General features: G+C 63.5%; 56 protein-coding genes, 1 tRNA gene and 1 pseudogene (1 of these 58 running past the window's edge). 24 read left to right on the forward strand and 34 right to left on the reverse strand.

All coding sequences use genetic code 11. The features are described 5' to 3' along the window. Nucleotides 1–151: 151 nt before the first annotated feature. From DL237_RS13960 to phnG, 8 genes are all read right to left on the reverse strand, one after another. Entirely contained in the window at nt 152–1291 is a 1140-nt protein-coding gene (locus DL237_RS13960) for an alpha-D-ribose 1-methylphosphonate 5-triphosphate diphosphatase (RefSeq protein WP_119399775.1), read from the reverse strand. Nucleotides 1292–1331: 40 nt separating this feature from the next. Next, a complete protein-coding gene (phnN, locus tag DL237_RS13965; RefSeq protein ID WP_119399694.1) occupies nt 1332–1880 on the reverse strand; it encodes a phosphonate metabolism protein/1,5-bisphosphokinase (PRPP-forming) PhnN in 549 nt (182 codons plus the stop codon). Nucleotide 1881: 1 nt separating this feature from the next. Beyond that, entirely contained in the window at nt 1882–2565 is a 684-nt protein-coding gene (gene phnL / locus DL237_RS13970; protein WP_119399695.1) for a phosphonate C-P lyase system protein PhnL, read from the reverse strand. A gap of 29 nt (nt 2566–2594) precedes the next feature. Beyond that, on the reverse strand, nt 2595–3395 hold the full coding sequence (phnK, locus tag DL237_RS13975) for a phosphonate C-P lyase system protein PhnK (protein WP_119399696.1): 801 nt from the start codon (nt 3393–3395) through the stop codon (nt 2595–2597). Beyond that, a complete protein-coding gene (locus DL237_RS13980; protein ID WP_119399697.1) occupies nt 3392–4252 on the reverse strand; it encodes an alpha-D-ribose 1-methylphosphonate 5-phosphate C-P-lyase PhnJ in 861 nt (286 codons plus the stop codon). The genes phnK and DL237_RS13980 overlap by 4 nt, the downstream gene beginning before the upstream one ends. 106 nt (nt 4253–4358) lie before the next feature. Further along, nucleotides 4359–5456 carry a carbon-phosphorus lyase complex subunit PhnI gene (locus DL237_RS13985; RefSeq protein WP_119399698.1) on the reverse strand — a complete coding sequence of 366 codons (1098 nt, stop codon included), beginning with the start codon at nt 5454–5456 and terminating at the stop codon, nt 4359–4361. Next, nucleotides 5456–6037 (reverse strand): phosphonate C-P lyase system protein PhnH, encoded by a 582-nt coding sequence (gene phnH / locus DL237_RS13990; RefSeq protein WP_119399699.1) that lies wholly within the window; start codon nt 6035–6037, stop codon nt 5456–5458. Before phnH ends, DL237_RS13985 begins: the two co-directional genes overlap by 1 nt. Then, nucleotides 6037–6501, reverse strand: coding sequence for a phosphonate C-P lyase system protein PhnG (gene phnG / locus DL237_RS13995; protein WP_119399700.1), 465 nt, complete (start codon nt 6499–6501; stop codon nt 6037–6039). Before phnG ends, phnH begins: the two co-directional genes overlap by 1 nt. A 97-nt stretch (nt 6502–6598) precedes the next feature. On the opposite strand from phnG, the gene phnF reads away from it, so the two are divergent. Together phnF and DL237_RS14005 are read left to right on the forward strand one after the other, a co-directional pair. Next, entirely contained in the window at nt 6599–7315 is a 717-nt protein-coding gene (phnF, locus tag DL237_RS14000) for a phosphonate metabolism transcriptional regulator PhnF (protein WP_119399701.1), read from the forward strand. A 154-nt stretch (nt 7316–7469) separates the two neighbouring features. Continuing rightward, nucleotides 7470–8654, forward strand: a complete 1185-nt coding sequence (locus tag DL237_RS14005; protein ID WP_119399702.1) for an alpha-D-ribose 1-methylphosphonate 5-triphosphate diphosphatase — start codon at nt 7470–7472, stop codon at nt 8652–8654. A 71-nt stretch (nt 8655–8725) separates the two neighbouring features. Here the strand turns inward: DL237_RS14005 and DL237_RS14010 are convergent, their stop codons facing one another. The 5 genes from DL237_RS14010 to phnC all read right to left on the reverse strand — a co-directional run bounded on the left by DL237_RS14010 (nt 8726) and on the right by phnC (nt 13540). After that, the gene (locus DL237_RS14010; protein WP_119399703.1) at nt 8726–9343 is read right to left on the reverse strand and encodes a DapH/DapD/GlmU-related protein; all 618 of its coding nucleotides are present in this window, start codon (nt 9341–9343) and stop codon (nt 8726–8728) included. A gap of 103 nt (nt 9344–9446) precedes the next feature. After that, nucleotides 9447–10778, reverse strand: coding sequence for a phosphonate ABC transporter, permease protein PhnE (phnE, locus tag DL237_RS14015; protein WP_119399704.1), 1332 nt, complete (start codon nt 10776–10778; stop codon nt 9447–9449). After that, complete coding sequence (gene phnE, locus DL237_RS14020; protein WP_119399705.1) at nt 10775–11683, reverse strand: phosphonate ABC transporter, permease protein PhnE; 909 nt, start codon at nt 11681–11683, stop codon at nt 10775–10777. Before phnE (DL237_RS14020) ends, phnE (DL237_RS14015) begins: the two co-directional genes overlap by 4 nt. 78 nt (nt 11684–11761) lie before the next feature. Then, a complete protein-coding gene (gene phnD / locus DL237_RS14025; RefSeq protein ID WP_119399706.1) occupies nt 11762–12667 on the reverse strand; it encodes a phosphonate ABC transporter substrate-binding protein in 906 nt (301 codons plus the stop codon). 57 nt (nt 12668–12724) lie between these two features. Further along, on the reverse strand, nt 12725–13540 hold the full coding sequence (gene phnC / locus DL237_RS14030; RefSeq protein WP_119399776.1) for a phosphonate ABC transporter ATP-binding protein: 816 nt from the start codon (nt 13538–13540) through the stop codon (nt 12725–12727). A gap of 532 nt (nt 13541–14072) precedes the next feature. Here phnC and DL237_RS14035 point away from each other — a divergent pair. Both DL237_RS14035 and DL237_RS14040 read left to right on the forward strand, forming a co-directional pair. Next, on the forward strand, nt 14073–15209 hold the full coding sequence (locus tag DL237_RS14035) for a sensor histidine kinase (RefSeq protein ID WP_158585646.1): 1137 nt from the start codon (nt 14073–14075) through the stop codon (nt 15207–15209). Next, entirely contained in the window at nt 15206–15625 is a 420-nt protein-coding gene (locus DL237_RS14040; RefSeq protein ID WP_119399708.1) for a response regulator, read from the forward strand. Before DL237_RS14035 ends, DL237_RS14040 begins: the two co-directional genes overlap by 4 nt. 554 nt (nt 15626–16179) lie before the next feature. On the opposite strand, the gene DL237_RS14045 is transcribed toward DL237_RS14040, so the two are convergent. Beyond that, nucleotides 16180–16887, reverse strand: coding sequence for a response regulator (locus tag DL237_RS14045; RefSeq protein WP_119399709.1), 708 nt, complete (start codon nt 16885–16887; stop codon nt 16180–16182). A 210-nt stretch (nt 16888–17097) separates the two neighbouring features. On the opposite strand from DL237_RS14045, the gene DL237_RS14050 reads away from it, so the two are divergent. The 3 genes from DL237_RS14050 (at nt 17098) to hisH (ending at nt 19428) form a co-directional block, all read left to right on the forward strand. Further along, nucleotides 17098–17847: a sensor histidine kinase gene (locus DL237_RS14050; RefSeq protein ID WP_158585647.1), complete on the forward strand. Its 750-nt coding sequence runs from the start codon at nt 17098–17100 to the stop codon at nt 17845–17847. 333 nt (nt 17848–18180) lie between these two features. Continuing rightward, nucleotides 18181–18768 carry an imidazoleglycerol-phosphate dehydratase HisB gene (gene hisB, locus DL237_RS14055; RefSeq protein WP_119399711.1) on the forward strand — a complete coding sequence of 196 codons (588 nt, stop codon included), beginning with the start codon at nt 18181–18183 and terminating at the stop codon, nt 18766–18768. Then, nucleotides 18769–19428 carry an imidazole glycerol phosphate synthase subunit HisH gene (hisH, locus tag DL237_RS14060; protein WP_119399712.1) on the forward strand — a complete coding sequence of 220 codons (660 nt, stop codon included), beginning with the start codon at nt 18769–18771 and terminating at the stop codon, nt 19426–19428. A gap of 69 nt (nt 19429–19497) precedes the next feature. Here the strand turns inward: hisH and DL237_RS14065 are convergent, their stop codons facing one another. Beyond that, a complete protein-coding gene (locus DL237_RS14065; protein ID WP_119399713.1) occupies nt 19498–19887 on the reverse strand; it encodes a DUF2147 domain-containing protein in 390 nt (129 codons plus the stop codon). A 211-nt stretch (nt 19888–20098) separates the two neighbouring features. Here DL237_RS14065 and hisA point away from each other — a divergent pair, with 211 nt between their 5' ends. From hisA to DL237_RS14085, 4 genes are all read left to right on the forward strand, one after another. Further along, on the forward strand, nt 20099–20821 hold the full coding sequence (hisA, locus tag DL237_RS14070; protein ID WP_119399714.1) for a 1-(5-phosphoribosyl)-5-[(5-phosphoribosylamino)methylideneamino]imidazole-4-carboxamide isomerase: 723 nt from the start codon (nt 20099–20101) through the stop codon (nt 20819–20821). A 5-nt stretch (nt 20822–20826) separates the two neighbouring features. Beyond that, nucleotides 20827–21135, forward strand: coding sequence for a hypothetical protein (locus DL237_RS14075; RefSeq protein ID WP_233545002.1), 309 nt, complete (start codon nt 20827–20829; stop codon nt 21133–21135). A 94-nt stretch (nt 21136–21229) separates the two neighbouring features. Further along, nucleotides 21230–21991, forward strand: a complete 762-nt coding sequence (hisF, locus tag DL237_RS14080) for an imidazole glycerol phosphate synthase subunit HisF (RefSeq protein WP_119399715.1) — start codon at nt 21230–21232, stop codon at nt 21989–21991. After that, nucleotides 21988–22308 carry a phosphoribosyl-ATP diphosphatase gene (locus DL237_RS14085; RefSeq protein WP_119399716.1) on the forward strand — a complete coding sequence of 107 codons (321 nt, stop codon included), beginning with the start codon at nt 21988–21990 and terminating at the stop codon, nt 22306–22308. The genes hisF and DL237_RS14085 overlap by 4 nt, the downstream gene beginning before the upstream one ends. A gap of 96 nt (nt 22309–22404) precedes the next feature. On the opposite strand, the gene DL237_RS14090 is transcribed toward DL237_RS14085, so the two are convergent. Together DL237_RS14090 and rlmB are read right to left on the reverse strand one after the other, a co-directional pair. After that, nucleotides 22405–22845: a CoA-binding protein gene (locus tag DL237_RS14090; protein ID WP_119399717.1), complete on the reverse strand. Its 441-nt coding sequence runs from the start codon at nt 22843–22845 to the stop codon at nt 22405–22407. A gap of 344 nt (nt 22846–23189) precedes the next feature. Beyond that, nucleotides 23190–23966, reverse strand: a complete 777-nt coding sequence (rlmB, locus tag DL237_RS14095; RefSeq protein WP_119399718.1) for a 23S rRNA (guanosine(2251)-2'-O)-methyltransferase RlmB — start codon at nt 23964–23966, stop codon at nt 23190–23192. Between the two features lie 262 nt (nt 23967–24228). Here rlmB and DL237_RS20610 point away from each other — a divergent pair. Next, nucleotides 24229–24312 (forward strand) — tRNA-Tyr (locus DL237_RS20610). 144 nt (nt 24313–24456) lie between these two features. On the opposite strand, the gene DL237_RS20990 is transcribed toward DL237_RS20610, so the two are convergent. From DL237_RS20990 to DL237_RS14110, 4 genes and pseudogenes are all read right to left on the reverse strand, one after another. Next, on the reverse strand, nt 24457–25032 hold the full coding sequence (locus DL237_RS20990) for an SGNH hydrolase domain-containing protein (RefSeq protein WP_321186083.1): 576 nt from the start codon (nt 25030–25032) through the stop codon (nt 24457–24459). A gap of 28 nt (nt 25033–25060) precedes the next feature. After that, nucleotides 25061–26407 (reverse strand): annotated as a pseudogene (locus DL237_RS14105) (acyltransferase family protein); the annotation flags it as partial. Then, the gene (locus tag DL237_RS20620) at nt 26365–26511 is read right to left on the reverse strand and encodes a hypothetical protein (protein ID WP_158585648.1); all 147 of its coding nucleotides are present in this window, start codon (nt 26509–26511) and stop codon (nt 26365–26367) included. The pseudogene DL237_RS14105 and the gene DL237_RS20620, both read right to left, overlap by 43 nt. A 388-nt stretch (nt 26512–26899) precedes the next feature. Then, on the reverse strand, nt 26900–28768 hold the full coding sequence (locus DL237_RS14110) for a methyl-accepting chemotaxis protein (RefSeq protein WP_119399721.1): 1869 nt from the start codon (nt 28766–28768) through the stop codon (nt 26900–26902). A gap of 330 nt (nt 28769–29098) precedes the next feature. On the opposite strand from DL237_RS14110, the gene DL237_RS14115 reads away from it, so the two are divergent. Next, entirely contained in the window at nt 29099–30091 is a 993-nt protein-coding gene (locus DL237_RS14115; RefSeq protein WP_119399722.1) for a hypothetical protein, read from the forward strand. Here the strand turns inward: DL237_RS14115 and DL237_RS14120 are convergent. Further along, the gene (locus DL237_RS14120; protein ID WP_119399723.1) at nt 30088–30501 is read right to left on the reverse strand and encodes a VOC family protein; all 414 of its coding nucleotides are present in this window, start codon (nt 30499–30501) and stop codon (nt 30088–30090) included. The genes DL237_RS14115 and DL237_RS14120 overlap by 4 nt on opposite strands. A gap of 333 nt (nt 30502–30834) precedes the next feature. On the opposite strand from DL237_RS14120, the gene DL237_RS14125 reads away from it, so the two are divergent. Both DL237_RS14125 and DL237_RS14130 read left to right on the forward strand, forming a co-directional pair. After that, entirely contained in the window at nt 30835–33138 is a 2304-nt protein-coding gene (locus DL237_RS14125) for a hypothetical protein (RefSeq protein WP_119399724.1), read from the forward strand. Between the two features lie 301 nt (nt 33139–33439). After that, nucleotides 33440–35308 carry a monovalent cation:proton antiporter-2 (CPA2) family protein gene (locus DL237_RS14130; RefSeq protein ID WP_119399725.1) on the forward strand — a complete coding sequence of 623 codons (1869 nt, stop codon included), beginning with the start codon at nt 33440–33442 and terminating at the stop codon, nt 35306–35308. A gap of 66 nt (nt 35309–35374) precedes the next feature. Here the strand turns inward: DL237_RS14130 and cobT are convergent, their stop codons facing one another. Further along, nucleotides 35375–36385, reverse strand: coding sequence for a nicotinate-nucleotide--dimethylbenzimidazole phosphoribosyltransferase (gene cobT / locus DL237_RS14135; RefSeq protein WP_119399726.1), 1011 nt, complete (start codon nt 36383–36385; stop codon nt 35375–35377). 67 nt (nt 36386–36452) lie between these two features. Between cobT and cobS the strand changes: the two genes are divergently transcribed. Continuing rightward, on the forward strand, nt 36453–37190 hold the full coding sequence (cobS, locus tag DL237_RS14140; RefSeq protein ID WP_119399727.1) for an adenosylcobinamide-GDP ribazoletransferase: 738 nt from the start codon (nt 36453–36455) through the stop codon (nt 37188–37190). A 55-nt stretch (nt 37191–37245) separates the two neighbouring features. Here cobS and DL237_RS14145 read toward each other — a convergent pair whose 3' ends face one another. The 5 genes from DL237_RS14145 to DL237_RS14165 all read right to left on the reverse strand — a co-directional run bounded on the left by DL237_RS14145 (nt 37246) and on the right by DL237_RS14165 (nt 42210). Next, entirely contained in the window at nt 37246–37755 is a 510-nt protein-coding gene (locus tag DL237_RS14145) for a CarD family transcriptional regulator (RefSeq protein ID WP_119399728.1), read from the reverse strand. Nucleotides 37756–37975: 220 nt separating this feature from the next. Further along, on the reverse strand, nt 37976–38314 hold the full coding sequence (gene fdxA / locus DL237_RS14150) for a ferredoxin FdxA (protein WP_119399729.1): 339 nt from the start codon (nt 38312–38314) through the stop codon (nt 37976–37978). Nucleotides 38315–38364: 50 nt separating this feature from the next. Continuing rightward, nucleotides 38365–38727: an RNA-binding S4 domain-containing protein gene (locus DL237_RS14155; protein WP_119399778.1), complete on the reverse strand. Its 363-nt coding sequence runs from the start codon at nt 38725–38727 to the stop codon at nt 38365–38367. Nucleotides 38728–38754: 27 nt separating this feature from the next. Beyond that, complete coding sequence (locus DL237_RS14160; protein WP_119399730.1) at nt 38755–41661, reverse strand: helicase-related protein; 2907 nt, start codon at nt 41659–41661, stop codon at nt 38755–38757. A gap of 66 nt (nt 41662–41727) precedes the next feature. Next, nucleotides 41728–42210 (reverse strand): tetratricopeptide repeat protein, encoded by a 483-nt coding sequence (locus DL237_RS14165; RefSeq protein ID WP_233545003.1) that lies wholly within the window; start codon nt 42208–42210, stop codon nt 41728–41730. Between the two features lie 153 nt (nt 42211–42363). On the opposite strand from DL237_RS14165, the gene DL237_RS14170 reads away from it, so the two are divergent. Next, complete coding sequence (locus tag DL237_RS14170; RefSeq protein WP_119399731.1) at nt 42364–42660, forward strand: SCP2 sterol-binding domain-containing protein; 297 nt, start codon at nt 42364–42366, stop codon at nt 42658–42660. Between the two features lie 49 nt (nt 42661–42709). Continuing rightward, complete coding sequence (locus DL237_RS14175) at nt 42710–43675, forward strand: alpha/beta fold hydrolase (RefSeq protein WP_119399732.1); 966 nt, start codon at nt 42710–42712, stop codon at nt 43673–43675. 106 nt (nt 43676–43781) lie between these two features. On the opposite strand, the gene DL237_RS14180 is transcribed toward DL237_RS14175, so the two are convergent. Continuing rightward, nucleotides 43782–44609, reverse strand: a complete 828-nt coding sequence (locus DL237_RS14180; protein WP_119399780.1) for a fumarylacetoacetate hydrolase family protein — start codon at nt 44607–44609, stop codon at nt 43782–43784. A gap of 136 nt (nt 44610–44745) precedes the next feature. Here DL237_RS14180 and DL237_RS14185 point away from each other — a divergent pair, with 136 nt between their 5' ends. After that, nucleotides 44746–46578, forward strand: a complete 1833-nt coding sequence (locus DL237_RS14185; RefSeq protein WP_119399733.1) for a M3 family oligoendopeptidase — start codon at nt 44746–44748, stop codon at nt 46576–46578. A 52-nt stretch (nt 46579–46630) separates the two neighbouring features. Next, the gene (locus tag DL237_RS14190; protein WP_233545004.1) at nt 46631–46846 is read left to right on the forward strand and encodes a hypothetical protein; all 216 of its coding nucleotides are present in this window, start codon (nt 46631–46633) and stop codon (nt 46844–46846) included. Nucleotides 46847–46849: 3 nt separating this feature from the next. Here DL237_RS14190 and DL237_RS14195 read toward each other — a convergent pair whose 3' ends face one another. The 3 genes from DL237_RS14195 to DL237_RS14205 form a co-directional block, all read right to left on the reverse strand. Further along, nucleotides 46850–47905 (reverse strand): Gfo/Idh/MocA family protein, encoded by a 1056-nt coding sequence (locus tag DL237_RS14195; RefSeq protein ID WP_321186085.1) that lies wholly within the window; start codon nt 47903–47905, stop codon nt 46850–46852. A 72-nt stretch (nt 47906–47977) separates the two neighbouring features. Then, complete coding sequence (gene rpoH / locus DL237_RS14200; RefSeq protein WP_119399736.1) at nt 47978–48874, reverse strand: RNA polymerase sigma factor RpoH; 897 nt, start codon at nt 48872–48874, stop codon at nt 47978–47980. Nucleotides 48875–49200: 326 nt separating this feature from the next. Then, on the reverse strand, nt 49201–50247 hold the full coding sequence (locus DL237_RS14205; RefSeq protein ID WP_119399737.1) for an RluA family pseudouridine synthase: 1047 nt from the start codon (nt 50245–50247) through the stop codon (nt 49201–49203). On the opposite strand from DL237_RS14205, the gene DL237_RS14210 reads away from it, so the two are divergent. Beyond that, on the forward strand, nt 50246–50581 hold the full coding sequence (locus DL237_RS14210; protein ID WP_233545005.1) for a DUF6476 family protein: 336 nt from the start codon (nt 50246–50248) through the stop codon (nt 50579–50581). The genes DL237_RS14205 and DL237_RS14210 overlap by 2 nt on opposite strands. A gap of 12 nt (nt 50582–50593) precedes the next feature. On the opposite strand, the gene DL237_RS14215 is transcribed toward DL237_RS14210, so the two are convergent. Together DL237_RS14215 and DL237_RS14220 are read right to left on the reverse strand one after the other, a co-directional pair. Further along, nucleotides 50594–51460: an SHOCT domain-containing protein gene (locus tag DL237_RS14215; protein WP_119399738.1), complete on the reverse strand. Its 867-nt coding sequence runs from the start codon at nt 51458–51460 to the stop codon at nt 50594–50596. Nucleotides 51461–51604: 144 nt separating this feature from the next. Further along, nucleotides 51605–52204, reverse strand: coding sequence for a TetR/AcrR family transcriptional regulator (locus DL237_RS14220; RefSeq protein ID WP_233545006.1), 600 nt, complete (start codon nt 52202–52204; stop codon nt 51605–51607). 234 nt (nt 52205–52438) lie between these two features. On the opposite strand from DL237_RS14220, the gene DL237_RS14225 reads away from it, so the two are divergent. The 3 genes in view from DL237_RS14225 to DL237_RS14235 are tightly spaced (each overlapping or abutting the next) and all read left to right on the forward strand, a layout consistent with a single transcriptional unit that may run on beyond the window. Beyond that, nucleotides 52439–52933, forward strand: coding sequence for a (2Fe-2S)-binding protein (locus DL237_RS14225; protein ID WP_119399739.1), 495 nt, complete (start codon nt 52439–52441; stop codon nt 52931–52933). Then, entirely contained in the window at nt 52930–53997 is a 1068-nt protein-coding gene (locus tag DL237_RS14230; RefSeq protein WP_119399740.1) for an FAD binding domain-containing protein, read from the forward strand. Before DL237_RS14225 ends, DL237_RS14230 begins: the two co-directional genes overlap by 4 nt. Further along, nucleotides 53990–56023 carry the 5' portion of a xanthine dehydrogenase family protein molybdopterin-binding subunit gene (locus DL237_RS14235; RefSeq protein ID WP_119399741.1) on the forward strand. The gene runs 222 nt beyond the window's last position, so the window shows 2034 of its 2256 coding nt (coding positions 1–2034); its start codon is at nt 53990–53992; the stop codon falls past the right edge of the window. The genes DL237_RS14230 and DL237_RS14235 overlap by 8 nt, the downstream gene beginning before the upstream one ends.

Raw genomic sequence — 56023 nt, forward strand, 5'->3', positions numbered from 1 at the left:
CCGCGGCTCGCCCCGGATGCACCGTTCAGTTACCGCTCGGATACCGTCAAGATACCGACGTCAGGATTCGCGGGTTTCCTGAATTAACCGGTGAAATCGCACGATCAGCGCAAAACCGGGCACCGACCATGCGCCCGGCCCGTTAACCCTCTCAGGCGACCCGCACACCCTGCACCATGACGCTGCGCAGGATCGGCACCCCGCCCCGCATCGCGAAACGGATCAGGTCTGCCCGCTGGCCCGGCGCCACGGCGCCCCTGTCGTGCAATCCGGCCGCCCGCGCCGGCGCCCCCGTGACACTCGCCATGCCCCGCGCCATGTCGCCATGCAGCTGGCCAAGTTGCACCGCCGCCAGCAGCAATGCCGAAGGCACGTAATCCGAGCTGATGATATCCAGCAGCCCCAGCTCCGCCAGCTCTCCTGCCGAGACATTTCCTGAATGCGATCCGCCTCTTACCAGGTTCGGCGCCCCCATGATGACATCAATCCCCGCGCCCCGGCAGGCCTCTGCCGCCTCGACTGTCGTGGGAAATTCCGCCACCCTTATGCCATGCCGCGCACTGGTCTCGACCTGTTCGCGCGTGGTGTCATCATGACTCGCCAGCACCGCGCCATAGCGCTTGGCCGCCGCGACGGCCGCCTGTTCATGCTTGGCGCCCAGCCTGTCGTTCAGATCATACAGGAACTGCACATAGGTCTCGAACCCCTCGCGCGACATGCCATGCTTGCCACAGACATAGTCTTCGAACTTGCTGATATCGCTGAATTGTCTTTGACCGGGCGTGTGATCCATCAGGCTGACGATGCCGACGCGATCCTTCGGGCCGAACTCCTCCAGCTCCTCGATCAGGGTCTCCGAACAGGTCTCGGCCCGCAGGTGCAGATGGTGGCTGATCTTCAGCGCGCCCGCCTCCCGCATTGCCAGGATCTCATCCGCCATGGGCCTGGCATAGCGGCGGTAATCGCGTTCGCTCGACGTGATCGAACCGACGCGGATCGCATCGAAAACCGTTGTAATTCCACAGCTTGCCAGTTCCGCGTCGTGGGCGACGATGGCGGCATGATGTGGCCAGTGCACCTTCGGGCGTGGCGTGATGTGACGTTCCAGGTTGTCGGTGTGCAGCTCGACCAGGCCGGGGCTGACATAGTCGCCCTCGCAATCCACGGCACCCTGCGGCGTGGCCCCGGTGCCGATCTCGGCCACCTGCCCGTCACGGATCACCAGATGCCCGCGGATCACCTCCCGCGGCAGCACAAGCTGGGCGTTGGCCAATATGATCTCGTCTTTCATGTCCGCTCTCACGTGCGCTTCGTCTTTCATAATCCGCCCTTCATTGGACTTCGGTTTCTTCAATCAATGCAAGCACATCCGCGACCGCATCCGATAGTCGACCGGCATTTTCCACCACGTCGACCCGCAGGCCCGGCGGCAGGGCAAACCCCGCCCGCGCCAACCGCCGCTCGATATCCTCGGCACTCTCTCGTCCGCGCGCCGCCAGCCGGTCCGCCAGCACGGATACCGGCGCAGTCAGCAGGATCGTGCGGAACCCGGCAAACCGCGTCTGCGCCTGCGGCAGCACCGATCGCGACAGGTTCACAAGTGCATCCCGCCCCCGCGCCAGATCATCCGCGACGCTGTCGGGAATGCCGTAGTGCAGGCCATGCGCCGCCCAGGACAGCAGGAACTCCCCGCCCGCCTCCCGCGACAGGAACTCGGAGACGGAAACCGGTTCGAAATCCTCGCTTCCCGGGTCAGCCTGGCGCGTGATGACCCGACGCACCAACACGGTGTCCGCCCGCTGTGCCGCCACCGCGCGCATGACGCTGTCCTTGCCCACGCCCGACGGCCCGACGACCCCGATCAATCGCCCCGAAGCCACCTCAGATCCCCCGCGCAGGCGTGAAACCGGTCACGTCGACCAACTGATCGCAAACGCGGTCACGCGCCTCAACATCATGAAAGATCCCGATAATTGCCGCGCCACGGGCCTTTGCCTCTTCGATGAGGCACAGCACCTCCTCGCGGTTGACCGCATCCAGGCTGGCCGTCGGCTCGTCCAGCAAAAGCGCCGGATAATCGTGGGCAAAGCCGCGCGCAATGTTGACGCGTTGCTGTTCGCCACCCGAAAACGTGGTGGGTGACAGGCGCCACAGCCGCTCGGGAATGTTCAGGCGCCGCAACAGGACCGCGGCTCTCTCTCGCGCGGCATCGCGCGCCACCCCCAGGGCCAGCAACGGCTCCGCAACCACGTCCAGTGTCGGCACCCGTGGCACCACCCGCAGGAACTGGCTGACATAGCCCAGCCCCTCTCGCCGCAGGGTCAGGATCTCGCGCGGGGCCGCAAGCGCGACATCCACATCCCCCACCATGATCCGCCCCGAGGCCGCCAGGTAATTGCCGTAGATCATCCGCATCAGGGTCGATTTCCCCGACCCCGACGCCCCGACCAGCGCCACGCATTCACCCGGCCGCGCCACAAGGCTCGCTCCCTCCACAACCGGAATGACGACACTGCCCTGGTTGTGCAGGGTAAATGTCTTGCTGACGTTCTCAACCGATATCATGTTATATTCGCTCCATAATTCCGCGTCGCTCAGACCTGCAACACCGAACTGACCAGCAATTGCGTATAGGCGTGCTGCGGGTCATCCAGCACCTGATCGGTCAGCCCCGTCTCGACGACATGGCCCGACTTCATCACCATCAGCCGATCCGCCAGCAACCGCACCACGGCCAGATCATGCGTCACGATGATCGCGCTCAACCCCATCTCGCGCACCAGGCCGCGCAACAGGTCCAGCAGGCGCGCCTGCACGCTCACATCCAGCCCCCCTGTCGGCTCATCCATGAAGACCAGCCGCGGTCCCGTCACCAGGTTGCGCGCGATTTGCAAACGCTGCCGCATCCCCCCCGAAAACGCGCTCGGGCGGTCGTCGACACGGTCCTCGGCAATCTCGACCCGGTCCAGCCAATCGATGGCCTGCTCCCGGATGTTGCCATAATGCCGTGCCCCGACGGCCATCAGGCGTTCTCCGACATTGCCCCCGGCACTGACGTTCATGCGCAGGCCATCCTGGGCGTGCTGATGCACAAAGGCCCAGTCCGTGCGGCCCAGCATCCGCCGCTCCGCCTCCGACATGTCCAGCGTATCGACCATGCCACGGTCGCGCGTATCGAACATAACGCGCCCGGCATCCGGCGCCAGCTGCCCTGCCAGACAGTTCAGCAAGGTCGTCTTGCCGGAGCCGCTTTCCCCAACGATTCCCATCACTTCGCCGGGCCAGAGGTCAAAGCTCACCTCGGCGCAACCAATCCGCGCACCGTAGCGCCGGCTCACCCCCTCGACGCGCAGCAGCGGGCGCTGCGCGATTGCCGCCCTCTCCGTATCCTTCATGCCACAGCCTCCACACCCAACGCCCCGACATGGCCCGCCTCGCGCCGCTCGCGGCAGAAATCGGTATCCGAACACACGAACATCCGCCCCCCCGCATCATCCGTGATCACCTCGTCCAGATAGCTCGACCCGGCGCCGCAGAGATCACAGTCATGATCGGCCTTGCCCGCCTGAAACGGATAATCCTCGAAATCCAGGCTCACCACGTCGGTATGAGGTGGCAACGCATAGATCCTCTGTTCCCGCCCCGCGCCAAACAGCTGGATCGCCGCCATACCCAGTTTCGGATTGTCGAACTTCGGAATGGGCGAGGGATCCATCACGTAGCGCCCCTCCACCTTCACCGGATAGGCGTAGCTCGTCGAGATATCGCCATGCCGCGCGATATCCTCATACAGCTTGACATGCATCAGCCCGTATTCCTCCAAGGCATGCATCTTGCGTGTCTCCACCTCCGAAGGTTCCAGAAATCGCAGCGGCTCGGGGATCGGCACCTGGTACACCAGGATCTGCCCCTGCCGCAGATCCCGCTCGGGAATCCTGTGCCGGGTCTGGATGACACTGGCCTCGGCGGTCTTCTCTGTCACCGCAACCCCAGCGGTGGCCTGGAAAAACCGCCGGATCGACACGGCATTCGTGGTGTCGTCCGCGCCCTGGTCGATCACCTTGAAGCAATCCTCCGGCACCATCACCGCCGCCGATACCTGCACCCCCCCGGTGCCCCAGCCATAGGGCATCGGCATCTCGCGACTGGCAAAAGGCACCTGGTAGCCCGGAATGGCCATGCCCTTCAGCAGCGCACGCCGGATCATCCGCTTGGTCTGTTCATCCAAGTAGGCAAAATTGTAGGCACTCATGACAAGGCCCTCCGCATCCAGGGGGCGCGACCACCCCGTGTTTCCCTGTTCAAAATACCCCCGCCGGAGGCACCGTCCCGCAGGGGCGGTTCTCGCCAGACGCCGCTCATTGCGCCGCCTCGGTGGGGCGCACCCGCGCATCGGCCTCGCGGCGCAACTTGCGCACCAGTTCCAGTTCCGACTGGAAATCGACGTAGTGCGGCAGCTTGATATGCTCCAGAAATCCCGTCGCCTGGATGTTGTCCGCATGGTACAGCACGAATTCCTCGTCCTGCGCCGGGGCGCCCTTGTCGTCCTCGCCCAGCTCCTTCCAACGCAACGCCCGGTCCACCAGCGCCATGGAAATCGCCTTGCGTTCCGTCTGTCCGAACACCAGGCCATAGCCGCGGGTGAACTGCGGCGGCTCCGTCTTCGACCCGGTAAACTGGTTCACCGTCTCACATTCGCTCAGCACGACGTCACCGATCTCGACCGCGAACCCCAGCTCGGGGATCTCCATCTCGACCGCAACCGTGCCGATGCGCAGCTCTCCGACAAAGGGATGGTTCTTGGCGTATCCGCGCTGCGTCGAATAGGCCATCGACAGCACGAACCCTTCGTCCCCGCGCGCCAGGGCCTGCAATCGCAGCGCCCGCGTGGCCGGCAGCTCAAGAGGTGCGCGCGTCAGATCCCCCGGTACCGCGTCGACCTCGGGCCTCGGCTCATCCTGGATCAGACCTTCCTGATTCAGGAACTGGCTGACCCGCGGCATCACCGGATGCGCCTCCGGTGCAATCGCCTCGCTCCGTTGCAGCCCCTCGGCCTCCAGCGCGAAATCCAGCAGGCGATGCGTATAGTCGAACGTCGGCCCAAGCACCTGCCCCCCGGGCACGTCCTTGAACGTGGCCGAGATTCGCCGATCGCAAGCCATCGCACCCGTGTCCACCGGGGTGGAATAACCAAAGCGCGGCAGCGTGGTACGATAGGCCCGGATCAGGAAAATCGCCTCGATCAGATCGCCGCGCGACTGCTTGATCGCCAGCGCGGCCAGGTCCGGATCGAACAGGGACCCCTCTGCCATCACCCGGTTCACCGCCAAACCCAGCTGCGTCCTGATTTGCGCCACGTCCAGTTCGGCCACATCCTGCGGCCCCCGCCGTTCCTCGGCCAGCCAGTCATGGGCGTTGTCGATGGCCCGCTCGCCCCCCTTTACCGCGACGTACATCAGGCATTCTCCCCAGCGGTCACCCTGGTCGAGCGCGGCAACGCCGACAGCTTCGCACCTCGGGTAAAGTAGAAATCCAGGCCCAGTGGAAAGTGCGCCGCGTTTTCCTGAAAAACGACCACGTCCGGCAGGCGTGTCACGCTCACGTCCTTGATGCCCGGCCCGCGCAGGCTGACATCGACGCCCTCGAAATCCCCGTCGACAATCACAGTGGCCGACCGGTCCGGATATTCCGCCGTGCCCCGAGCCAGTACCCTCAGGTCGAGAGAGGACCAGTCCCCCAGGACGAACATCGCCTCGGCGGCCGCAACCAGCGGCGCCCCGGTGTGAAACGTCACCCAGCCACGGATCGCAGGCGTATCGCAGACCCCCGACAGATGCAGCGGTGTCTCGGCATCGCACAGGACCAGCAACAGCGTTGCGGCCGCGCGGCTGACAGGTGCGGGCGCATCCGCCATCTCCTGCAACACATAGGTGCTGCCGGGGCGCGCCATTGCCTCAAGCGCCGCCCGAAAGGCCCGCGCCGATTGACGCGGCGCATCGGAAAATCCGCCCGTCAGCATGTCACTTGTCTGCTCCATCAATCCTCTCCCCGCACCATGGTAAAGAAATCCACCTTGGTCCGAGCCGCCCTTGCGGCCCGTTTCCCCGCGGCGGCGGTCATCGCATCCTCCAGGGGGCGCAACAGCCTGGCGCGCAAATCCTCTGCCGCCGCACCCTGCATCAGCGCGTCGACCAGCGCCGCGACCCGCGCCTTGTCCCGGTCGCGGCCCTGCACCATCGCATGACCCACCGTGCCATCCGCCAGACGCAGCGAACAACGCGTCACCGTCATCTCTCCCAGGTTGAACGCCGCGCCCGTCCCCCCCGTGCGTCCACGCACCATCACGCCGCCGATCTCGGGCGCGCGCAGCCAGTCAAAGTCGACCTCGCGCCCCAGATCGTCCCAAAGGCGCTTGACCTCTGCCGCCGGCGCCCGGGCCAGCAGACCCATCCAACCCTTGCGGGCCGCCTGATCCGCCGTCGCCATCGTTTCATCTGCCATCTAGACACCTTGCCGATTTGTCTAATTAACTATACAACTAGACAAATTATTAGACAGCCCACCCGAGTCGCACAAGCCCAGCCGAGGTAAAACTTTCATGACATCCCGGAAAACCCCGCTCTGGCAGTCCATCGCGGCCGCCCTGACCGCAGACATTTCTTCCGGGCGTTACAGCCCGGGCGACCGCCTGCCCACCGAATCCGAACTCTCGGCGCGGTTCGGGGTCAACCGTCACACGGTGCGGCGCGGGCTGGCCAGCCTTGCCGAGGCCGGGCTGACCCATGCCCGGCGCGGCGCGGGCGTCTTTGTCGCGCAGCGCCCGACAGAATACCCGATTGGCCGGCGGGTGCGGTTTCACCAGAACATCCGCGCCGCCGGTCGCCTGCCCAGCCGCAAGATCCACCTGAACGAGACGCGCGGCGCAGATGCGGACGAAGCGGCGATGCTGCGCCTGCCCGCTGGCAGCAAGGTCATTTCCACCGAAGGCATCTCCCTCGCGGATGGGCAGCCGATCGCCCTGTTCCGCTCGGTCTTTCCCGCCGACCGGTTTCCCGGCCTGATTGATGCGCTCGGCCGGCTGCCCTCGATCACGGCGGCGCTGGCTGAAAACGGTGTCTCCGATTACACCCGCGCCTTTACCCGCGTGAACGCCAAGACCGCCTCGGCCACCCAGGCGGTGCAACTGCACCTGCGCGAAGGAGACCCGATCCTGCGCACCATCTCCCTCAGCGTCGATCCTCAGGGCACCCCGGTCGAATATGGCCGCACCTGGTTTTCAGGGGATCGCGTCACCCTGACCCTGAACGAAGAGTGAGCGCCGACGACACGGCGCTGCCCCCCCCGGGCACGGGCGATCATTTCCACCACACTTCAACCCACTGCTGAAACGACACGAAAGCGTCATGACGACGATACATTGCCAAGTTATCCACAGCGCCACACCTTCTTAGCCGAGCCTGAGCCGATCCATGCGACAGACCCTCCCGAGCCTCCGCCTGACCGGCGCCACGATCCTGCGTGACGGGGCGTTGCAACAACGCTCCCTGGCGTTCGCCGACGGGCGGATCACGCGGGGTCCCCTCCCCGAGGTCGACCTGACCGGCTATCTGATCCTGCCGGGCATCATCGACCTGCACGGCGATGCCTTTGAACGGCATATCTCGCCGCGCCCCTCGGCGCCCTTTGCGCTGGAAACCGGACTGCGCGCAACCGACCGCGACGCAGCCGCCAACGGCGTCACGACGGCCTGGCTGGCCCAGAGCTGGAGCTGGGAAGGCGGCACCCGGGGGCCCGATTTCGCCATCTCCCTGATGGACGCCCTGGCCGAGTATCGCGCCCAGACGACCCTGACCGATCTGCGGCTGCAAATCCGCTGCGAAACCCATACCGTTGAAACCGAGGCGCGCCTGCTGGATGCGGTGCGCCGCCACCGTATCGACTACGTTGTCTTCAACGATCATCTGGACGAGGCCGAGCATATGCTGTCCGCCCGCCCCGAGGAATTCCATTTCTGGGCCAAGCGGCTGGGTCGCACGGGCGAGGCGCATCATGCGGCCCTGCTTGCCGCACAACGTCAGCGCCGCGAAGTTCCCCGCTATCTTTGCCGCCTGGCCGAACAATTCGATGCCCTTGGCGTCACCTACGGCAGCCATGACGACCCCGACGGCGAAACCCGCGAAACCTATTCGATGATTGGCGCCAAGATCTGCGAATTTCCGACGGCCCGCCCCGCCGCGGCGCTGGCCCGTGCGGTGGGGGACCCCATCCTGATGGGGGCGCCGAACGTTGTGCGCGGCGGTTCGCAAGCGGGCAATATCGCCGCAACCGAGCTGATCCGCGCAGGCCTTTGCGATGCGCTGGTGTCGGATTATTACTATCCGGCGCTGGCCCAGGCGGCCTTTCGACTGGCAGATGACGGCGTGTTGCCACTGGCCGCGGCGTGGGACATGATCTCGGGCCGGCCCGCTGACATCCTGCGCCTGCATGACCGCGGGCGTCTTGATCCGGGCCTGCGTGCGGACATGGTGGTGATCGACCCCTCGACCCGCGCCATCGAAGCGACCATCAGCGGTGGACGGATCACCCACCTTGCCGGCGAGGCCGCGCATCGCTTTGCCCACGCCCCGCAGCGCACGGCCATCGCGGCCGAATGAACCACGCCAGATCGGCGGCGCTGGCCTGGCGGCCCGGAAATGGCCTGCGCCGCGCAACCATGCGACCGGGATCAGCCCTCGTATTTCTCCAGGAACGCCTCGGCGGGCATGGCCCGGAAATCTTCCAGCGCGCGACGCAGGCGCGCGTGATCCCAATCCCACCAGGCCAGCGCGATCAGCCGCTCGGCAATCGCCGCAGGCTGGCGCAGGCGCAGCACCTTTGCGGGCGTTCCTGCCACGATGGTATAGGGCGCTACGTCCTTGGTCACGATGGCCCCCGATGCCACAACCGCGCCATCCCCGACGGTAATGCCGGGCTTGATCTGTGCATTGTGCCCGATCCAGGTGTCATGGCCGATCGCCGCGCGGCGCGCACGCCGGATCGCGAAAAACGCCGGATCGTCCGTGGCATCGTCCCAGTAGACGGCTGAGCGATAGAGGAAATGATGCAGCGCCGCCGTTTCCAGCGGATGATCCGTGGCACCGATCCGCACAAAGCTCGCGATATTGGCGAACTTGCCGATGGTTGCATTGGCCACGTCGGCGTAACGGTCGCAATAGGCGTAATCCATGAACTCGGAATAGGCGATGCGGCTGCCCTTGCCGATCTCGGTATACCTGCCCAGCGTGACGTCTGTCAGATCGACGTCCGGGTGCAGAAAGGGTTTGTCTTCACTCAAGCGAGGCATGGGGCGTCTCCTGGAAAATGCACGCGGGGCTGGTCGGGCCCGGTCGTCAGGCGCTGTGGTCGGGAACGATGCGAATGTGGGTGCACCTTCAGTGGCCCCCGCTTCAGTGGCCCCCGCCATCCCCCTTGATCAACCGGCGTCGCAGCCAGCCTGAAAACGAATCCATCGCAAAGACCAGCAAGACGACCAGGATGATGTAATAACTCACCTCTTCCCAGTCCTTCTGCGTGATCATCGCCTGCGTCAGCAGCAAACCGATGCCGCCTCCGGTGATCGCGCCGATCACGGTGGCGCTTCGGGTGTTGCTTTCAAAGAAGTACAGCACCTGGCTCATCAGCACCGGCGTGATCTGCGGGATCACCCCGAACCGATAGCGTTGCACCGGCGCAGCCCCGGTCGACCGGATCCCCTCGATCTGGCGGTCGTCGACGTTTTCCAGCGCCTCGGAGAACATCTTGCCGAAACTGCCTGTGTCGGTCAGCAGGATGGCCAGTGCCCCGGTCATCGGCCCCGGACCAAAGGCGCGCGCCAGAACGACTGTCCAGATCAGCGCATCGACACCGCGAAACACGTCGAACACCCGCCGGGCCGCCTGCCGGACGATCATCAGCGGGGTGAAATTCCGCGCCGCCAGAAAGGCCAGCGGCAAGGCCACGACCGCCGCCCCAAACGTACCGAGGAACGCCATCAGCACCGTCTCGAACAGCGCCCAGGCCACGTCACCATGGCGCCACATCGGATTGTACCAGAAATCATGCCAGATCGCCGGGCCTTCCCCGGCCACGGCAAGACGCACCAGCTGCACAGGCCCCACCCCGTGATAGGGGCTGTCGAGCGTGAAAAAGAACAATTCCCATCCGGTCTGGTACTTGAAGACCTCGGTGCGGTTGCGCGTGATTGTCAGGCGCCCGGCATCGGTGGTGATCATCACCCGGTTGCGCGACGCGCTGACATAGTCAGGCAGCGGTCCTTCGGGAAAGGTCGCCTGAACGCCCCCCGCGCCGGGCCTGGCCGTGATCGTACCATAGCCGGGAATGACATAGCGAACGTCATCGGCACCATAGGTCACGATGTTGCCGCCCCCCAGATCGATGGTCGTGTCAGCACCGAAGCGCACCCATTCCGGGCCGGTGCCGGGCGCATAGGTGCCCTTGCGCTCGCCCTCGATCGCAACCTCTACCGCGCCCGAGCGATTGTCGCGCGTCACGTGGGTCTTGTAGCTGTAGCTGTCCGACACCAGCCGCGCGGCATTCTCGAAACTCGCCCGTTGCACCAGCCCCGGCACGTCAAAGGCGAAGAACGCATACACCAGGTAGGCCAGGATCAGCAGCGGCATCGCGCAGGCAAACACCCGTTTGCGGCGGAACATCACCTCGGCCTGATGTTTCAGACCGGCCCCGGTGTCATGCGTGGGCAGGGTGGCAGACAGGCTCATGCCATCATCTCCGATTTGCGGCCATGGGTCATGCGATCCCGGCCCATGCTGCTCAGCTGGTCGACAATGATGATGGTGGTGATCAGCAGCAGGAAAATCGCAGCTGCCGCATCGTATTTGCCCTGTCCCCAGGAAATCGCGTTCTTGAGTTCATAGCCGATCCCACCAGCCCCCACGAACCCAAGGATGGCCGAGGCACGGATATTGATCTCGAACCGCAGCAGGGCATAGCTCAGGTAATTCGGCGCCACCTGTGGCACCACGCCCAGCAGCATGCGCTGGCTCCAGTTCGCCCCGACCGAGGCCAGCCCCTCGACCGGCTTGAGCGAGGCGTTCTCGTTCACTTCGGAAAACATCTTGCCCAGGGCGCCACAGGTATGAAAGGCAATCGCGATCATCGCCGGCACCGGGCCACCGCCCAGCACAAAGATCAGCACCAGCGCGATCACGATTTCAGGCACCGCGCGCATGACGTCCATGATGCGACGAAACAGCGGGATCAGGCGTGGCCAGCGCGCCAGGCCCCGCGTCGACAGCATCGACAACAATGTGCCCCCGATGGTGCCGATCAACGTCGACACGGCGGCAATGTTCAGCGTCTCGATCAGCGCCGGGAAATATCGCGCCAGGTTCTCCGGCAGCTCGGCCCGCTTGGCCCAGGCCTCGGACATCACCGAGGCGGGGAAATCCGGCAGGCGATGCAGCCCGGACCAGAATCCCCCGGCATTACGCGAATCCGCCAGCATGAAGCCCGAGGCCATCAACGCCACGAAAACCCCCAGCATGATTCCGGAATACAGCCGCTTGCGCCGCGTCTGGGCGATATAGGCCTCGCGGACCACGATCACCTGGCGGGTGGCCGAACTGGTGGCCTGACGGGGGCGCGGGATCGCACTGTCTGCCATTGCGGGCTCTCCGGAATTGTCTGCTACGGAATGCAAAAGCGGCCCCGCGAAGGGGGCCGCCGTTGGTCGCTTGCGTAATCAGCCGCCGATGGCGGACTTGCGTGCGCCGATGATCGACTTGTAGGCGTCGACAGTGATCGGCGTGAACCCGAGCGAGTCGCCGCCCACAACGCCATAGGCGCAATCGGCGTCTTTTTCGTACAGCGTGTCCATCATCTCGGTCATCTTGGCGCGCACATCTTCGGGCAGCGCGTTGCGCAGCACCAGCGGGCCGTTCGGGATCAGCGCCGAGCGCCAGATTTCGGTCATGTCGTTCATGTCGACCAGACCGGCATCGACGGCCTTGCGCAGCGCGCCGTTGTTATAGCCGTCTTCCCAGTTGCCCATCCCGTCGGCCCAGGTCACACCGGCATCGACATCGCCATTGTTGACCGCGACGATGGTCTGCTCATGACCGCCGGTAAAGACGACCTCGCCAAAGAAATCGCCGTTGTCCATCGAATGGCCGGTGACTTCGGGGATCTCGATCGACGGGATCAGGTAGCCCGAGGTCGAGTTCGGATCGCCGAAACCGAACTTCTTGCCCTCCAGATCGGTCAGCGAAGCCACGCCGCTGTCCTTGCGGGCAAATCCGATGGAGTAGTAGCCGAGGCTGCCATCGGGATTTTCCGTGGTCAGGACCGGGGTCACCGACTCGGGGTCCTCAAGGTAGATCTTGGCATAGCCCGACGCGCCCAGCACGGCCATGTCCAGCGTCCCGCCCAGCAGGCCCTGGATCACGCCGTCATAATCGGCTGGGGTAAAGATCTTGACCGGAACGCCCAGGGCTTCCTCGGTATAATCGATCAGGCACTGGTTGTTCTGCACACGGTCCTGGGCGTTTTCGCCGCCCAGCACGCCAATGCGGAATTCGGTGATATCCTGCGCCATGGCCGGTGCGCAAAGCGCGGTTGTGGCAAGGGCGGCAGCGATCAGTTTGTTCATCTTTGGATCTCCCGTGGATTATGCCCGCGCGACATCGGCGCGCGGCAGATGAAGGTGTCAGGCCGTAATCGGCATCTGTCTGGTTGTGACGCGGTCGATAGCCTCGATCTCGGTCGAGGTCGCTTCTTCGGAAAAGCGCGCATCCGCCCCGTAGATCTCGCGCGCCATGCCGGTCGTCAGTTGCGCGGGCGTGCCGTCAAAGACGATACGCCCGTCGCGCATCCCGATCACCCGGTCGCAATAGCGTCGCGCGGTGTCCAGGGTATGCAGGTTGGCGATCACCATGCGCCCGTCCTCTTCGTGGATGCGACGCAGGGCCTCCATCACGACCTGGGCGTTCATCGGATCAAGGCTGGCAATCGGCTCATCCGCCAGGATGATCTTCGGATCCTGCATCAGCGCCCGCGCAATCGCGACGCGCTGCTGCTGTCCGCCGGACAGGGCCTCGGCGCGCTTGGGGGCGTGTTCCGCGATGCCCAGCCGGTCCAGAATGTCGATCGCGCGGTGAATATCGGCGGTGGGATACAGGCTGAACAGGCTGGCCAGCGTCGAGCGGCGGTTCAGCGTGCCATGCAGAACGTTGCTGACCACATCCATGCGCGGCACCAGGTTGAACTGCTGAAAGATCATCGCGCAATCGGCCTGCCAGGCGCGCTTGTCCGCCCCCGCCAGGCGCGTCACGTCCCGCCCCTCGAACCGGATCGCGCCAGAGGTGCTGTCCTCCAGCCGGTTCAGCATCCGCAGCAAGGTCGATTTGCCGGCACCCGACCGGCCGATGACACCGATCATCATGGGCCTGTCGACGCGGATCGTGGCACGGTCCACCGCCGTGTGGTGGCCGAAAGTCTTTGTCAGCAGATCGATATGCAGCACGTGGTTCATCCCCTGGTCCTGTCGGGGTCCTAAGCACGCTGGAAAACGGAAACGTATCGTTTCGATGAAGATTTCATGAACCGGCGCTCTGCCAAGCTGAGTGGTCCGCGAACGCCGCTGAGTGCCGCGAAACTCCGCACGGCGCGGCGGATGTTAACAGAACGGCAACTGAAACTGACATATGGTTCAGGTTCACAACGGTCCTTCGGGCCATCGCCGCAACTCAAAGGGTTGCGGGGCGCGCAGTGGGCAAACGGGGGCAGATCACGCCTCCAAGGCCCCTGACATGCAGTCCAACCCTGAAACCGGGGACAAATGGCGATGCCATGATCCGGGCCAGGGTTCGAAAGTAAGTTCATGCAATATTATCCAGAGCCAGGCTTTACGGCACAGGTCCCTCCGGCGAACGGGTGCCCCGTTTCCCGGTGCGCCCAGTGGCACACACATCGGCACGGCGTCTGGTCGTCTTCTCCCGCCGGTGCCCTCCGCCGACCTGGCGCAGGGCAACACCACCCGCAGGCCCGGGTCCGCCATGCATAGCATTTCCGGCACTCCCCCGCCGCCCAACGTCCGGCGCACGGACAGCCAGCGCTACCTGGCTGACGCGCTGAACGCCGCCGGTGCTGCCATCATGATGGTCTCGGAACAGGGCACCATCGAATTGCTGAACGAGGCCGCCTGCAGACTGCTCGCCGGCACCGAAGGCCAGCTTATCGGAACCTGCGTCGACGATTATGTCCCGCGTATTTCACGCGAGGCGCACGCGCGCTATCGCAGGCAGCACACCCATGCCGCCCGCCAGCACGCCATGGCCGGGGGCCGCTCGCTCAAGGCGCGCGGCCTGGATGGGCATGAAACGTCGGTCGAAATCACCCTCAGCCAGATCCAGCTGCCCGACGGGCCATGTGTCCTTGTCACCCTGGTCGACATCACCAACCGGCTTGAACATGAACGCCAGATGACCGCCCGCAACGACCACCTTGCCGCCCTGAACGAAGAACTGACCCAATTCGCCTATTCGGCCAGCCATGACCTGCGCGCGCCCCTGTCCACCATCTCAGGCCTGCTTGAACTCTGCCTTGAGGATCTGGACGCGGGCGAGCTGGCCGAGGCCCGCCACAACATCACCGAGGCGCTGAAAACCAGCCGGCGCAACATTCACAAGGTCGAGGCCGTCCTGACCCTGGCCCGTGCCGGCCTGTCGCCCGTCCCCGAAGAAGACATCGACCTGCCGCGCCTTGTCGCAAGCTGCTGGGACGACGTGCATGCCGAAGGCATCGCAAAACCCGCCATCACGATCGAAATGGACGGCCCGTGCACCGTGCGGACCGAACGCCAGACCCTGTGCACGGTTATTGAAAACGTCTTGTCCAACGCCTGCCGTTTCCAGGATGCGTCCAAGTCGGAAAACTGGGTTCATGTGCGGCTGCGTACGCTGAACGATACCGTCAGCATCCTGATCGGGGACAATGGCATCGGCATTTCCGAAGCCGATCAACCGCGCATCTTCGAAATGTTTCGTCGCTCCAGCCTCAGTCAGGGCCATGGCCTCGGCCTCGCCCTCGTTCAAAAGAATGTGCTTCGTCTCAGCGGCACCATCGCCCTGTGCAGCACCCCCGAGCGGACTGATTTCATCTTTTCCTTCCCGCAGATGGAGGTCATTGAATGATCAGCACCTATATCGTCGATGACGTGCAGTCCGACCGCTACATTGCCCGCCGACGTCTGCAAAAGGCGGGTTGTTTCACCCCGCTGGACGAGGCGGTCGATGGCCTGGACTTTCTGCAGAAATTCTTTTTGCGGCAACCGGATAAGCCTCAGCAAAATGTCGTTCCCTCGCTGATCCTGATGGATATCAACATGCCTGAGCTGAACGGTTTCGAAACCTTGGAAGAACTGAAGCGGCGCCTGCCCGAAGATGCCCGCGACTACCAGATCGTCGCCATGTTTTCATCCTCCGACAACGACCGCGACATCGCGCGCTCGGTCACGACGGGAATGGTGGAACACTTCTTCACCAAGCCGATCGACGATGCCGCGATTGCCGAAATCCTGAAAACCTACCGCGCGCGCGGCTTTCTCTGACGCGCACCCTGAGACCTGGACTGCGTGCAACCGCCCCGCGCCATACCCGCCCCTGGCTTTGTCAATCGCCCTCCCGCCAGCCTCGGCGCAGCCGGGCGTTCCAGCGTGAGGCCCGCTTTTCGCACCCGCCCTGCCCCTGTGCATGGCGCAGCGCGGACCGACACGCCCCCCCTTGCCCCTCGCGCCACGGCAGCACCCGGGCTGCTCATGCACGCGCCCACCACGCACCCTCATGCACGCGCCCACCACGCACCCCCATGCGCGCGCCCACCACGCAGCCCGATGCAGGCGCGTATCGTGCACACTCATGCGCGCGCATCGCGCACCGGCGGCCAAGACGGCGCACCAGCAGGGCAAAACAACCTCCACTGCCCTGCCGCGCCCTCAAAAACCGCCTCTCATCCGATACATTCGGATGTCAAATGGCCGCGTCGGATCATCGACGCGGCCAATATTCGCTTCAGATCGGTCACCGGGTCAGCCCGCGCCTGCCGTCATGGGCCCTCTCGTCGTGGGCACTCTTCTGGCCGCGCGCCGGCTGGCCCGGGCGATGTTCAATGCGTGCGGAACACGAAGTTCGTCGCCGGGTCATCCAGAACCTTCGACCAGTCATAGCCGTCCCCCTCGGGGATCAGCCCATAGCTCTGCAACATCCGCCGCATCGCCTCCGGTCCGCCAAAGGGTGTCATCGCCACCGAGGACATTTCCTCGCGCAGAACCTCGCGCATTGCGGCAACGATCTCCTGTTTCTGCACGGCCATCGAATGATCCAGCTCTGCGCGGGCCAGCTTGCTGCCTTCCTCCAGGGCGCGCAGGATCAGCGATTTCAACGCATCGCGCGTCAGATCGGTCTTGGATTTGTAGTCGATGCAACCGCCCTTCATCGCCTCCACCGCAACATCATGGCGGGCCTCGCCACTGATCATCACGACCGGCGACTGGCCGTTCTTTCCGCCCTCGCGCAGGATCTGCTGGGCGGCCAGCCCATTGCCATCCGGCAAGAGGTAGTCAATGAAAACAAGCTGATACTGCTTTTGCATCAGCAACTCGCGGAAATGCTCGATGTTCGTCGCGATGGTCACCCGTACCGGCAGATCGGTGCGGCGGCATTCGCGCAGGATGCACATCGCGTCAAAGCGGCTGTCATCCAGCACCAGCACGTCGATGGTCGCAGGTTCAGGTTCGGGCGGCGTCGCAAAGGGCTGCAGGGCAGGCATACGTGCCTCGGATCCCGTTTGTACTGCACTTTTCTCAATATCCATCGGAAAGCTCCTTGCCAGACCCCGCCATTTTCAGCGGGGCCGCGGCACAAGAATTTCCCAGCAGGCTTGCCGTTTGGTTAAGGTCCGCCATCGCTTTGGTTTGCATTGTCTGCGAATTTTTCCCGCCCCGCCTTGAGATGGTCGAAAAGGTTCAGGGGTTGTTAGCCGGGCTGGTCCAATCTGCCCGCCATGACAGGCCAAGGTTCTCCAATGCCCCCTCATCTGCCCTCGGCGTCCGGTGGCGTCCCCCCCCCATCCAGCACCGTGGATGAGGTCGAGGAACTGCTGTACATCCTCTCGCACGATCTTCGCACCGGGTTCCGCGCCATCCTCACCATTCCCGATTTCATCGAGGAAGACCTGTCCGGCCTGCCCGAACCACAGAAATCCATGTTGGCCGAACACCTTGAAATGCTGCGCGTCCAGGCGCGGCGCAGTGATCGGATGCTGCTGGATCTGCGCGACTATTCCCGCATAGGGCGGCTTGCCTCGCCGGTCGGTGTCCACACCCTGGCCGATATCCTGGCACGCTGCGCGGAAACTGCCCCGCTGCCCGACGGGTTCGTCCTGCATGTGTCCGGGACAGCCACGCTGTCGGGTCCGCTGAATGAACTGGTCATGCTCTTTCGGGCGTTGCTCTCCAATTGCGTGAAACATCATGACGCGACCAGCGGGCGGATCGACATCAGCACCAGCCAAAAGGGCACCATGACCCGCATCATCGTGGCCGACGATGGCCCCGGAATCCCCAACCGGTTTCGCAAGGATGTTTTCGAGATGCTGCGCACCCTGCGATCGCGCGACGAATGCGAAGGATCCGGCATCGGCCTCAGCCTGGCACGCAAGATCGTCACGGCCCTCGGCGGCACGATCGAGGTGCTGGACAGTGGCGATTCCCGTGGCACGGCCATCGCGCTGACGGTGCCAACGCCGCCCCCGACAGAACAGTCCCCGACGTAGCCTCCGCTGACCACCGCCACCCCTGCCCCCAATCCCACCGCGCTGATCGCCCTCCTGGCATGACCCGCGCGCCTTATGCCGCCGCGTCCTCATGTCGCGATGTCCTGCCCCGCCACGCAGACCCCCGCCACCGACGCGGCGCGGTCTGCGCTTTTCGCCGCAAGGGCGTCCCTGCACGCGAATGCGGCCAGGCGACTCTGCCCCAACCGCCCCCGGCGGCACGGCGGCTTTCCCGCAACGCGGCAGGGCAATCGCGATGCCTCCCCTTGGCGTCCCTCACGCAGCACCCTATAAGCGCCGCATCCAGCCCAGATCCCGTTACCGGAGGACACGATGCGCAGCGCCCAAATCACCCGGAGCACCGCGGAAACCGACATTCAGGTCACCATCCACCTCGACGGCACCGGCCGGTACGAGAACGACACCGGTGTCGGCTTTTTCGATCACATGCTGGACCAGCTGTCGCGCCACTCGCTGATCGACATGTCGATCACCTGCAAGGGCGACACCTATATCGACGATCACCACTCGGTCGAAGACGTCGGCATCGCCCTGGGTCAGGCCCTGGCGGACGCGCTTGGCGACAAGCGCGGCATCAACCGCTATGGCGATTGCCACCTGGCGATGGACGATACCCTGATCCGCGCCGCGTTGGATCTGTCGGGCCGTCCCTACCTGGTGTGGAACGTGGACTTTCCGACCGAAAAGATCGGCAGTTTCGACACCGAACTGGTGCGCGAGTTCTTTCAGGCCTTCTCCACCCACGGCGGCATCACCCTGCACGTCGATCGCCTGCACGGGCTGAATTCGCATCACATCGCCGAAGCCGCGTTCAAATCCGTGGCGCGCGCGCTGCGGGTCGCGGTCGAATCCGATCCGCGCAAATCCGATGCCATCCCGTCGACCAAGGGCACGCTCTGAATGCTGACCGTCCTGATCGATTACGAAAGCGGTAACCTGCACTCTGCCGAAAAGGCCTTTCAACGCATGGCGCGCGAGGTGGATGGCGGCGAGGTCATCGTCTCTGCCCGCCCCGAGGATGTGGCGCGGGCGGATCGCATCGTGCTGCCCGGCGACGGGGCCTTTCCCGCCTGTCGGGCCGCCCTTGCCGGCGCGGGTCAGGGCTCCGTCCTGGAGGCCCTCACCGAAGCGGTCGAGGTCCGTGGCCGTCCCTTTCTGGGCATCTGCGTCGGTATGCAGCTGATGGCGCGGATCGGCCACGAATACAGTGAAACCCCCGGCCTCGGCTGGATCGACGGCGAGGTGACGCGCATCGCCCCCGCCGCGCCCGCACCGGGACAGGCGGCCCTCAAGGTGCCGCACATGGGGTGGAACGATCTGGTCATCGACCGGCCCCACCCGGTTCTGGGGGGCATCGAAACCGGCCAACACGCCTATTTCGTGCATTCCTACCACATGAGCGTCGCGGACCCGGCGCAGCTGATCGCCCATGTCGATTATGGCCAGCCCGTCACCGCCATCGTCGGGCACGGCACCATGATCGGCACCCAGTTTCACCCGGAAAAAAGCCAGGCCACCGGGCTGCGCATGATTGCCAACTTCCTGACCTGGGCCCCCTGAACGCCGCGCACGGCGGGTGGGGGCATCACCGCCCCCGCCCGCCCTCCGGGTCCTGTCAGCCTCGTCGGCTTACTTCACCCGCGCCCAGGTCTGTTTCTTGCAGATCGGCCCGATACAGCCAGATACCTTCAGCAGATCCCCCTCCAATGCCATCTTGGAGCGATAGACCTTGCCGGTCGAAGGTTGCCATATCTTGCCGTCCCTGTAATCGCCGCCGCCTGCGGCCATCATGTCCCAGACCAGCGGTTTGCCCTTGTTTTCGCTGTCGTATTCGCCACCGTCGTTGAACGTGCGGCTGATGACACCGCAAAAGGCCGGGCCGCAGGGCGCGATCGTGACCAGGGCATAGGCCCCGTCGTCCACCTGTGTCTGCCAGATGCCTTCCACCGGATCGGCAAGGGCCGCCCCCGCCGTCAGGGCAATGACCGCCGCCGCCGCGATACTCTTGTGAATGTGCATTGCGCTCTCCTCCTCTGCGCTCCTCCGCAATCAGCCTGCATCCATCGCGCCCTCGCACGCAACATTGCCGCAGCGTCGGGCAACACAGATTTGTCGCACCCAAACGCGCAGTGACATCCCCCGTCCCGGTGCATCGCCCCGCCGATGCGTCGCATTGCAATTCAGCGCAGGCAGAGGCACAAGGCAGTCACGCAGCAACAAGGGCCTCGCGATGATCCTCTACCCCGCTATCGACCTCAAGGACGGCCAGGCCGTGCGTCTTTTCAAGGGCGACATGGAAAAGGCCACCGTCTTCAACGACGACCCTGCCGCGCAGGCGATGGAATTTGTCGAGGCGGGCTGCGAATGGCTGCACCTCGTCGATCTGAACGGTGCCTTCGCGGGCGAACCCGTCAACGCCGCCCCGGTCGAGGCGATCCTGAAACGCACCAGGGTGCCGGCCCAGCTGGGCGGCGGCATCCGCGACATGGCCACGATCGAGCGCTGGCTGTCGCTCGGCCTGGCCCGCGTGATCCTCGGCACCGTCGCGGTGGAAAATCCCGCGCTGGTGCGCGACGCCGCCCGCGCCTTTCCCGGCCAGGTCGCCGTCGGCATCGACGCGCGCAACGGCTTTGTCGCGACCAAGGGGTGGGCCACCGAAACCGACGTGCAGGTCATCGACCTTGCCCGTTCCTACGAAGACGCCGGCGTCGCCGCGATCATCTATACCGACATCAACCGCGACGGCGCCATGCAAGGCCCCAACATCACCGCCACGGCAGAGCTGGCCAATGCCGTCTCGATCCCCGTGATCGCCTCCGGCGGGGTTTCCTCGCTCGACGATCTGCGTGCGCTGAAAACCTGCGGCGCGCCGCTGAACGGTGCTATCTCGGGCCGTGCGCTCTATGACGGGGCGCTTGATCTGACCCAAGCCCTGGCCCTGCTGAAGGCATAACCGCAATGGCGCGCCAGACCAGCCGCACCCTCCGCCTGATCAACCGCACCGGCCTGGTCGGCACGCTGGCGCCTATCGTGCTGTGGCTGCTGGCGCTGGCGGTCGTGCGCTTTCTCGCCTCGACCGGCTGCCGGATCGACGAAGCGGCGGCGCACCCCTGCGTCATCCTGGGCCGCGATCTGGCGGAACTGGCCTATTCCATGGGGTTCTTCGCCGCCTGGGGGCCGCTGTTCCTGTTTCCCGTGTCGGTCGGCATCGCCATGCTTTGGGGTTTGACCCGCCTGATCCTGTTCATCGCCCGCCCACGGGACTGATCCCGCGCCACATTGTGCCTGCCACTGGCCAGACCCGCCAAAGCGCGCTAAACCCGCAGCCAACTGCGCACCACGCCCGCCCCGAGGTTTCCCCATGCTCAAGACCCGCATCATTCCCTGCCTCGACGTCGCCGACGGCCGCGTGGTCAAGGGCGTGAATTTCGTAGACCTGCGCGATGCCGGTGATCCCGTGGATGCGGCACGCGCCTATGACGCCGCCGGCGCCGACGAACTCTGCTTCCTCGACATCCACGCCACCCACGAAAACCGTGGCACCATGTTCGATGTCGTCACGCGCACCGCCGAACAATGCTATATCCCGCTGACGGTCGGTGGCGGCGTGCGCACCGTGGCCGATGTGCGCGCCCTGCTGCTGGCAGGGGCTGACAAGGTCAGCTTCAACTCCGCCGCCGTGGCCGACCCGGATGTCATCGCCCGCGCCGCCGACCACTTCGGCAGCCAGTGCATCGTCTGCGCCATCGACGCGAAAACCGTTGCCCCCGGCAAATGGGAAATCTTCACACATGGCGGGCGCAAACCCACCGGCATCGACGCGGTCGAATTCGCCCGACTGGTCGCGGCCAAGGGGGCCGGTGAAATCCTGTTGACCTCGATGGACCGCGACGGCACGCGTTCCGGCTTCAACCTGCCCCTGACGCGCGCCATTTCCGACGCGGTCGAGGTGCCGGTGATCGCCTCGGGCGGCGTCGGCAATCTGGACCACCTGGTCGAAGGCGTGACCAAGGGCGGCGCTTCTGCCGTGCTCGCCGCGTCGATCTTCCACTTTGGTGACTATACCATCCGGCAGGCCAAGGATCACATGGCCGCCGCCGGCATCCCGATGAGGCTGCAATGACCGATACCCTGCAAAAACTCGCAGCGACGATCCAATCGCGCAAGGGCGCGGATCCGGCCTCCAGCTGGACGGCCAAGCTGCTCGACAAGGGCCCGGAAAAATGCGCCGAAAAGTTCGGCGAGGAATCGATCGAGGCGATCATCGAAGCCGTCAAGGGCGACAAGGCCCGCCTCACCTCCGAAGCTGCCGATGTCCTTTATCACCTGCTGGTCATGCTGACCGCCCGCGACGTCACCCTGGACGAGGTTCTTGCCGAGCTTGCGCGCCGCGAAGGCACCTCCGGCATTGCCGAACGGGCCGCCCGCCCCCAGACCTGACCTCTCCCTACCTGACCTCTCCCTCGCGGCCCCAACGCGGCACCAAACAGCCGGGGCGTCGCCGCACTTGGGCGGGCATCCCCAGAACTGACGCGCTCAGAACAATCGGGCGAACTCGATCTTGGGGCAGCGGTTCATCACCACGTCCACACCCGCCGCACGGGCCTGCGCCGCGGCCTCCGCATGGGCAATGCCCACCTGCATCCAGATGACCTTCAGCCCCGGCAGATATTGCAATGCCTCGTCCACGACGGGTGGCACCTGCGCCGGGCGGCGAAAGACATCGACCATCTCGATCGCATCGCCCAGGGCCTGTCCCGCCTCGGCCAGGCTGCCATAGACGGTTTCGCCCAATATTTCCTGACCTGCATATTTCGGGTTCACGGGAATGATCCGCATCCCGCGCGCCTGCATGATGGCCGGAACGAAATGATCGGGCCGGGCCGCATCGGGCGTCATGCCCACCACCGCGACCACCCGGGTCTCGGTCAGGATACGTTTCAGATCCGCGTCCGCATAGGTTTCATCAAAAGGCATCGCGCCCTCCTTGTCCTTGGCGTGACACCGCGGCACGCGGCGCCACCACCCGCCAATCTATCCCAGCCGCATTCGCAATCCGATGCAAGCGCCACCAAAGCGACACCGCGCGGGCACATGCGCCGCGCCGACGCCGCCCCGCACCCCATGCAAGAAAAAAGCGCCCAAGGTGAACCCTGGGCGCCAGTGCGGAACGAGGGACAGTGAAAGGAAACATCGGCGTTCCGTGCCGAAGCCTCTGCTGGATTAATTAGGGTGTGCCCCCCGAATAGGAAGAGGTTGTAATATGTTTGTGAACAGCCGCGAGACGAGAGGCCCTTGACGTCGCCTCGACCGCCCCGCCCTCAGCCCCGCGCGGCGTAGAGCGCGACCGCAGCCGCATTCGACACGTTGAGAGAGCCGAAGGCCCCGGCAAACTCGATTCTCACCAGGGCGTCGCAGGTCTCGCGGGTCTTTTCGCGCAGGCCCGGACCCTCGGCCCCCAGCACCAGCGCAACCGGTCGATCCCGCACGCCCTCCATCGCCGCGTCGATGGTCTGCTCGGCCTCTCCCGCCAGGCCAAAGACGACATAGCCCATCTTCTGCAATTCCTGAATGGCATCCGCCAGGTTGCGCACCTTCAGATAGGGCTGACGCTCCAGCGCGCCGCTGGCGGTCTTGGCCAGAGCCCCGGTTTCGGGCGCCGAATGATGGCGCGGCGCCACCACGGCGCAGGCCCCGAACACCTCGGCCGAACGCAGGATCGCCCCGACGTTGTGCGGGTCGGTCACCCGGTCCAGCAGCACGACACGCGGCGGGCGGATGCCGTCCCCCATGCAGCGGTCCTGCAAGGACCCCCAGTCCAGCGCCTTGACCTCCAGCGCCGCGCCCTGGTGCACCGACTGCGGATCGATCGGCGCGCTGAACCGGCGCGGGTCCGACAATTCCGGCTCCATCCCCGACGCCGCGACCGCGGCCTCCAGCTTGTCGAGCGCATTCTTCGTCACGATCAGCCGCAGCTTTTCGCGCGCCGGATTCTCCAGCGCGTCGCGCACGGCATGAAGGCCGAACAGCCAGACCGTCTCGGCGGCGCTCGCCTTCTTGGCCTGTTCCTTTTCGACGATCCACTTTGGCTTCTTCATCTTCTTCTCCTGACCGCATGGCCACGCAGAGTCCGCCCGACCTGGCGGAGCAAATGCTGCGCCGCAATACCGACGTGATACCGTCCCCGATACCGTTCGGATACCGCAGCCGGTTTCCGCCCTGTCTAGCGGGTTTTGGCGTCCTATGCTGCCCCTGACTTCACTGCAAGCAAACAGACTGCGTTTTTCCGGTTGACGCCCCGCAGAGGCCCCGGTAATCACCCCCTCACGATCAGCCGAGGGCGCAAGCCAAGGCAGATCAGGGCGACGGGCTGCAAGGTGCGGCAGCGGACTGTAACTCCGCCGGGGAGACCCACGCCTGGTTCGATTCCAGGGTCGCCCACCATTATCCCCCTTTAAAATAACGAAAACGGGATCATGGTGGACCGCGCATAGCGGGCACCGTAGCCGGCGCAGCACCACGCGGCCCCACCCCGCTCAAGATCACGCAGGACATGCCCCAGTCGTCGGGACCATCGCCGCGTCGCCGCTACTGCGTCGCCGGCGCAGCTTTCGCCTGATGGGCAGATTGGATAAAGGCAACCAGGTCTTGCCGCTGATTCACCTGGTCGATCAGATACCTGCTGCCCACCGGCGACAAGTGATCGCCATCACGATACAGGATTTCGCCTGTCTCGGGGTCGAACAGATCACAGCTCTCTTCATCGCAGAAATAATCCTGCGGAATGACGGCCATGACATTTTCGCGTTCGTCCAGCGCCCGAATGACATCATCCGTATACGCTGCCCGCGCAGAAACCTCGGCGCGCCCCAGCCTGAAACACCTGTCATCCGCAACAGTCTCGCCTGCCCACGAAAACAGCGTCTGGCATTGCGTCTGATCCAGTCCCAGCGGCGGCACCTGCGAAAACACGATCACCGACGTTCCCGTCGCCGCAATCACATCCACCGTGTCTTTCAAGGCGGCCTCGAACACCTGCCTCGATCGGGCCAGATCCGGCTTTTCGTAGACATCTGCAGGCACCATTCTGTCCGCGGCCACGCCCGGCACACTCGGAACTTCCAGCATCGGGAACCAGCGCGACGCCAGGACGACCTGCATCATAATCCTCGCTCAGCGCCAGCGCCCGCTTGGCCGCCGTATGCGCCCGGCAGACCTTTTCACGAGCCCGCCGCGCGGCGTCGCCATCGTAATATCGCGTGACACCGAACAGCGGCGGACACCCGGGAACATCGACCACGTCGACTTCGATACCCTGACTTGCGACATATTCCCTGAAACCCGCGTCCAAATGTCCCGCGTGGCTATCGCCCAGGATCAGAACACGGGCGTCAACGCCTGCGTCGGGGACGAGCCGTTCGAATTCCCGCCCGTCCGGGGAACCAGGATAAGGCACCGAAATTTCTGACACATTTGTCGCCAGCTGGGCGCCGTCGCCGGCAAAAACGTCGTACTTCAGCGCCCCCGCGACCCCACTCAGCATCAGGATCGTCAGGGTCAATCCGGCCAGAAAGGGTTTGTTCTGGAACCTGCGGTGCGCAGGCGCAGGATCGCGGAACGTCTGTTCGACAAAATAATAGCTCATCGCGGCAAGGGCGATGGACGCCGGAAACAGCGCCAGCCGCAGCATGATGGACGGCTCGTACGGCAGGCGATACGTCAGGTACACGACCAGCGGCCAATGCACCAGGTAGAGGGAATAGCTGATCAGTCCGATCCAGACGATCGGGCGCCATGTCAGGAACCGCCCGACAGGACCACTGGCCCCATACACGATGATCAGCACGGTGCCGATAAAGGGAAGCAGACTCAGCGCGCCCGGCAGGCGCGACGTCTCGCTCAGCAGGAAATAGGACCCAAGTATCAGCGCTAGCCCGACACAAGCCAGCGTCGACTGCAGTGCGGGCCCCGTCGTGAGATCTCTGTAATCCGGAGATTTGTCCGCCATCAGCAGGGCGAGCGCCGCGCCGGTCAGCAGTTCGAACGCGCGAAAAGGCAGCAGGTAATACGCGGCACTCGGGTCACGCCCGATCCAGAGTTCGGCCGCGCCCAGGCTGATCAACAGCAATATCAGGCAGACCGGCAGAACCGCCTTGCCGAACCGCAGCAACAAAAGCAGCATCGTCGGCCAGATCAGATAGAACTGCTCCTCCACGGCCAATGACCACGTGTGCAGCAATGGCTTGAATTGTGCGGCGGTATCGAAATAGCCGATTTCCAGATAGTAATTGATATTGGCCAGTGAAAACAACGCAAAGGGAATGGACTGTAAAAAGCTCGCCTGATCTGCCTTGCCCAGGACAGGGTATAGCAATACCACACTCGCCCCGATGACGACCACAGCGGCAGGCATCAGGCGGCGCAGGCGACGAACGTAAAAGCGCGCATAACTGAACGTGCCGGTTCTGCTGCGTTCCTGAATGATCAGTCGTGAAATCAGGTATCCACTGATGAAGAAAAGACATCGATGCCCAGAAATCCACCAGGAAAACCGGGAATGTGAAAATGCGCCAAGAGAACGCCGATCACCGCAACGGTGCGCAGTCCGTCAACATGCGGGTAATAGGTGCCAGCCGGTTTCATGGTCGCACTCCGTTCAGTTCACCGACGACTAGCGAGGCCCGAAAATACTGTCTATCGGTTGCCCGGTGGGAACGTACAAAGCGGCGTGCATGATCTTTCAGCTGCGCGCAAATTACGCATTTGGCCATTGTCATTGCAACTCAAAGATTTTGACCATCAGTCAAAAATCAGCTCCACGCAGTACGCCTTGCTGCGCTGATCTTTTGGCGTGTCATTCTGGCGATGCCATCAGCCCTGTTTCTTTGGCACGAGCTATTCCACTCAATCTCAACCCCAAGCAGGACAGGGCATCAGGCTCAATCCTAGGAGGTACACGTCCCGAATTCGCCCATGGCAAAAGCCTGCAGTGCCGACGGCATTGCAGGCCAATGCCTTTGTCCTGGCGCGGTCAGAAATCCTCCCACGAGTCATCATGCGAAGAGGAGCTTGGCGCGGGCGCATTGACGGCCTTTGCCATGGGCTGAGGTGCCGATTTTGCCGGACTACTGCTGTTGAAGGACACGACCTTTGCGCTGTCACGGGACAATTTGAACTGTGAAAGAGCCCGGCGCAGGCCAATCGCCTCCTGTGTCATGGACCGGCTGGAATCCAACGTGTGCTGGAACTTGGCCGAGTTTTCCTGGGTTGTGCGATCCAGATGCGCAACCGAGGTGTTGATTTCGCTGACACCGGCCGATTGTTCGTTGGCGGAGGTCGCGATGTCGGAGATATGCGACGCGATCTTGGCCACCGACCCCGAGATCTGGTCCAGCGATGCTCCCGCCTCATTCACCAGCGACACGCCATCCTTGACGTGATTCCCGCTCTCCGTGATCAGGATGTTGATTTCACGCGCGGCTTCGGATGACCGCTGTGCCAGCGCGCGCACTTCCGATGCGACCACGGCAAAACCTCGGCCTGATTCCCCGGCCCGTGCGGCCTCGATCCCGGCGTTCAGTGCCAGCAGGTTGGTCTGGAAGGCGATATCGTCGATCACATCCATGATCTGCGCGATCTTGCCGGAACTGTTCTCGATCTCGCCCATGGCGGTCACCGCCCGGCGTACGACCTCGCCGCTCTGCTCGGCATTGCTCCGGGCCTGGGTCGCGATGATGTCGGCTTCGGATGCGCCCTTGGCCGCCAACTTGACCGAAGAGGTCAGCTCTTCGATGGCAGCGGCCGCTTCCTCCAGCGATGCTGCGGATTCGATCGAGCTGCGCGCGACGACCTCAGCCGAACTGCTGATCTGCTCACCGCGCTGCTCCAGGCTGATCGAGGTTTCGCTGATCGTTCCGATAAGGTCGGCGAGCTTGGCGACGGTGCCGTTGAAATCGCTCCGCAACGCCTCGTAACTCTCGGGAAAGGCATCTTTAAGCTGGGTGCTCAGATCCCCGGTCGACAACAACCTCAGGCCCGTTGCCAGCGCAGTGACGGCGGCCTCCTGTTCGCTCTTGCGGCGTTCGGCGTCGCGTTCCAGTTCGGCTCCGCGGCGGATATCCTGACGGAACGTTTCGACGGATCGCGCCATTTCGCCAATTTCATCGGCCTTGTCAGCATAGGGAATATCGCTTGTGGAATCGCCCTTCGTCAGGTTTTCCATGCGAAGGTTCAGCCGGTTGATCGGGCCGGTGACACTGCGCGCGATCAGCCAGCTCACGATCCCGAGGCAGAGCAGCCCAATCCCGAAGGCGATGTAGGCACGCATCCTGATATGCGCGATCTGCGCCTCGATATCCTGAATGTAGGACCCCGATCCGATCACCCATTCCCAGGGTTCGAATGCGCGGGCAAAGCTCATCTTGGGCAGCTTTTCCGCGGTATCCCCACTGGTGCGCTGCGTGGCGTAGAAAACCACACCGCCGCCGGCCCGGGCCGCGCTCAGCAAGGCGCCATAGACGTCGACGCCATCTGGATCCAGCGAACCGCCCCTTCGCGTCCCGACCTGGTCCGGGCTACGGCCATGGGCCTTGACCACGGTGTCGTAATCAAACGCGAAAAGGTAGTTTCCGTCGTCGTATCGCACCTTTTGCAACAGATCCACGGCCTCGGCCTGTGCCTCTTCAAGCGACAAGGTTCCGTCCACAACCTGATCGTTCAGCGCCGAAACCAGGCTTGCGGAGGAATCGACGATGTCCCGCAGATGCGCCTCACGCATACTGTAGATGTTGCGTACGGTGATATCGTACATGGTGAAGGCTAGAGCCGCACTGGCCAGTACGGAAACCAGAATGATCGAATAGATACGGGCGCCGATCCTGAGGCCCTTTTTTGGTTTCATTCCCGCGTCTCCTTTGGCGTTCGCCCTAGGAATGTACCGAAAGAGTAAAGCCCACGTTTATTCCGATCGCGCTTGTGACAGGAAAACGATGGAATTTTAGCAAATCGGAACATCACCTCGCCCTGGCGCTGCCATCTGTGCCCGGCCCGTCCGAAAATTTACGGTTTCGTCGCTCTTGGTCCCTAGGACAAGCTGGCGGGCCGTGAATTGCGGCGCGTGCGACGCCCCTTTGCGGTGGCTTTGGTTCGTGCCAAGGTCCCTTCGGGCCTCGCGGATGCAAAGTGACCGGGGGCCTGCAAGCTATGTCGGCAGGGTGATTGGACGGGCCAGATGCACCAGGAACACGCGTTCAACATCGTTGTCGTCGGCCAGTCGGGGCGCCTGCAATACGAGGCCGCGCTGTTCGCGGCCTCTCTGCGCGCCACGAATCCCGACTTTCGCGGCCGCCTGTTCATTGCCGAGCCACAGCCCGGCCCGTTGTGGCCACAGGACCCACGCATCGACAACCAGGATGTGCGCGACCTGCTGGCGGCCCTCGACGCTGAGATATTACCCTTCGAAAGCCGCCATTTCGGTGCCGCTTATCCCCATGGAAACAAGATCGAATGCCTCGGCGCGCTGCCCGAGGGCGAACCTTTCGTCTTTTTCGACAGTGACACGCTCCTGCTCGACCGGCTCAATCGCGTGCCCTTCGATTTCACGCGCCCCACCGCGTCCTTGCGGCGCCAAGGCACCTGGCCCGTGATCGAGCTGTACGGGCCGGGCTACAGCGAGATCTGGCAAAGCCTGTATGATCGTTTCGGACTGGATTTCGCGGGCTCGATCGACCCCACCTGGCCAGATGAATTCTGGCGACGATACCTGTATTTCAACGCCGGGTTCTTCTTTTTCCGCTGCCCCCGAGAGTTCGGGGCGCGCTTCCTCGACTACGCATTGTCGATCCGCGACGACCCACCACCGGCCCTGGTGTGCCAACCGCTTGATCCCTGGCTCGACCAGATCGCCCTGCCCCTGGTCATTCATGCCCTGGGGGGCGGACGCGACACCCTGCCGCCCGGCCTGCTGGATGGCTCTGTCAGTTGCCATTACCGACTGTTGCCAATGCTTTACGCCCGTGAAGACGATGCGGTTGTCGCGATGCTGGAAACGGTGACAAGCCCCAACAGGGTCAAGAAGGTCCTGAAACAATACGATCCGATCAAGCGCATGATCTACCAGGGACGCGGCAAGAAGGTCCGCGACCTGTTCGACCGCTCGGATCTACCGCGCCGGGAACAGGCGATCCGCAACCGGATCAAGCGCGAAGGCTTCTGGATGCGCTAATGCGCCAGGATCTGTGACGTATCGCGAAATCCCTTGACCTCCATCGGGTTGCCCGACGGATCGCGAAAGAACATCGTCCATTGTTCCCCCGGCTCGCCCTCGAAACGCACCTGCGGCTCCAGCACGAAGGTTACACCGCTTTGGCGCAAACGCTCGGCCAGGGCCTGCCATTCCTCCAGCGGAAGCACGAAACCGAAATGCGGCATCGGCACCATGTGCGCGCCGACCTTTCCCGTCGGCGCATTCGCCATCGGCTCGCCCAGATGCAGCGAAAGCTGATGCCCGTACAGGCCGAAATCCACCCAGGTCTGGGTGCTGCGCCCCTCTTCACCGCCCAACACTTTTCCGTAAAATTCGCGGGATTCGTCCAGGTCAGTCACGTGAAATGCAAAGTGAAACGGGTAGATCAAGGTCTTGTCCTTTCGACCGAATGACGGGATTGCAGATTTTACCGTGCCACGTTTTCCGCTTGCTTTTCAATGGGCTGGGCGCGGGTTTTCCGCGCCATCGGCGTCGGGTCGCACCGGGGACCACTCGGGGGCCACTCGGGGGCCACTGCCGCCCTGCACCGCCACACTGCCGTGCCGCCGATTTCTGCCGATGGTTTGGGTTTCGCTTTGCCTCCCCGCGCCACTAGGCTAGTCTGATCAGATCACCTTGGGCCAAAGAGGCCGTGCAACGCGGCCCCTGTTGATGCATGGCCCGGCCCCTTCAGCTTCTGGCGAAAGCGCACCCGACCAGACATGCGACCGAATTTTGCTCTGAACTTTACCACGGCGGGCCTTGCGCTGTTCCAACGCACGGCCGCCGGCTGGGCGCAGGTGGGTCATGTCGACCTTGGGTCCGCGACCTTCGATGCCGACATAGAGGCGCTGCGGCAACAGGGGGCGGCCCGCGATCCCGCCCCGATGCGCACCAGGCTGGTCATACCCGACGATCAGATCCGCTTTCTGGACATTGCCACCGGCCCGGTCGGTGAAACGCAAAGGCGCGACATGGTGATGGGCGCGCTGGTGGGCAAGACTCCCTACCAGATCGAGGAGCTGGCGATTTCCTGGTCGGCCACCGGCGACACGACACAGATCGCCGCCGTCGCCCGCGAGACGCTGGAGGAAGCCGAAGGATTTGCCACCCGTTACGGTTTCAACCCGGTGTCCTTCGTCGCAATGCCCGATCCCGGCCTCTATACGGGTGAGCCGTATTTCGGCCCGACCTATTTCGCCACCCATGACCTCGTCGCAGAAACCACCGCAGCCGACGTCGCGCCCGCCGTCACCCAGGATCCGCCGCCAGTGCCGCCCCTTCAAGGCGTGCATAGCGACGAACCGGCCACAGTGACGACACGGGACCGCCAGTTGATGTTGCCCGACATCGACCTTCCCCCCCGCGCTGCATTCGCCGCCCCCGCGGCAGCGCCCGAACGCACGACACCACCACCACCCGCCCCCGTCGCCCCCGCGCCCGTCGCCGCACCTCTTTCCGGGGCGCACGCTGAACCGGGCTGCGTTCCGCCGCCCCCTGTCCCGACCAGACCTGCGGTGCGCCAACCTCCGACCCCGGTTCCCAGCACGCTGACCGAAGACGAGGCCGACAAGATGACCATCTTCGGCGCGCGCGGCGAACAAGAGGTCGCGCCGCAGACGCGCCGCAAACGCCGCCTGACCCTGATCGGCGTTGCCGTTCTGGCGACGGCGGCGGTCGCGCTCTTGTCGAATCCGACAGGCCGCTCGGCCCTGTTCAGCCTCGTCGCGCCCCCGCCCGAGGTTGCGTCGGTGACCACTTCGCCAAGCACGACCCCAGAGCCGCAGGCCGCGCCCGAGACCGAGGCGGCGACGCCGGCCCCCTCTGCGCCCGCGCAGCCCACCCCCCAAACGGATGCCGACACCCAGACAGCGGCCGTCACTCCGGCCTCCCCGAGCCCGGCGTCAACCGCGGACACGCCGACGGACGCCGCCCCTTCCGAGGACCCGACTGCGGGCACTGCGACCACCGCGCAACTGGATGCACCCGCCCCGATCCTGACCCGCCGCCCCGATCCGGCCACCCCGGCCGAGGCCGCCGCCCGCTATGCTGCGACCGGCATCTGGCAGCGCGCCCCGACGCAATCCCTGCCCCCGCTTCCGTCCGAGCTGGGCGAGATCCGTTTTTCCGAGGTGACCACGCCGGAGCGTGTGCAGGACGTGGTCGGACTGCCCTCTCCCGACGACCGCACGGTGATCGCCACCGGACTTCAGGCGCCACCGAACCCACCCGCCCCGGACCAGACCTTTGCGCTGGACGACCGGGGATTTGTCGCAGGCACCGCCGAAGGCGCCCTGACGCCGCAGGGGCACCTTGTCTACCTCGGGCCGCCCAGCGTCGTGCCGCCGCCGCGCCCGGGTGACACGACACCGCCCCCCGCAACCGACCCGGAGACCGACCCTGACGCCGCCACTCCCGATGCCGCTTCGCAGGCAGCACCCGAGGCCACGTCAGACGCGACTTCAGACGCAACGGCAGACGCGACCGACGGCCCTGATGCCCCCGCCGAGACGCCAGCACTGGCCCTGCCCCCTCCCGGCCAGCTGCACCCCAAGGCCCGTCCCGAGGGGCTGATTGCGCAGCAGGCACAAGAAGAGGCCGACCCCGAAGAACTTTCCGACCTTGAGGAAATGGGCTCGGATCTCGCGACCGACGAAGCCCTCCGCCCACGCGCGCGACCGAATGATTTTGCCGCCGCGATCGCAGCCGCCCAGGCGGCCAGCCGTCCGCTTGCCGTGCCGCAAATCCAGGCACCCACCGTGCAGCCCCCCGGCCCCACGCGCGCCTCGGTCGCGCAGCAGGCGACGGCAAAGCGGGCGATCCGGCTGAACGACATCAACCTGATCGGCGTCATGGGCAAACCCTCGGACCGGTCCGCACTGGTCCGCCTGTCGAATGGACGGATTGAAAAGGTGAAGGTCGGCGACGCTCTTGACGGCGGTCGCGTCGCGGCCATCGGAGAGGACGAGTTGCGTTACGTGAAATCCAACCGGAACCTGACGCTGCGCATGCCCAAGGACGGCTGAAACACCGCCCGGATACCGACGCGATACCGACATCTTTCCCGATGTGCGCGGCTGAGCTGCCTTTCGGCTGTTGCCTGATCGCGACGGATATCTATCATCGCCAAAGCGACCGCCCTGCGCCGGGCGCGCGCCCCGGTCCGTGCCCGTTGCCGGGTGCCAGGGCCACCGGGTGTCACACGTTATTTTCAACACGATGCCAAACGGGGCACATCCGTTCGGCAGGGTGCCGCCCGGCTAAGGTGATTTGTCCAGGCCACCAGCATCCGGGCGACCAGCATCCGGGCCACAAGTAGGAGACGACATGGAAGGCTTTCTGTACCAGGCCACGATCTATCTTACGGCTGCGGTGATCGCTGTTCCGATCGCCGCGCGCCTTGGCCTGGGGTCGGTGCTCGGGTACCTCGCTGCCGGTATCCTGATCGGGCCGGTGCTGCACCTTGTCGGCCACGAAACCCATAGCCTTCAACACTTTGCCGAATTCGGCGTGGTGATGATGCTGTTCCTGATCGGTCTTGAGCTGGAACCCAGGGCGCTGTGGGACATGCGCGGCAAGCTGCTCGGACTGGGCGGTTTGCAGGTGTTGCTGACAATGTTCGCCGTCATGGGCGCAGGCATGGCCTTCGGGCTGAACTGGAACAGCGCCCTCGCGATCGGGATGATCCTGGCCCTGTCCTCGACCGCGATCGTCCTGCAATCGCTGTCGGAAAAGGGCCTTATGCAGACCCAGGGCGGGCGTTCCGCCTTTGCGGTCCTGCTGACGCAGGATATCGCGGTCATTCCGATGATCGCCTTCCTGCCCCTGCTCGCCATCTCGGCACTGGCCACCGCGCAGCCCGACGGTTCGCTGGTCGTGGCCGCCCCCGACACCGCGCGAGAGGCCGCCTCGCTGGTCGACGGCCTGCCGGGATGGGGGGTGACACTTGTCACGCTTGGGGCTGTCGCGGTGATCATCCTGGCCGGTATCTACCTGATCGGACCCGTTTTTCGTTTCATCCATTCGGCGCACCTGCCAGAAATGTACACGGCGCTGTCGCTTGCCATCGTCATCGGGATTGCCTCGTTGATGAACCTTGTCGGCCTTTCCCCCGCGCTTGGCACCTTCCTGGCTGGGGTCGTCCTGGCCAACAGTGAATTCAGGCATGAACTGGAAAGCGATATCCAGCCGTTCAAGGGCCTCCTCCTTGGCCTGTTCTTCATCACCGTCGGGGCCGGCATCGATTTTGACAGCTTTCTCGGTGATCCCTTCACGATTGTCGGTATCGCGGTCGGCCTCATGGCGCTCAAGGGTGTGATCCTGTTCGGCCTCGGCCTGATCTTCAAGCTGCGGCGGCGCAACCTGATGCTGTTCACCCTCAGCCTCGCGCAGGCCGGAGAGTTCGGCTTCGTGCTGATCTCGTTCTCCAGCCAGCTCGAGGTTCTGCCGACGGCCCTGGCGGACAAGGTGTTGCTGGCAATCACACTGACGATGCTGCTCACACCGCTGTTCTTCATCTTTTTCGACATCATCTCCCGCAAGATGATCGAGGCCGGGGATGACCGCGAGGCCGAGGCCTTCGAGGATGAAGGCCCGGTGATCATCGCCGGCGTCGGGCGGTTCGGACAGATCGTCAACCGTATGGTTCAGAACTCGGGGTTCAAGACCGTCATTCTGGATCATGACATGGAAATGATCGAGGTGATGCGCCGGTTCGGCTTCAAGGGCTATTTCGGTGATCCGACCCGGCCCGACATCCTGCACGCGGCCGGTCTGGATAAGGCGCGCGTCCTTGTCGCGGCCATGGACAACCCCGAAGCGGTCACCAAGCTGGTCACCTATGCGCGGGCGCAACGGCCCGAGCTGCACATCATTGCCCGGGCTTATGATCGCACACACGTTTATCGACTGTATCAGGCAGGTGCAGACGACATCGTGCGCGAAACGTTCGACAGCTCGTTGCGGGCGGGGCGATATGTGCTGGAAAACGTCGGCCTCAGCGAATTCGAAGCGGCAGAAGCGCAAAAGATCTTTTTCCACCACGACCGGATGACCGTGCGTGAACTGGCCGAGCTGTGGGACCCTGCCATCCCGACCTCGCGTAACGCAGACTATATCGCCCGTGCAAAGGAACTGGAAAAGGATCTGGAAACGGCCTTGCTGGCCCGGCTGGGCGACACACCGCACGACAGCTGACGACGTGAAAAGGCGCCCCTCTGACAGGGCGCCTCATGCGCACCCGTTCCCGATCCGCACCGGGGATCAGCCGGCAGAGACGCCCGCCTCTGCAAACGTCGACATCCCGGAATGACAGGCAATCGCCCCCTTCAGGATGTTGATCGCCAAGGCGGCGCCTGAACCCTCGCCAAGCCGCAGGCCAAGGCGCAGCAACGGTTCCTTGTCCAGGCGAGCCAACAGTTTCGGATGCGCCGCCTCGGCGCTGGCGTGACCCGCGATGGCATGATCAAGCGCCGTCTCGCTTTCTGCCAGCAGGCAGGCCGCAGCCGCACAGCAGATAAAACCATCCAGGATCACAGGTATCCGCAGCACCCGCGCGCGCGCGATCGCGCCTGCCATGGCCGCGATTTCGCGCCCGCCCACCGTCCGCAACACGTCCAGCCCGGTCTTTGGTTGATGCAACGCCACGGCCTGCGCCACGACACCTGCCTTCAGCGACACCCCCTGATCGTCCAGCCCGGTGCCGCGACCTGTCCACTCGGCCGCATCGCCACCATAGAGTGCCAGGGCAATGGCTGCCGCCGAAGTGGTATTTCCGATGCCCATCTCTCCGGTGACAAGCAGATCGCACCGCTCATTTACCGACGTCCAACCGACGTTTATGGCCGCCAGAAGTTCGGCCTCATCCATGGCAGCTTCGTCGCAGAAATCCCGTGTCGGCCGATCAAGATCGATCGCATGTACATCCATCTGAGCCCCGGCCGCCTTGGACAACTGGTTGATGGCTGCACCGCCGTGTTGGAAGTTCAGAACCATCTGTTCCGTCACTTCGGGCGGAAAGGCCGAAATGCCACGCGCCGTAACCCCATGGTTTCCTGCAAAAACGATGACTTGCGGCGCTGAGATCTCGGGCCGCGCGGTGCCGCGCCAACCGGCATACCAAATGGCCAGATCTTCCAGCCGTCCCAATGCGCCGGGCGGTTTCGTCAGCATCCCATTGCGTTCGGCAGCGCCAGCCAAGGATGTCGCATCCGCAGCGGGTGCGGCTGCCAACACCGCCCGAAATTCAGTAAGTGAAGTCAGTGAATCTGTCATTTTGCTTCCGTTGCATTTTCCCGCCCTCCCGTGTCTAACGACCCCGAGAGTTGGAGCAACCACAAAGATGACCATGTCCCGCGCCTGGCACGATCTGTTGTCTGCCCTCGGCCTGCTCAGCAGATTGCCGCTGCCAGCACATAGTGGCCGTGGCGCCGAGGCCGCCTGGGCTTATCCGCTGGCCGGTGCCGTGCTGGGTGCCTTGGCAGGTCTGACCGGCATGATTGCCTTGGGCATTGGTCTGGGGGCAGAGGCGGCGGCAGTCATCACGCTGGGCGTCAGCGTCATGCTGACAGGCGCCCTGCACGAGGATGGCCTGGCGGACTGTGCGGATGGGCTATGGGGCAGTCACCTGCGCGAACGGCGCCTTGAAATCATGAAGGACAGCCGCACCGGGGCCTATGGCGTCATCGCGCTGGTGCTGGGTCTGCTTGCGCGCTGGATCGGTTTGTCGGCCTTGCTGGCCGGGGATCACGCCTGGTTGGCCATTGTCGGTATCGCGGCGGTATCGCGGGGGACAATGCCCGCCCTGATGGCGACCCTGCCCCATGCGAGGAGCACCGGATTGTCACACGCAATCGGCAAGGCGCCCCCGATCTGCGCCGCGCTTGCCGCCCTGATCGGGGGCTGTATTGCCGTCTTGTGCCTGGGAGTGAGCGGCATCATCGCGATTTTCATCGCGGCCCTGGCTGCACTGATCATCGCGCGTATCGCGATCGCCAAAATCGGCGGGCAGACCGGTGATGTACTGGGGGCCACGCAGCAGATCAGCGAAATCGCCTTGTTGCTCGCCCTCACGGCCTGACACAAAAAAGGCCGCAGCTTTCGCTACGGCCTGATAGGTTTGCGTGACGAAAATGTCAGGCGGCGCGGCTGACGAGAACTTCGTCAACCTGCTTGGCGGCGGCAACTTCGTCACCGCCAGCAACGGCTGCAACTTCGCGCGTCAGGCGTTCCAGCGCAGCCTCGTAAAGCTGACGCTCGGAATAGCTCTGTTCGCGCTGGTCATCGCTGCGGTGAAGATCGCGGACGACCTCTGCAATCGCGATGAGATCGCCGGAGTTGATCTTTTGTTCGTATTCCTGGGCGCGGCGCGACCACATGGCCCGCTTGACCTTTGCCTTGCCCTTGAGCGTGGACATGGCGCGCGAAACGACATCGGGGCTGGAAAGAGAGCGCATGCCGATTTCAGTCGCCTTGTGCGTCGGAACGCGCAGGGTCATCTTGTCCTTCTCAAACGAGATCACGAACAATTCGAGGGGTATGCCCGCGATTTCCTGGCTTTCGATGGACACGATCTGGCCCACGCCATGGGCAGGGTAGACGACGTATTCGTTGGGGCGGAACTCAGCTTTTTTAGTCTTGGTCATACAGGTTCTTCCTCACTCACCCATCTCGTCAGAGGGCACGAAAGCGTCCGGCGCCGACGAGCGACACCAAACGCGATGGACTCTCTTCAGATATTGGTCCGGCGGTCAGCAGCGCCCACGGACCGGAAAGGGGCGGTCATTGTCATATGTAAAGACGATCAATACCACAGAATCACCCCTTTTCATAGGGTGTGACGCGTCAGGGCTGCAGATGCGGCGTTCAGCCGCCTTCGCCGGGCGCCTCAGAGAAGTATTTCTCCATCTTGCCCTCTTCGCCATCACGGTCTTCGGCGTCGGGCAGCTGGTCTTTCTTGGTGATGATCACCGGCCAGAGTTCCGCGTACTTGCGGTTGAACTCCACCCATTTTTCCATGTCCGGCTCGGTGTCGGGACGGATCGCATCGGCCGGGCATTCCGGTTCGCATACGCCACAATCGATACATTCGTCAGGGTGAATCACCAACGTGTTCTCGCCCTCGTAGAAACAGTCCACCGGGCAGACTTCGACGCAATCGGTGTATTTGCAGGCGATACAGTTTTCAGTGACGACGTAGGTCATGGCTTACTCTCGAAGATCGAACAGGGGTCTAGCTAGACCACTGAACAGGATCATTCAAGCGCCCCTCGGCGATCAAGATCGAGTTTCCTGCGGTCGCGCTTGGTCGGACGAGAATTGCCTTCGATCCGGGCAATCGGCGGAACGTGTTTCTCGGCCTCATCGGTCGGGGTCAGATCCTCGTAGAGGGTCTGCGCCTCTGCTGCTGGGCCCCTGCGCGTGCCCAGGGCCGCGATCCGCACAACGCGGACATGATCCGCCTGCGTGAAGGTCAGCACATCGCCGACCGCGACATTGGCAGACGGTTTGGACACATGGTTGCCATTTATGCGCATATGGCCGCCCGAAACGCAGGCGGCGGACAGGCTACGGCTTTTGAAAAACCGTGCCTGCCACAGCCATTTATCCACGCGCAAACGCGGCTGAGAGGCCCCGACCAAGGATCAATCCTTGGTTTTCAGCCCCATCAGCGCGGCGGCGAAGGGGTTGTCGGGATCGATACGATCCTTCTTTTTCGGCGGTGTCGCCTCAAAGGTCTTGGCCTTGTTGTCGCGCTGCGGCTTGCCGCCCTGCCCTGGCTTTCCACGCGGCTTGCCGGTGTTGCCCTTGGGACGCTCCCCACGATTGTGCTGAGTGCGCGGCTTCTGACCATCGCGTTTGTCGCCGTCGCGCCCACGGGCGTTCTGGCGTGCCGCGCGACCGGCCCAGGTGAAGGTAAAGAACTCTTCCACTTCCGGCGTGGCCTCGGCGGTTGCGCCTTCTTCGGCAGCAGCAGGATCAGCCGTACTGGTGGCCGCTGCCTTCTCGACATCCTCTGACGGCGTCTGCGCCGGATCGACAGTGGGGTCGACAGCGGGGGGCGCGTCGCTCTCTGCTGCAGGCGGCTCTTCGGCGGCAGTCGCATCGGTTTCGGGTGCCGCGCCGCCGTCACCGTCTGCTTGGACAGGCTTGTCGGCGGCGGCAGGCTCGGCCTTGACCTTCGCCCGTTCGCCCTTTTCGGCCTTGTATCCCAGCCCCTGCATCAGATCCGCGAACTGTTCCAACGTCATGCCCGAGATCGAGAGCATGTCGGCTTTCGCCTCGAACCCGCCACGACTGTCTTCGCCGCGCAGCATGTCCGCCAAACGTTCCAGCATGTCGATACGGATGGCCCGTTCACCGGCCGCGCGATAGCCGGCCATGGCATAATAGCCCTGCGGCATGTCCTTTTGCGCGGGTACAGTTACCAGGCCCGGCGGCGGCGCTTCGGGAAATTCGTCCAGGTTGCCGGCCAGAGCCCACAACAGAAGACGCAGCCGAGTCGGCGCCGGTTTCAGCAAAAGCGGCATGAACACAGTGTATTGGCCAAAACGCACACCGTGCTTACGCAGGGCACCACGGGCGTCCTGATCCAGGGATTTGACCTCTTCCGCGACATCGCCACGCGGCAGGATGCCAAGCGACTCGACCAGCCGGAAGGCAAAGCCGCGCGCCAGACCCGACAGGGCCTCGTCGCGCTGCAGGTTCATCAGCGGTTCGAACAATGCCGCGATCTTGCGGTCAATGAAGTGCTGAAGACGACGTTCCACCTTTTGCGCCACGTCCGGGCCCGCTTCGTCGTCGACAAAGGCGACGATTTGCGGCTTCATCGGCTCGGAACCCGCAGCCAGTTTACCGATTGCCAGTTCGCCCCACATGAGGCCACCCTGTTCGGTAAAGTCAATTTCGGTATCGGGCGCGTTATAGAAACGATCCGCCCTCAGGTTGAAATGCGGAACCAGCGCCTGCAGGCTTGCCTGCCGCAACGTCTTGGCTTCCTGCCCAGAGGCGTCCTTGTCCTGACGGAAACGGAAGCCTTCAAGACGTCCTACGAATTCGCCTTCGACGGTCACTTCGCCGGTATCGCTCACTTCGGCCAAGAGGGCCTCCTTCTGCTTGAGCCGCCGTAGCAAGACACTTGTACGGCGGTCCACAAATCTTTGGGTCAAACGTGCGTGCAGCGCATCCGACAAGCGGTCTTCTACAGCGCGCGTTTCGTCACGCCAATGACTTTCGTCACTTACCCACCCATTGCGTTGTGCGACATAGGTCCATGTGCGGATAAATGCGAGCCTTTTCGAGAGCGCGTCGATATCGCCCTCGGTTCGGTCGATCCTGTGTACCTGTGTTGCCAGCCATTCATCCGGGACACGTCCCTTTTCGTGCAGAAACCCGAAGATCTGCGTCAGCAGGCCTGCGTGTTCATTATGACTGATACCACGAAAATCGGGAATGCGGCAGACATCCCAAAGCAACCGAACAGAGGCCGTATCGGAGGCTCTTGCGCTTACTTCGCCGTCCGCTGCCATGGTTTTCAGCGCAATAAGATCATCCGCATCGCGCGAACGCACCAATCGCTCGTCCGCTGGCGACATCTCGAGCGAATGGATCAGCGGATCGATTCCCCCGAACCTCAGGTCGTGATTGCGCCAGTTCAACTTGCGGATCGGGGTAAAGCGATGCTCCATGATCGCCTCGACCACCTCGGGGTGAAGGGGCCCCGCTTCGCCCGTTACGCCGAAGGTGCCGTCTGACATCCCGCGCCCCGCCCGACCGGCGATCTGGGCCAGTTCGTTCGGCGCAAGGTCGCGCATGCGCCGACCGTCAAATTTCGTGACAGAGGAAAACGCGACGTGATTCACGTCGAGGTTCAGCCCCATCCCGATGGCATCCGTCGCGATCAGATAGTCCACATCGCCGTTCTGGTAGAGTTCGACCTGCGCATTCCGCGTGCGCGGGCTGAGCGCGCCCATGACAACCGCAGCGCCACCCTTCTGGCGGCGCACGAGCTCGGCCATCGCGTAGATGTTATCGACCGAAAATCCCACGATCGCACTGCGCGACGGGATACGGCTGATCTTGCGCGAGCCGGAATAAGACAGCTGCGACAGGCGGTCCCTGCGCACGAATTGCGCAGTAGGCACCAGATCGGCAATCGCGCTGCGCATCGTGTCAGCCCCGAGAAACAGCGTCTCGTGCAGTCCGCGTGCACGTAGCAGGCGGTCGGTAAAGACATGTCCACGCTCCGGATCAGCGCAAAGCTGGATTTCGTCAATGGCAAGAAAATCACAGCCCATGCCCTCGGGCATCGCCTCGACCGTGCAGACCCAGTACTGGGTGCGCGGAGGCACGATACGTTCTTCGCCCGTGACAAGGGCCACGACGGAGGGCCCGCGGACAGCGACGATCCGGTCATAGACCTCGCGCGCCAGCAGGCGCAGCGGTAAACCGATCACCCCTGTGCGATAGCCCAGCATCCGTTCGATGGCATAATGCGTCTTGCCCGTGTTCGTCGGCCCGAGGACCGCCGTAATCCTGCCCTGACCGGACATCGCCTGCACCTCTTTTGGATGTACGAATTGATGTGCACCTTCGACGTGCGTCACATGATCTGGGGACTAGATATCGCTTTCTCCGACCTGACGTGCAAGTCGATCACGCCCGGCCTGAGCCTCTTCGTGTGCGGGAAAGACGGATAGCACCGCCTGATAGCCCCGCAACGCATCCTGAATACGGCCCGTCTGCTCCAGGATCAGGGCCATGCCATACACTGCCTGGAAATTATAGGGATTCAAGGCGACGGCCTGTTCGAGATCGGCAAGAGCCAGGCCGAACTCTTCCTCGCGAAAGAACGCCTGTGCCCGCAGATGCCAGCCTTCTGCAAAATCAGGCGCGTGATCGGTGAGGGCCGATAGATGACCGACTGCGACGTCGAACTCCCCCGCCGCAAGTGCATCGCGGCCCCGGCGCAACAAAAGGTCCATGGCAGGCGATTGCGAACGCGACCAGATCAGATCCAGCTCCCGCTCGATCTTCTTTCCTTCGACAGCATCGGCACTTTTCAAGTCCTCCAGAAGCGACGTGACCGAGGTTTCGGCCACCCCCAGCTGCGGAAGGAGCGAAAGTGACGCTGCGGCAAATGCCGCGATGGCAAGTTTGCGATATGACATTGAGGCGCCCATAACTGAAACTAGTGTATCGTGAGTCACCGGGATTGTTAGCCCAGATTACTTAAATTTGATGGAAGGCGCAAAATGAGCGACGTGATTACAGCAGCCGTGGCCGCTTTGAATGACAAGTTGGACGGCGAAGGCATTGATGGCACCGCGAAATTCGTGATCGAGGGCGAAGGCGATATCATCGTCGACGGCAACGGCGCCCGCCCTGCGGATGCGGATGAAGAGGCCGAAGTCACCCTGACCGCGGCACCTGATACATTTCAGGACATACTTTCAGGCGACCTTAACCCTACATCTGCATTCATGACCGGCAAACTCAGCGTTGACGGCGACATGGGCAAGGCGATGCAGCTCGCGTCCGCATTGTCCTGACATCGCCGCACCCGATCGGGACCGGCCTCCACAGTTTCAGGAGCATTTCATGGATCAGGCCCCGTTTTATTCCGACGTCGACGACGGGCCTCCCGGCGGGCGGGCCTTTTGGCTGACTGCATCGGACGGTGTCAGGTTCAGGCTGGGCGACTGGCCCGTGAGCGGGGCAAAGGGCACCGTCTTGCTGTTTCCGGGTCGCACGGAATATATTGAAAAATACGGACGTGCCGCGCGTGATTTCGCGGCGCGCGGGTATCGTACGGTTGCGATAGACTGGCGCGGCCAGGGCCTCGCGGATCGTGTCTCTGGCAATCCCGCGCTCGGCCATGTCGGGCATTTCAGCGATTACCAGAAAGATGTCGACGCCGTGATGGCGGCCCTGCCCGACCTCGGGATCACCGGCCCATACGTCTTGCTGGCCCATTCGATGGGCGGCGCAATCGGGCTGCGCGCCCTGTATCGCAGCCTGCCCGTGCGGGCGGCGGTCTTTACCGCCCCGATGTGGGGGATCGAGCTTCCCCTGTTGGTGCGTCCTCTGGCGTGGGTGCTGAGCAGCGCATCGAACGCCATCGGTCGTGGCGAGATCCTTTCCCCCGGCACCACAGCCGAAGCCTATGTGCTGAATGAGCTGTTTGCCGCAAACAAGCTGACCAGCGACTCCGACATGTACGAATACATGCAGGCCCAGGCGCGCGCGCATCCAGACCTGAACATCGGTGGTCCGACGATGAGATGGCTTCACGAATCGCTGATGGAAATGCGCCGCCTCGCTCAGCGGCCATCGCCCAACGTGCCCTGCCTCACATTTCTGGGCGGTGACGAGGCAATCGTGTCCGCCCAAAGGATCCGGGCTCGCATGGCGCAATGGCCCGGCGGGCAGCTGGAGGTCGTGACCGGCGCACGTCATGAAATCATGATGGAAAACGCCGAAACACGCGCCTTTTGCTTTGACGCATGCGCCGCGCATTTCGACGCCCATCTTGGCAAACAGCCGAGCGCTTGCTCGGCAAGGTGAAATCCGCCGGGCTAAAGTCGAACCCGCCGGACGGAAGCGGGACGCCGGGGCCACGGCATCACCGCGCGCCCCGATTTGCCCCCGGTGCGTATCGCGGAGATAGCCATCAGTCCTGCAGGACTTCCTGTCGTTGATGGCCCAGCCCCACGATGCTCAGCTCCATCACATCCCCGGCCTTCAGAAACCGTTGCGGGCGCATCCCCATACCCACGCCGGGCGGCGTGCCGGTGGCAATCACGTCACCTGGCTGCAAACTCATCATCTGGCTGAGGTAGGAAATGATCTGCGCGACCGAGAATATCATGGACGACGTGGAACCGGTCTGCGCCCTGACCCCGTTCAGATCCAGGCCAAGATCGAGCGCCTGTGGGTCCGCGATCTCATCAGGAGTTACGAGCCAGGGACCGATGGGGCCGAACGTGTCGCTGCTTTTCCCCTTTGTCCACTGGCCGCCACGCTCGGTCTGAAAGGCGCGCTCGGACACATCGTTGACGATGGTATACCCGGCGACATGGTCCAGCGCCTGCGCCTCGCTGACGTATTTGGCGGGCTTGCCGATAACCACGCCCAGCTCGACCTCCCAATCGCCTTTTTCAGCGCCGCGCGGCAGGCGCACCGGGTCATAGGGGCCGGAAAGGGCAGATGTCGCCTTCATGAACACGATGGGTTCTTCGGGTTCCGCCATGCCGGATTCGGCCGCGTGATCCGAATAGTTCAGACCGATGCAGACGATCTTGCCGGTCCCCGCGACCGGCACACCGATACGCGGCGTGCCGGGAACAAGGGGCAGATTTTCCGGATCAACTGCCGGCAAAGCCCCGAGGGTCGGCCCCACGAGATCGCCAATGACGCCGGACAGGTCGCGAATCCGACCTTCAGCATCCAGAACACCCGGTTTTTCGGCTCCGATCTCTCCGTATCGCAGATAGCGCATGGTATCCTCCTCGTTCCAATTCAGGGCAAACTCGGCCATGGTCGGGCTAAAGGCAAGCCGCAAACCTTGTTGAAGGGCCTCCTGCGGCCTATGTCCAGAAGCCGGAACGAAATCCCCTGGAGGATCCATGCGACCCATGCAAACGCCACTGTCCCTGCCCTTTCCCGTACGGGATGCCAACGCGACGTCCGAAGATGGCACGCCTCTTGGGAAACTACCGGAGTGGGACCTCAGCGATCTTTACCCCGCCCCCGACGCCCCCGAGCTCAAGCGGGACCTGGATTGGCTGGAAGAGGCATGCCGCAGCTTTGCCAGCGATTTTGAAGGTCAGCTCGCCGATCTCGACGCGGAAGGTTTCCTTGACTGCGTCATGCGAAATGAACGCATCCAGTCTGTCGCGGGGCGGATCATGTCGTATGCCGGTCTGCGCTACTACCAGCTGACCACCGCCGGCGACCGGGCGAAGTTCATGTCCGACATGCAGGACAAGGTGACCACCTATACGACTCCGCTGGTGTTCTTCACGCTGGAGCTGAACCGCCTGCCGGACGACCACCTCGATACCCTTTTTGCCGAAAACGCGGCGCTGGCCCGTTACAAGCCGGTCTTCGATCGCATTCGGGCCATGAAACCCTATCAGCTGTCGGATGAACTTGAACGCTTTCTGCATGACCTAGGCGTGGTGGGCGATGCCTGGGAAAAGCTGTTCGACGAAACGATTGCTGGCCTGCGCTTTTACGTCGGCGACGAAGAACTGAACATCGAAAGCACCCTGACCCTGCTGACGGATTACAACCGCGACACGCGCGAGGCGGCGTCCCGGGAAATCGCCCGCGTACTGTCGGACAACCTGCGCACCTTCGCCCGCGTTCACAACACGCAAGCCAAGGAGAAGGAGGTCATGGACCGCTGGCGTGGCATGCCGAACCCGCAAATGGGCCGCCACCTGTCCAACCATGTCGAGCCCGAGGTCGTGGAAGCCCTGCGCAATGCCGTGGTGAACGCCTATCCTCGGCTGAGCCATCGCTATTACGAGCTCAAACGCAAATGGCTGGGCCTGGACCGCATGCAGGTTTGGGACCGTAATGCCCCGCTGCCAAGCGAAGATCAGCGCATTGTCGGCTGGGACGAAGCGCGCGAGACGGTGATGGGCGCCTATGGGGGCTTTTCCCCGAAGATGGCCGACATTGCCGAACCCTTCTTTGACAACGGTTGGATCGACGCCGCCGTGAAACCGGGAAAGGCACCCGGCGCCTTTGCGCATCCGACGGTGACCGAAGTGCACCCCTACGTCATGCTGAACTACCTGGGCAAGCCGCGCGACGTGATGACGCTGGCACACGAACTCGGGCACGGCGTGCACCAGGTTCTAGCTGCCGGACAGGGCGAGATGCTGTCCTCGACCCCGCTGACTCTGGCCGAAACCGCAAGTGTCTTTGGCGAGATGCTGACCTTCCGTGCGATGCTCGACAAGGCCAAGACCAAGGCCGAGCGCAAGACGATGCTGGCCGGCAAGGTCGAGGACATGATCAATACCGTGGTGCGGCAGATCGCGTTTTACGACTTTGAGTGCAAGCTGCATGATGCCCGCCGCGGGGGGGAGTTGACACCAGAAGATATCAACGACCTCTGGATGTCCGTCCAGGCCGAGAGCCTCGGGCCGTCGTTCGATTTCATGGAGGGATACGAAACCTTCTGGGCCTATATCCCGCACTTCATCCACTCGCCGTTCTACGTCTATGCCTATGCGTTTGGCGATGGCCTGGTGAACGCCCTTTATGCCGTCTACGAAGAACAGCCAGAAGGGTTTCAGGAAAAATACTTCGACATGCTGAAGGCCGGTGGCTCCAAGCACCACAAGGAGCTTTTGGCCCCCTTTGGCCTTGATGCGTCGGACCCAGCGTTCTGGGACAAGGGCCTGTCGATGATCGAAGGGTTCATTGATGAACTGGAGGCCATGGAGGACTGAGGCACGCACTGCGCCTTTGGTCAGCCACACGATACGGGTTCGTCTGCGGCGGATGCTTGTTCGCATCCGCCGCAGCGTGCCGAACGGATTGCGCCTGCCCCTGGGCATAGGGCTGTGCGTGGGCGGCGTGCTGGGATTTCTACCGATCCTCGGGTTCTGGATGCTTCCCTTGGGCTTTGCCCTCATCGCGATGGACGTGCGTTGGCTGCGACACAGGATGCAGCGCAAATCGCCGCCAGCCATGACGCAGGCCCCCGAAGATCATTGACGGCTATTCGCCGGCAAGGGCGCTGTCGATCATCGCTTGTGTGCCGCGCGCATCTTCCAGAGACCAGGGCCAGTCAGCTTCGCCGCGCAGGGCGGCGCCAAACGCCTCAACCTGCAGGACATATTGATTGATGCCGGTGAAGCGTTCGGTCACAACGGTCTGATTGGGATAGGAAATTCGAATTTCCGCTTGATCGAACACGTTCGCATTGAATGGACAGGTGACAGAGATCACCGCATCGCTGCCATGAAAGTGCACCTCCTGGCGATTGGCCATACGGATGCCGGTCATGGACTGGAACGTGAAACCGGGAAATTCGAATCCGACTTCGGCAAACACGTCGACATCGTTTTCAAGCCTCAGGTGCGCATGAGTCATCGCCAGTGGATCACCGCCGGTGGCATAGCGCACCGACCCAAAGGTATAGACGCCGATGTCACGCAGGCCCCCGCCGCCCGTTTCGGGATTGTTGCGGATATTGGCCATGTCCGGATTGTTATAGGAAAATGCCGCGTTGACGTGCCACAATTCGCCAGCCACCCCCTGCGCCAGCAGCGCCTTGACCCGACGCCATTGCGGATGATGCACGATCATGAAGGCCTCGGAAATCAGTCCACCCGTATCCGCCCGCGCAGCAATCAGGCTATCGAACTCGGTGGCTGACAGCGCAAGGGGCTTTTCGCACAAGACTGCCTTGCCCGCGCGAAGGGCCCGTTCGCTCCATTCGACATGCATGTGGTTGGGCAGCGGAATATAGACCGCGTCGATGTCCGGGTCGTCCAGCAGGGCCTGGTAGCTGGTGTGGTGCCGCAGACCTGGGGTCAGATCATGAAATGGGGAAACCTTGTCGACAGAGCTTGAGGCGATCGCAAGAAGATCGGAATTGCGCGCGGACACGATGGCAGGCGCCATATGCCTGAGCGCAAAGTTCGATGCCCCCAGTACACCCCAGCGAATTGTCTTTGTACCACTCATGGTTGCTCTCCCCTTTTCAGGGAAGCCTAGCCAAGGTCTTGGGGAAAGAAAACCCGCCGAAAGTGTGTTGCGCCTTTGACGCAAAAAGGCTCCGACCCATCATAGCCGAGGGTCGGAGCCGCAATCATCTCATCGCATGGTGGTCAGGCCATAGCGTCAGGCCGACGCCATCATGCCCTTGTCCTGCGCCAGTTCCCGCATCCGGGTCTGTAGTTTTTCAAAGGCTCGCACTTCGATCTGACGAATACGTTCCCGGCTGACGTCATAGGTCGCGCTCAGGTCTTCCAACGTGACGGTTTCCTCGGTCAGGCGGCGCTGTGTCAGGATATCCTTTTCGCGGTCATTCAGAACATCCATCGCCTCGGCCAGCAACTCTCGGCGCGCTGTCATCTCGTCGCGCGCCTCATAGTCGGCGGCCTGATCGGCGTCTTCATCCTCGAGCCAGTCTTGCCACTGCATCGTGCTGTCGCCATCGCTGCCCACCGTAGCATTCAGCGATGCGTCCCCGCCCGACATCCGGCGGTTCATCGAGATGACCTCGGCCTCGGTCACGCCAAGATCATTGGCGATCTGCTTGACGTTCTCGGGCCGCAGGTCGCCTTCTTCAAGCGCGCCGATCCGCGACTTCGCCTTGCGAAGGTTAAAGAACAGCTTCTTTTGCGCCGATGTGGTGCCCAGTTTGACCAGGGACCACGACCGCAGGATATATTCCTGGATCGAGGCGCGGATCCACCACATCGCATAGGTCGACAAGCGGAACCCCTTTTCAGGATCAAACCGTTTGACGGCCTGCATCAGGCCCACGTTCGCCTCGGAAATCACTTCGGCCTGCGGCAGGCCGTATCCGCGATATCCCATGGCGATCTTGGCAGCCAGGCGAAGGTGCGACGTCACCAGCTTGTGCGCGGCGACCGTATCCTGATCCTCGACCCAACGCTTGGCCAGCATGTATTCCTGCTCGGGCTCGAGCATCGGAAACTTACGAATTTCCTGCATGTACCGGTTGAGACCGCCCTCGGGAGTCGGTGCCGGGAGTGTGGAATAATTACTCAAGTCCTCGTCCTTCCCCTGCTTTCAAAGCTCATGTAAATGCAAAGCTCATGTAAATGAACTTAACATTCAGATAGGAGTATTGCATGATGCATTCAAGCATCTGGCACAGTTACTTTAACGAATGGCTTACGTTTTCCGTTTCAAAAAGATCAGAAAATTTCAGCGCCTCACGTTGGTTTGTTCAACGCCGGGATATCGCGACATGTTCGGCATCGGCAAGAGGATCCACCTACGCACCAGCGCACATGAGTCAGTTCATTTTTGCCAAAACCTGCAATTGCGCAGAACCCTGACCCATTCCGGATGTCTTGGCGATGCGCGTACTGCTAGAGGTCCAGTTCGTTGCCACCGGGCAGGGCCCGGATCAATGCGACCATGTCGTCGGGCAAAGGGGCAGAAAAGCTAAGCCATTCTTCGGTGGTCGGATGCACGAACCCCAGGGTCGCCGCATGCAGCGCCTGCCGCCTGAAGCCATCGACGGCCGCAGCGGCAGGTGCGCCAAGTGCGCTGGCAGAGGCGCGGCGGCGACCGCCGCCATAGACCGGATCGCCCACCAGCCCGTGGCCGGCATGTGCCATGTGAACGCGGATCTGGTGAGTTCGGCCTGTTTCCAGCCGACACTCGATCAGCCCCAGCGACGGAGGCGTCCCGAAGCTGTGCAGAAGGCGCGCACGGGTGATGGCGTGTCGGCCGCTGTCAAAACTGACCGCCTGCTTTTGCCGATCCGTGCGATGACGCCCAAGCTGTGTCGTGATCTTCAAAACGTTGCCCGGTTCGAACGACGTCCCCTTGATGCCGCGCAGGCGGGGATCACCAGCATCGGGCACGCCATAGCACAGGGCAAGATAGGCACGTTCCGCTGTATGTGCCTCAAATTGGGCGGCCAATGCATGATGCGCCCGATCCGTCTTTGCGACGACCAGAAGACCCGAGGTTTCCTTGTCGATGCGATGGACAATGCCTGGGCGCTTCTCGCCGCCGATCCCCGACAGGCTGTCTCCACAATGGGCCAGCAGGGCATTGACCAGCGTGCCCGAAGGCGATCCAGGTGCCGGGTGCACCACCATGCCAGCGGGCTTGTCCACGACGATCAGCTGGTCATCCTCGTAAATGACGCTGAGCGGAATGACTTCGGCCACCGTCTCTACCTCGGCGGCCTCGGGAACCTCGATTTCGATCAGATCGCCTTCGGCGACCTTAGCCTTCGGATCGGTCAGCGAAGTGCCGTCGCGGTGCACCTGACCATCCGCGATCAGCCGGGCCAGGCGCGTGCGCGACAGCGCCGCCTCCTCTGGAACATCGCGGGAAAGCGCCTTATCAAGACGCGCAGGGGGATCAGCGGAGATCCTGACAACAAGGCGATGTTCGCTCATGCGGGGCAACTCGGGTTCGGATCAGGAAGTCATGGCAACAAACGACATCGCGGAACCGGCAAACTTGCGGCTGCTGCGGCGGCTCGTCACCGCCCTGATGGTGGTGATGATTTTGGGCCTTCTAAGCCTGGTCGGTCTGATTGTCATCCGTTTTGCCACGGCACCCCAAATTCAGATCCCCGATACGCTGACGTTGCCCGGTGGCACCGTCGTTCAGGCCTTTACGCGCGGCCAAGGCTGGTATGCCGTGGTAACCGAGGATCAGCACATCCTGATTTTTGACGCCGCGACCGGAAAGATGCGCCAGGACATCCCCATCGACACCGGCAAATAGAATGGGCGGCAGTCAGAGACGGGACAATAGTTCGGTCTTCTTGTCGGTGAATTCGGCCTCGCTCAGGATGCCGCGATCCCGCAAATCCGCTAATCGTTCGATGCGCGAAAAAATCTGTTCGTCCATGTCATCGGTCCCTTGAGCCGGGCGGTCAGTTTTGGGAGCGGTGCGTTGTGCGTCGGACCGCCGAGTATCGGCGGGCTGGGCCCTTGCATCCGGGATCATTGAGGACTGACTGACCTCGGTGGGCACATCGTCGGTTCGCGGCGGCGCGCTGCCCTCTGCGGCTCCGTCATCGAGGTCCAGCATCGGTACAACTTGCAGGTCGGTCACGTTGATCTGGCCGAACTGGCTGGTAAATGTCAGCGATTGCCATCCGCTCTGGGCCTGGCCGAAACCATAGATCTGATGGTCGCCGGTATCATATATCATCACCGAACCGCCATGCGCGATGCCAAGACGCCGCGTCTGCGGGAAATAGGCATAACGCATATCGTTCTGTGACCCTTGTGACGTGGGTGATCCAAGTTCCGCGGGCCAGCCGGTGCTGCCGTGCTGGGCATTGCAGGACGCGCCGCCCTGCACGGACGAAGGGGTATTCGGCTGGAAAAGGCTGCCGTGCGCCAGCAAAGAGGACAGCTCGGCGCAAAGCGCATCGACGCGGGCCTTCAGGCCGTTGTTGAACATGTCGCCGATCATCGTCATGCCGCCACGCGACCACTGCCCCATGCCGCCGAATTCGGGATGCGAAAACTGGGCTTGCGTGCCCTGCCCTGCCGCGACGGATCGCAACATCTGCTCGACCGCATCGTGGCTGAAGCCGTGACGTTGCGCGACCTCGTTCACCAATCGTTTGCCGTCTTCGTTCAGATTGCTCATGTCTTGCCCTCTCGTGGCTGCGGCGCGCGGATCGCAGGGGTTGAGCCTTGCGCGCCGCCCGTCTGCACGTCAAGGCGATTGCTGCGCAATACCGGCACCCGGGGATCCGACGCGGCACTTGCTGAACGCGCAGCGGCCAAAGCCTCAGCGTCGGCTGGCCAATCCATCGACGAAGACATCCAGCAACAGGATTGTGCGGGCCTGCCAGCCGTCGTCCTGCTTTGCATAGCAGATCCCAAGGACCGCACGCATCATGTCCTCGCCTGACACGTCGTCCCGGATCATGCCGTCGGCCACGCCACGTTGCAGCAGCACCCCCGCCGCCTGAAGCAACCTTGCCGTGGAATTGGAAAACAGCGGCTGAGATGACTCGAGTGCGGGCTCCAACGCCGTCAACATGCCGCGCTTGGTGGCCACCATGCGCACAAGGCCGTGCAACCAGCGCCGCATTGCCGTCACCGCGTCCACGCCCTCGCTGATCGTTTCCGCCAGCGTCACCAGCTCATCGACCTCGCGCTCGTAGACCGCCTGGAACAGCGCCTCACGCGTCGGGAAATGTCGGTAGAGCGTGCCGATGCCAACCCCTGCCCCCTTTGCAACGGCCTCAAGACTGGCGCCAGACCCGCCCGCGGCAAAGACCTGACGCGCGGTATCCAGCAACCGTTCACGATTTCGCACCGAATCCGCCCGGGGTTTGCGGGTCGGCGCCTTGCGGCCCTCGGGCCCAGGCTCAGTTGTGTCCAAGCTGGTTTCTTTTCTTGCCTTTTTCGCCTGTGCGACCATCTGAAACTGTGCTGCGGGACGGCACCGCGATGACGGTGCGATGCCCATGCGACAGCAAACTCCTTGCTAAACGGAGGGACCCTCCGTATATTACGACCACTGAACGGCCCTTTCGTGGCCTTTTCGACAGCCTACCACGACAGGCACACCCGTGCCCACAGTTTCCAAAACAGCCAAACATTCAATGGAGGGACCATGCCCCTTTCCATCAGCCTCATTGTAAACGGTGAGCAAAAGGACATCGCGTTGGAAGATCCGCGCGCCACGCTCCTTGACGTACTGCGCGACAGAATCGGCCTGACAGGCACCAAAAAGGGATGTGACCGCGGCCAATGCGGGGCTTGCACCGTGCTGATCGACGGTCGCCGGATCAACAGCTGCCTGTCCCTGGCCGCCAGCCAGGACGGTGCCGAAATCACCACCATCGAAGGTCTCGCCGCTGGCGACGACCTGCATCCCGTGCAAGCCGCCTTTATCGAAACCGACGGTTTCCAGTGCGGATATTGTACGCCCGGCCAGATCATGAGCGCCCTCGGCCTGATCCGCGAAGGTATCGCCGATGATGATCCCGAACGCATCCGCGAAGCGATGAGCGGCAATATCTGCCGTTGCGCGGCCTACCAGGGCATCACGGAGGCCGTGATAAAAGCCAATGCCCGGATGCGCGACACGCAGGAGAGCCAATCATGAACCTGTTCGAGTATCTGCGCCCCGCCTCGCTGGACGAAGCGATCGCGGCGGCCCGTGCGCCAGGCGCAACCTATCTTGCCGGTGGCACCAACCTGCTGGACCTGATGAAGATCGGCGTACAGACACCGCGCACGATCATCGACATCTCACGCCTGCCCGGGTTGGACCGGATTGAACGGCTGGCGGATGGCGCGACCCGCGTCGGGGCCATGGTGCGCAATGCCGACCTGGCAAGGGATGCGGATTTTGCCGCAAACTACCCCGCCGTGGCAGAGGCCCTGCTGTCGGGTGCATCTGCGCAATTGCGCAACGCTGCCAGCCTTGGCGGAAACCTGATGCAGCAGACGCGCTGTTCCTATTTCCAGGATCCGCACAGCGCCTGCAATCGTCGCGAACCGGGATCGGGGTGTGCCGCGCTTGACGGCGAAACCCGCAACCACGCGGTGATCGGATGGTCGGATCAGTGCATCGCAACCCACCCTTCGGATTTTTGCGTGCCGCTTGCCGCGCTTGGTGCGGTGGTCGAGGTGGCAGGCCCGGGCGGCACCCGAGACCTGCCGATCGCCCAACTGCACATGCTGCCCGACGCCACGTCGCCCGGCGGCACAACGCTCGCTCCCGGTGAGATGATCACCGGATTGCGCCTGCCCCCCGAAGCAGCCGCCTTTCGCGACAACGCCCGCTATCTCAAGCTGCGCGAAAGGACCTCGTTCGCCTTCGCGGTTGTCTCGGTGGCTGCGATGCTGCGCATGGAGGGTGACGTGATTGCCGAAGCGCGCCTTGCCCTGGGTGGTGTCGCGGCGCAGCCGTGGCGCCGCGCCGAGGCCGAAGCCGTGCTGGCCGGTGCCAAACCGGGTGACGACGCGATTGCGGCTGCCGCCGAAGCCCTCATGGCCGGCGCCCGTCCCTCAGGCGACAACGCCCACAAGATCACCTTGGCCAAGCGCCTGATCCAAAAGGCGCTGCACCTGGCAGCGGCGGGTACGCCCGCGGTGATGCCGGCCCTGCCCGCCTCTGTCTTTACCTCCGAACCCGCAGAACGGGGAGAACCTGCCGATGTCTGATACTCTCACCACTCCCGGCGCCCATACCCGCATGGGGTCGAATTCGGGCCAGCCGATGACCCGGCGCGACGGCATCGCAAAGGTCACTGGAACCGCCACCTATGCCGCAGACAACCGCCCCGAGGGGCTGTTGCATGCGGTCTATGCCATGAGCAGCGTGGCACGGGGGCGCGTCACCGCCCTCGACGTGGCGGCAGCCCTGGCGCATCCCGGTGTCGTACATGTCATGACACCCGAAAACCGTCCCCCCCTGGCGCAGGATCCCGACGACAAACCCGAGGGGAGCATGGCGCTACGCATAGAAGCTTTGCAAAACAGTTCAGTGCGTTACGTTGGCCAGCCGATTGCGCTGGTGGTTGCGGAAACGCTGGAGGCCGCAACTGAAGGCGCCCGCCTGCTGGCGCCCGTCTACGCCGTCGAACCCGCGCGGATCGGCTTCGATGCCGGAGAGGCTTTCGAACCTGAAAGCACCGGGTTTGGCGGGCAGCCGAACATCGATATCGGCGATATCGCAGCCGGTCGCGCCGCGGGCACGCGGCATCTGGATCAGACCTATGAAACGCCCCTGCAATACCACAATGCGATGGAGCCGCATGCGATTGTTGCGCAGTGGCAGGACGATCACCTGACCATCGACACACCCAACCAGGCGATTGTCATGGCGCGGGCGGCCTTTGCCGCGTTCTTCGACATCCCGGCCGAGAATGTCCTGCTGCGCAGTCCCTACCTGGGTGGCGGCTTCGGATCGAAGGCGCTGCCGATCGGACCGCAGATCCTGGCCATACTGGCGGCGCGCGAATTGCAGCGCCCCGTCAAGCTGGCCTTGCGCCGCGATCAGATGTTCGGCCCGGTGCAACACCGGGGCGCCACGCGCCAGCGGATGCAGCTGGACATGGACGACACGGGGCGGCTGACCCTGCTGGACCACCACACGACCGCGACCACCAGCAGCTTTGACACCTTCATCGAAGGCGCCTCGGCAGCGTCGCGCAACACCTATGCCAGCCCGGCCATCGCAACCAGCCACAGCGGCGTGCGCGTGGACACCGGCACCCCCGGTGCCGTGCGGGCCCCTGGCGAGGCGTCGGGTTCTGCCGCGCTGGAATGTGCAATGGACGAAGCGGCCGAGCTGATGGGCCTGGACCCGTTGGATTTCCGCCTGCGCAACTACGCTGAAACCGATCCGCAGACGGGAAAGCCCTTCTCCTCCAAAGCGTTGCGGGAATGCTATGAGGCCGGTGCCAAGGCGTTCGGATGGCAGAACCGCCCCTTGGCGCCACGCCAGATGCGTGATGACCAGGGCCATCTGGTCGGCTGGGGCATGGGCACGTCGCTGTTCGGCGCGCACATGAACAAGGCGCAGGCGCGCGCGGTGCTGCGGGCAGACGGGTCTGCAATGATCGCCACCGCGGGCGCTGACATGGGCCAGGGGGCATGGACCGCGCTGGCGCAGATTGCCGCCGACGGCCTGGGACTGGACATCGACAAGATCGATTTCCGGTCGGGCGAGTCGAGCCTGCCGAATGGCGGGATCGCCGGCGGATCGGGCCATACGGCCACGGCGGGCAGCGCGCTGTTCGCGGCGGGCGAGGACGTGATCCGGCAGCTGGCGGATCTGGCGACGGCCGATCCTGCATCCCCCCTGTTCGGGGCTGGCAATGCCGGTGTCGTCGCCCGGCAGGGCCGCCTGCATCGCGCGGACGACGAAAGCCGCAGCGAAAGCTACAATGAAATCATGGCGAAAGCCGGCATTTCCGAGCTGGAGGGCAAAGGCGAAGGCGCGCGCGACCCTGGGCACGCAGAGAGCAGGGCGATGTTTTCGCATGGGGCGGTGTTTGCCGAGGTGCGGGTCGACCCCGACTTGGGGCAGGTCCGGGTCAGCCGGCTGATCGGGGCCTTTGCCGCTGGACGGATCATCAACCCGCATCTGGCGCGCAGCCAGCTGCTGGGCGGGATGATCTGGGGTCTTGGCTTTGCCCTGATGGAAGAGGGCATTCACGACAAGCGCACCGGGCGGCCCGTCAAC

This window comes from Pseudooceanicola sediminis, assembly GCF_003575965.1.
Lineage (GTDB): Bacteria > Pseudomonadota > Alphaproteobacteria > Rhodobacterales > Rhodobacteraceae > Pseudooceanicola > Pseudooceanicola sediminis.

Coding starts and splice junctions, on each gene's coding strand:
- DL237_RS14075 (WP_233545002.1), top strand. CDS start 20,827: ATGGCGCGCCAGACCAGCCGCACCCTCCGCCTGATCAACCGCACCGGC.
- DL237_RS13980 (WP_119399697.1), bottom strand. CDS start 4,252: ATGAGTGCCTACAATTTTGCCTACTTGGATGAACAGACCAAGCGGATG.
- hisH (WP_119399712.1), top strand. CDS start 18,769: ATGCTGACCGTCCTGATCGATTACGAAAGCGGTAACCTGCACTCTGCC.
- phnE (WP_119399704.1), bottom strand. CDS start 10,778: ATGAGCCTGTCTGCCACCCTGCCCACGCATGACACCGGGGCCGGTCTG.
- DL237_RS20620 (WP_158585648.1), bottom strand. CDS start 26,511: ATGAAACCGGCTGGCACCTATTACCCGCATGTTGACGGACTGCGCACC.
- cobS (WP_119399727.1), top strand. CDS start 36,453: ATGACCATGTCCCGCGCCTGGCACGATCTGTTGTCTGCCCTCGGCCTG.
- phnK (WP_119399696.1), bottom strand. CDS start 3,395: ATGAAGGATACGGAGAGGGCGGCAATCGCGCAGCGCCCGCTGCTGCGC.
- DL237_RS14050 (WP_158585647.1), top strand. CDS start 17,098: ATGCCCCCTCATCTGCCCTCGGCGTCCGGTGGCGTCCCCCCCCCATCC.
- phnL (WP_119399695.1), bottom strand. CDS start 2,565: ATGATATCGGTTGAGAACGTCAGCAAGACATTTACCCTGCACAACCAG.
- DL237_RS14160 (WP_119399730.1), bottom strand. CDS start 41,661: ATGTCCGGTCAGGGCAGGATTACGGCGGTCCTCGGGCCGACGAACACG.
- DL237_RS14010 (WP_119399703.1), bottom strand. CDS start 9,343: ATGCCTCGCTTGAGTGAAGACAAACCCTTTCTGCACCCGGACGTCGAT.
- DL237_RS13985 (WP_119399698.1), bottom strand. CDS start 5,456: ATGTACGTCGCGGTAAAGGGGGGCGAGCGGGCCATCGACAACGCCCAT.
- DL237_RS14175 (WP_119399732.1), top strand. CDS start 42,710: ATGGATCAGGCCCCGTTTTATTCCGACGTCGACGACGGGCCTCCCGGC.
- hisB (WP_119399711.1), top strand. CDS start 18,181: ATGCGCAGCGCCCAAATCACCCGGAGCACCGCGGAAACCGACATTCAG.
- phnH (WP_119399699.1), bottom strand. CDS start 6,037: ATGGAGCAGACAAGTGACATGCTGACGGGCGGATTTTCCGATGCGCCG.
- DL237_RS14180 (WP_119399780.1), bottom strand. CDS start 44,609: ATGCGCTATCTGCGATACGGAGAGATCGGAGCCGAAAAACCGGGTGTT.
- DL237_RS14130 (WP_119399725.1), top strand. CDS start 33,440: ATGGAAGGCTTTCTGTACCAGGCCACGATCTATCTTACGGCTGCGGTG.
- phnE (WP_119399705.1), bottom strand. CDS start 11,683: ATGGCAGACAGTGCGATCCCGCGCCCCCGTCAGGCCACCAGTTCGGCC.
- DL237_RS14065 (WP_119399713.1), bottom strand. CDS start 19,887: ATGCACATTCACAAGAGTATCGCGGCGGCGGCGGTCATTGCCCTGACG.
- DL237_RS14040 (WP_119399708.1), top strand. CDS start 15,206: ATGATCAGCACCTATATCGTCGATGACGTGCAGTCCGACCGCTACATT.
- DL237_RS14230 (WP_119399740.1), top strand. CDS start 52,930: ATGAACCTGTTCGAGTATCTGCGCCCCGCCTCGCTGGACGAAGCGATC.
- DL237_RS14090 (WP_119399717.1), bottom strand. CDS start 22,845: ATGCCTTTTGATGAAACCTATGCGGACGCGGATCTGAAACGTATCCTG.
- phnD (WP_119399706.1), bottom strand. CDS start 12,667: ATGAACAAACTGATCGCTGCCGCCCTTGCCACAACCGCGCTTTGCGCA.
- DL237_RS14110 (WP_119399721.1), bottom strand. CDS start 28,768: ATGAAACCAAAAAAGGGCCTCAGGATCGGCGCCCGTATCTATTCGATC.
- DL237_RS14035 (WP_158585646.1), top strand. CDS start 14,073: ATGCATAGCATTTCCGGCACTCCCCCGCCGCCCAACGTCCGGCGCACG.
- DL237_RS14210 (WP_233545005.1), top strand. CDS start 50,246: ATGCGGGGCAACTCGGGTTCGGATCAGGAAGTCATGGCAACAAACGAC.
- DL237_RS14115 (WP_119399722.1), top strand. CDS start 29,099: ATGCACCAGGAACACGCGTTCAACATCGTTGTCGTCGGCCAGTCGGGG.
- DL237_RS14185 (WP_119399733.1), top strand. CDS start 44,746: ATGCAAACGCCACTGTCCCTGCCCTTTCCCGTACGGGATGCCAACGCG.
- fdxA (WP_119399729.1), bottom strand. CDS start 38,314: ATGACCTACGTCGTCACTGAAAACTGTATCGCCTGCAAATACACCGAT.
- DL237_RS14125 (WP_119399724.1), top strand. CDS start 30,835: ATGCGACCGAATTTTGCTCTGAACTTTACCACGGCGGGCCTTGCGCTG.
- DL237_RS14170 (WP_119399731.1), top strand. CDS start 42,364: ATGAGCGACGTGATTACAGCAGCCGTGGCCGCTTTGAATGACAAGTTG.
- DL237_RS13960 (WP_119399775.1), bottom strand. CDS start 1,291: ATGAAAGACGAGATCATATTGGCCAACGCCCAGCTTGTGCTGCCGCGG.
- DL237_RS14190 (WP_233545004.1), top strand. CDS start 46,631: ATGCTTGTTCGCATCCGCCGCAGCGTGCCGAACGGATTGCGCCTGCCC.
- DL237_RS20990 (WP_321186083.1), bottom strand. CDS start 25,032: ATGATGCAGGTCGTCCTGGCGTCGCGCTGGTTCCCGATGCTGGAAGTT.
- hisA (WP_119399714.1), top strand. CDS start 20,099: ATGATCCTCTACCCCGCTATCGACCTCAAGGACGGCCAGGCCGTGCGT.
- DL237_RS14225 (WP_119399739.1), top strand. CDS start 52,439: ATGCCCCTTTCCATCAGCCTCATTGTAAACGGTGAGCAAAAGGACATC.
- hisF (WP_119399715.1), top strand. CDS start 21,230: ATGCTCAAGACCCGCATCATTCCCTGCCTCGACGTCGCCGACGGCCGC.
- phnG (WP_119399700.1), bottom strand. CDS start 6,501: ATGGCAGATGAAACGATGGCGACGGCGGATCAGGCGGCCCGCAAGGGT.
- DL237_RS14205 (WP_119399737.1), bottom strand. CDS start 50,247: ATGAGCGAACATCGCCTTGTTGTCAGGATCTCCGCTGATCCCCCTGCG.
- DL237_RS14145 (WP_119399728.1), bottom strand. CDS start 37,755: ATGACCAAGACTAAAAAAGCTGAGTTCCGCCCCAACGAATACGTCGTC.
- DL237_RS14005 (WP_119399702.1), top strand. CDS start 7,470: ATGCGACAGACCCTCCCGAGCCTCCGCCTGACCGGCGCCACGATCCTG.
- cobT (WP_119399726.1), bottom strand. CDS start 36,385: ATGACAGATTCACTGACTTCACTTACTGAATTTCGGGCGGTGTTGGCA.
- DL237_RS14045 (WP_119399709.1), bottom strand. CDS start 16,887: ATGGATATTGAGAAAAGTGCAGTACAAACGGGATCCGAGGCACGTATG.
- rlmB (WP_119399718.1), bottom strand. CDS start 23,966: ATGAAGAAGCCAAAGTGGATCGTCGAAAAGGAACAGGCCAAGAAGGCG.
- DL237_RS14215 (WP_119399738.1), bottom strand. CDS start 51,460: ATGAGCAATCTGAACGAAGACGGCAAACGATTGGTGAACGAGGTCGCG.
- DL237_RS14085 (WP_119399716.1), top strand. CDS start 21,988: ATGACCGATACCCTGCAAAAACTCGCAGCGACGATCCAATCGCGCAAG.
- phnF (WP_119399701.1), top strand. CDS start 6,599: ATGACATCCCGGAAAACCCCGCTCTGGCAGTCCATCGCGGCCGCCCTG.